This is a genomic window from Streptococcus sp. 3874 (genome assembly GCF_013276425.1).
GTDB lineage: Bacteria > Bacillota > Bacilli > Lactobacillales > Streptococcaceae > Streptococcus > Streptococcus pseudopneumoniae.
Genome location: NZ_VMLA01000054.1, coordinates 12,510 through 70,180 on the forward strand (window position 1 = coordinate 12,510; position 57,671 = coordinate 70,180).

53 protein-coding genes, 1 tRNA gene, 6 pseudogenes, 1 riboswitch and 1 other annotated feature (1 of these 62 only partly in view) are annotated in these 57,671 nt (G+C 38.6%); of the genes and pseudogenes, 6 read left to right on the forward strand and 54 right to left on the reverse strand.

The genetic code is table 11. The features are described 5' to 3' along the window. Window positions 1-880 precede the first annotated feature (880 nt). The 41 genes and pseudogenes from HT703_RS05885 to HT703_RS06080 all read right to left on the reverse strand — a co-directional run bounded on the left by HT703_RS05885 (window position 881) and on the right by HT703_RS06080 (window position 38,773). Window positions 881-1,039 carry a hypothetical protein gene (locus tag HT703_RS05885; protein WP_007284777.1) on the reverse strand — a complete coding sequence of 53 codons (159 nt, stop codon included), beginning with the start codon at window positions 1,037-1,039 and terminating at the stop codon, window positions 881-883. Between the two features lie 9 nt (window positions 1,040-1,048). Then, window positions 1,049-2,359 (reverse strand): GTPase ObgE, encoded by a 1,311-nt coding sequence (gene obgE / locus HT703_RS05890; protein WP_050207537.1) that lies wholly within the window; start codon window positions 2,357-2,359, stop codon window positions 1,049-1,051. A gap of 63 nt (window positions 2,360-2,422) precedes the next feature. Continuing rightward, a complete protein-coding gene (locus HT703_RS05895; protein ID WP_000863859.1) occupies window positions 2,423-2,557 on the reverse strand; it encodes a DUF4044 domain-containing protein in 135 nt (44 codons plus the stop codon). A gap of 58 nt (window positions 2,558-2,615) precedes the next feature. Further along, window positions 2,616-2,792 carry a PspC domain-containing protein gene (locus tag HT703_RS05900; protein ID WP_172929981.1) on the reverse strand — a complete coding sequence of 59 codons (177 nt, stop codon included), beginning with the start codon at window positions 2,790-2,792 and terminating at the stop codon, window positions 2,616-2,618. Window positions 2,793-2,821: 29 nt separating this feature from the next. Then, a complete protein-coding gene (locus HT703_RS05905) occupies window positions 2,822-4,147 on the reverse strand; it encodes a glycosyltransferase family 4 protein (protein ID WP_172929976.1) in 1,326 nt (441 codons plus the stop codon). A gap of 15 nt (window positions 4,148-4,162) precedes the next feature. After that, on the reverse strand, window positions 4,163-5,206 hold the full coding sequence (gene cpoA / locus HT703_RS05910; protein ID WP_240150159.1) for an alpha-galactosylglucosyldiacylglycerol synthase: 1,044 nt from the start codon (window positions 5,204-5,206) through the stop codon (window positions 4,163-4,165). A gap of 115 nt (window positions 5,207-5,321) precedes the next feature. Next, on the reverse strand, window positions 5,322-5,651 hold the full coding sequence (locus tag HT703_RS05915; protein ID WP_000331929.1) for a metal-sulfur cluster assembly factor: 330 nt from the start codon (window positions 5,649-5,651) through the stop codon (window positions 5,322-5,324). 14 nt (window positions 5,652-5,665) lie between these two features. Next, entirely contained in the window at window positions 5,666-6,775 is a 1,110-nt protein-coding gene (gene rpoD, locus HT703_RS05920) for an RNA polymerase sigma factor RpoD (protein WP_000201906.1), read from the reverse strand. Between the two features lie 2 nt (window positions 6,776-6,777). Then, window positions 6,778-8,538, reverse strand: a complete 1,761-nt coding sequence (gene dnaG, locus HT703_RS05925; RefSeq protein ID WP_100103993.1) for a DNA primase — start codon at window positions 8,536-8,538, stop codon at window positions 6,778-6,780. 89 nt (window positions 8,539-8,627) lie between these two features. Beyond that, window positions 8,628-9,386 (reverse strand): ABC transporter ATP-binding protein, encoded by a 759-nt coding sequence (locus HT703_RS05930; protein ID WP_000125403.1) that lies wholly within the window; start codon window positions 9,384-9,386, stop codon window positions 8,628-8,630. Next, a complete protein-coding gene (locus tag HT703_RS05935; protein WP_000637229.1) occupies window positions 9,383-10,249 on the reverse strand; it encodes an ABC transporter permease in 867 nt (288 codons plus the stop codon). The genes HT703_RS05930 and HT703_RS05935 overlap by 4 nt, the downstream gene beginning before the upstream one ends. A 68-nt stretch (window positions 10,250-10,317) precedes the next feature. Next, window positions 10,318-11,322 (reverse strand): tryptophan ABC transporter substrate-binding protein, encoded by a 1,005-nt coding sequence (gene trpX / locus HT703_RS05940; protein WP_101514597.1) that lies wholly within the window; start codon window positions 11,320-11,322, stop codon window positions 10,318-10,320. A gap of 226 nt (window positions 11,323-11,548) precedes the next feature. Beyond that, window positions 11,549-11,766, reverse strand: a binding site (T-box leader). 69 nt (window positions 11,767-11,835) lie between these two features. Further along, window positions 11,836-14,532, reverse strand: a complete 2,697-nt coding sequence (gene ppc / locus HT703_RS05945; RefSeq protein ID WP_000058211.1) for a phosphoenolpyruvate carboxylase — start codon at window positions 14,530-14,532, stop codon at window positions 11,836-11,838. A gap of 24 nt (window positions 14,533-14,556) precedes the next feature. Beyond that, complete coding sequence (locus tag HT703_RS05950) at window positions 14,557-15,780, reverse strand: FtsW/RodA/SpoVE family cell cycle protein (RefSeq protein ID WP_000703356.1); 1,224 nt, start codon at window positions 15,778-15,780, stop codon at window positions 14,557-14,559. Window positions 15,781-15,923: 143 nt separating this feature from the next. Beyond that, window positions 15,924-16,238, reverse strand: a pseudogene (locus HT703_RS05955) (transposase family protein); the annotation flags it as partial. A gap of 495 nt (window positions 16,239-16,733) precedes the next feature. Further along, a complete protein-coding gene (locus tag HT703_RS11730; RefSeq protein ID WP_238375685.1) occupies window positions 16,734-16,970 on the reverse strand; it encodes a hypothetical protein in 237 nt (78 codons plus the stop codon). A 426-nt stretch (window positions 16,971-17,396) separates the two neighbouring features. Beyond that, the gene (locus HT703_RS11735) at window positions 17,397-18,017 is read right to left on the reverse strand and encodes a hypothetical protein (protein ID WP_238375684.1); all 621 of its coding nucleotides are present in this window, start codon (window positions 18,015-18,017) and stop codon (window positions 17,397-17,399) included. 75 nt (window positions 18,018-18,092) lie between these two features. Then, window positions 18,093-18,437: a hypothetical protein gene (locus tag HT703_RS05965; protein WP_001127479.1), complete on the reverse strand. Its 345-nt coding sequence runs from the start codon at window positions 18,435-18,437 to the stop codon at window positions 18,093-18,095. Between the two features lie 240 nt (window positions 18,438-18,677). Further along, a complete protein-coding gene (locus tag HT703_RS05970) occupies window positions 18,678-18,923 on the reverse strand; it encodes a hypothetical protein (RefSeq protein WP_000536918.1) in 246 nt (81 codons plus the stop codon). 69 nt (window positions 18,924-18,992) lie between these two features. Next, window positions 18,993-19,361, reverse strand: a complete 369-nt coding sequence (locus tag HT703_RS05975) for a hypothetical protein (RefSeq protein ID WP_000447545.1) — start codon at window positions 19,359-19,361, stop codon at window positions 18,993-18,995. 130 nt (window positions 19,362-19,491) lie between these two features. Further along, on the reverse strand, window positions 19,492-20,256 hold the full coding sequence (locus HT703_RS05980) for an ATP-grasp domain-containing protein (protein ID WP_000262013.1): 765 nt from the start codon (window positions 20,254-20,256) through the stop codon (window positions 19,492-19,494). A gap of 62 nt (window positions 20,257-20,318) precedes the next feature. Beyond that, a complete protein-coding gene (locus HT703_RS05985) occupies window positions 20,319-20,507 on the reverse strand; it encodes a hypothetical protein (protein ID WP_000179767.1) in 189 nt (62 codons plus the stop codon). A gap of 320 nt (window positions 20,508-20,827) precedes the next feature. Then, window positions 20,828-21,394, reverse strand: a complete 567-nt coding sequence (locus HT703_RS05990; RefSeq protein WP_000234981.1) for a hypothetical protein — start codon at window positions 21,392-21,394, stop codon at window positions 20,828-20,830. Between the two features lie 468 nt (window positions 21,395-21,862). Beyond that, window positions 21,863-22,607: pseudogene (locus tag HT703_RS05995) on the reverse strand (CPBP family intramembrane glutamic endopeptidase). Window positions 22,608-22,868: 261 nt separating this feature from the next. Continuing rightward, a pseudogene (gtfA, locus tag HT703_RS06000) lies at window positions 22,869-24,286 on the reverse strand (sucrose phosphorylase). Between the two features lie 8 nt (window positions 24,287-24,294). Continuing rightward, on the reverse strand, window positions 24,295-24,615 hold the full coding sequence (locus HT703_RS06005) for a PTS lactose/cellobiose transporter subunit IIA (protein WP_000343789.1): 321 nt from the start codon (window positions 24,613-24,615) through the stop codon (window positions 24,295-24,297). A gap of 13 nt (window positions 24,616-24,628) precedes the next feature. Beyond that, window positions 24,629-25,942: a PTS sugar transporter subunit IIC gene (locus HT703_RS06010; protein WP_031222412.1), complete on the reverse strand. Its 1,314-nt coding sequence runs from the start codon at window positions 25,940-25,942 to the stop codon at window positions 24,629-24,631. Window positions 25,943-25,952: 10 nt separating this feature from the next. Next, window positions 25,953-26,255, reverse strand: a complete 303-nt coding sequence (locus HT703_RS06015) for a PTS sugar transporter subunit IIB (protein ID WP_001020606.1) — start codon at window positions 26,253-26,255, stop codon at window positions 25,953-25,955. Between the two features lie 12 nt (window positions 26,256-26,267). Then, window positions 26,268-27,698 (reverse strand): 6-phospho-beta-glucosidase, encoded by a 1,431-nt coding sequence (locus tag HT703_RS06020; RefSeq protein WP_001062961.1) that lies wholly within the window; start codon window positions 27,696-27,698, stop codon window positions 26,268-26,270. Window positions 27,699-27,846: 148 nt separating this feature from the next. Next, complete coding sequence (locus HT703_RS06025; RefSeq protein ID WP_023932686.1) at window positions 27,847-28,599, reverse strand: MurR/RpiR family transcriptional regulator; 753 nt, start codon at window positions 28,597-28,599, stop codon at window positions 27,847-27,849. An 8-nt stretch (window positions 28,600-28,607) separates the two neighbouring features. After that, window positions 28,608-29,330: a MurR/RpiR family transcriptional regulator gene (locus tag HT703_RS06030; RefSeq protein WP_000493321.1), complete on the reverse strand. Its 723-nt coding sequence runs from the start codon at window positions 29,328-29,330 to the stop codon at window positions 28,608-28,610. A 529-nt stretch (window positions 29,331-29,859) separates the two neighbouring features. Beyond that, a complete protein-coding gene (rlmD, locus tag HT703_RS06035) occupies window positions 29,860-31,215 on the reverse strand; it encodes a 23S rRNA (uracil(1939)-C(5))-methyltransferase RlmD (protein WP_000914557.1) in 1,356 nt (451 codons plus the stop codon). 73 nt (window positions 31,216-31,288) lie between these two features. Further along, on the reverse strand, window positions 31,289-32,263 hold the full coding sequence (locus HT703_RS06040; RefSeq protein WP_001227752.1) for a DUF1002 domain-containing protein: 975 nt from the start codon (window positions 32,261-32,263) through the stop codon (window positions 31,289-31,291). Window positions 32,264-32,336: 73 nt separating this feature from the next. Continuing rightward, on the reverse strand, window positions 32,337-32,951 hold the full coding sequence (pmp23, locus tag HT703_RS06045; protein ID WP_000476369.1) for a cell wall hydrolase Pmp23: 615 nt from the start codon (window positions 32,949-32,951) through the stop codon (window positions 32,337-32,339). After that, window positions 32,951-33,925 (reverse strand): nucleoid-associated protein, encoded by a 975-nt coding sequence (locus HT703_RS06050; protein WP_000356087.1) that lies wholly within the window; start codon window positions 33,923-33,925, stop codon window positions 32,951-32,953. Before HT703_RS06050 ends, pmp23 begins: the two co-directional genes overlap by 1 nt. Before the next feature lie 7 nt (window positions 33,926-33,932). Then, window positions 33,933-35,189: a serine hydroxymethyltransferase gene (glyA, locus tag HT703_RS06055; RefSeq protein ID WP_023932689.1), complete on the reverse strand. Its 1,257-nt coding sequence runs from the start codon at window positions 35,187-35,189 to the stop codon at window positions 33,933-33,935. A gap of 62 nt (window positions 35,190-35,251) precedes the next feature. Continuing rightward, complete coding sequence (locus HT703_RS06060) at window positions 35,252-35,683, reverse strand: GNAT family N-acetyltransferase (protein ID WP_172929978.1); 432 nt, start codon at window positions 35,681-35,683, stop codon at window positions 35,252-35,254. A 1-nt stretch (window position 35,684) separates the two neighbouring features. Next, window positions 35,685-36,287 carry an L-threonylcarbamoyladenylate synthase gene (locus tag HT703_RS06065; protein WP_054392869.1) on the reverse strand — a complete coding sequence of 201 codons (603 nt, stop codon included), beginning with the start codon at window positions 36,285-36,287 and terminating at the stop codon, window positions 35,685-35,687. Beyond that, window positions 36,271-37,107 carry a peptide chain release factor N(5)-glutamine methyltransferase gene (gene prmC, locus HT703_RS06070; protein ID WP_054392868.1) on the reverse strand — a complete coding sequence of 279 codons (837 nt, stop codon included), beginning with the start codon at window positions 37,105-37,107 and terminating at the stop codon, window positions 36,271-36,273. Before prmC ends, HT703_RS06065 begins: the two co-directional genes overlap by 17 nt. Further along, window positions 37,107-38,186 (reverse strand): peptide chain release factor 1, encoded by a 1,080-nt coding sequence (gene prfA, locus HT703_RS06075; protein ID WP_001028815.1) that lies wholly within the window; start codon window positions 38,184-38,186, stop codon window positions 37,107-37,109. Before prfA ends, prmC begins: the two co-directional genes overlap by 1 nt. Next, window positions 38,183-38,773: a thymidine kinase gene (locus HT703_RS06080; protein WP_054392867.1), complete on the reverse strand. Its 591-nt coding sequence runs from the start codon at window positions 38,771-38,773 to the stop codon at window positions 38,183-38,185. The genes prfA and HT703_RS06080 overlap by 4 nt, the downstream gene beginning before the upstream one ends. Before the next feature lie 122 nt (window positions 38,774-38,895). On the opposite strand from HT703_RS06080, the gene HT703_RS06085 reads away from it, so the two are divergent. Next, complete coding sequence (locus HT703_RS06085; protein WP_001117401.1) at window positions 38,896-39,078, forward strand: 4-oxalocrotonate tautomerase; 183 nt, start codon at window positions 38,896-38,898, stop codon at window positions 39,076-39,078. A 137-nt stretch (window positions 39,079-39,215) separates the two neighbouring features. Next, complete coding sequence (gene mnmE, locus HT703_RS06090) at window positions 39,216-40,589, forward strand: tRNA uridine-5-carboxymethylaminomethyl(34) synthesis GTPase MnmE (protein ID WP_054392866.1); 1,374 nt, start codon at window positions 39,216-39,218, stop codon at window positions 40,587-40,589. Between the two features lie 45 nt (window positions 40,590-40,634). Here mnmE and dapA read toward each other — a convergent pair whose 3' ends face one another. The 4 genes from dapA to HT703_RS06110 all read right to left on the reverse strand — a co-directional run bounded on the left by dapA (window position 40,635) and on the right by HT703_RS06110 (window position 43,726). Continuing rightward, entirely contained in the window at window positions 40,635-41,570 is a 936-nt protein-coding gene (dapA, locus tag HT703_RS06095) for a 4-hydroxy-tetrahydrodipicolinate synthase (protein WP_000121607.1), read from the reverse strand. 55 nt (window positions 41,571-41,625) lie between these two features. Next, the gene (locus HT703_RS06100; protein WP_054392865.1) at window positions 41,626-42,702 is read right to left on the reverse strand and encodes an aspartate-semialdehyde dehydrogenase; all 1,077 of its coding nucleotides are present in this window, start codon (window positions 42,700-42,702) and stop codon (window positions 41,626-41,628) included. A 342-nt stretch (window positions 42,703-43,044) separates the two neighbouring features. After that, window positions 43,045-43,117: transfer RNA gene (locus tag HT703_RS06105), tRNA-Thr, on the reverse strand. A 99-nt stretch (window positions 43,118-43,216) separates the two neighbouring features. Continuing rightward, a complete protein-coding gene (locus HT703_RS06110) occupies window positions 43,217-43,726 on the reverse strand; it encodes a QueT transporter family protein (RefSeq protein ID WP_000737071.1) in 510 nt (169 codons plus the stop codon). After that, window positions 43,724-43,820: riboswitch (PreQ1 riboswitch) on the reverse strand. Its footprint overlaps the gene before it by 3 nt. A 28-nt stretch (window positions 43,821-43,848) precedes the next feature. On the opposite strand from HT703_RS06110, the gene HT703_RS06115 reads away from it, so the two are divergent. Both HT703_RS06115 and mscL read left to right on the forward strand, forming a co-directional pair. After that, window positions 43,849-44,280 carry a GtrA family protein gene (locus HT703_RS06115; RefSeq protein WP_054392864.1) on the forward strand — a complete coding sequence of 144 codons (432 nt, stop codon included), beginning with the start codon at window positions 43,849-43,851 and terminating at the stop codon, window positions 44,278-44,280. An 81-nt stretch (window positions 44,281-44,361) separates the two neighbouring features. Then, the gene (gene mscL / locus HT703_RS06120) at window positions 44,362-44,739 is read left to right on the forward strand and encodes a large conductance mechanosensitive channel protein MscL (protein WP_023932701.1); all 378 of its coding nucleotides are present in this window, start codon (window positions 44,362-44,364) and stop codon (window positions 44,737-44,739) included. A gap of 45 nt (window positions 44,740-44,784) precedes the next feature. On the opposite strand, the gene hemH is transcribed toward mscL, so the two are convergent. Further along, complete coding sequence (gene hemH, locus HT703_RS06125) at window positions 44,785-45,879, reverse strand: ferrochelatase (RefSeq protein ID WP_054388323.1); 1,095 nt, start codon at window positions 45,877-45,879, stop codon at window positions 44,785-44,787. Between the two features lie 153 nt (window positions 45,880-46,032). Between hemH and pepT the strand changes: the two genes are divergently transcribed. Then, complete coding sequence (gene pepT, locus HT703_RS06130) at window positions 46,033-47,256, forward strand: peptidase T (protein WP_023935952.1); 1,224 nt, start codon at window positions 46,033-46,035, stop codon at window positions 47,254-47,256. Between the two features lie 77 nt (window positions 47,257-47,333). On the opposite strand, the pseudogene HT703_RS06135 reads toward pepT, so the two are convergent. Next, a pseudogene (locus HT703_RS06135) lies at window positions 47,334-47,945 on the reverse strand (HIT family hydrolase); the annotation flags it as partial. Here HT703_RS06135 and HT703_RS11990 point away from each other — a divergent pair. Further along, window positions 47,943-48,107: pseudogene (locus tag HT703_RS11990) on the forward strand (IS110 family transposase); the annotation flags it as partial. The pseudogenes HT703_RS06135 and HT703_RS11990 sit on opposite strands and share 3 nt — an antisense overlap. A 289-nt stretch (window positions 48,108-48,396) precedes the next feature. On the opposite strand, the pseudogene HT703_RS06145 reads toward HT703_RS11990, so the two are convergent. From HT703_RS06145 to HT703_RS06175, 7 genes and pseudogenes are all read right to left on the reverse strand, one after another. Continuing rightward, window positions 48,397-49,812: pseudogene (locus HT703_RS06145) on the reverse strand (pneumococcal-type histidine triad protein); the annotation flags it as partial. A 319-nt stretch (window positions 49,813-50,131) separates the two neighbouring features. Beyond that, the gene (locus tag HT703_RS06150) at window positions 50,132-53,221 is read right to left on the reverse strand and encodes a pneumococcal-type histidine triad protein (protein WP_054392863.1); all 3,090 of its coding nucleotides are present in this window, start codon (window positions 53,219-53,221) and stop codon (window positions 50,132-50,134) included. A gap of 7 nt (window positions 53,222-53,228) precedes the next feature. Further along, window positions 53,229-54,146, reverse strand: a complete 918-nt coding sequence (gene adcAII / locus HT703_RS06155) for a zinc-binding lipoprotein AdcAII (RefSeq protein WP_000744536.1) — start codon at window positions 54,144-54,146, stop codon at window positions 53,229-53,231. 142 nt (window positions 54,147-54,288) lie between these two features. After that, window positions 54,289-55,680, reverse strand: coding sequence for an amino acid permease (locus tag HT703_RS06160; RefSeq protein WP_001020307.1), 1,392 nt, complete (start codon window positions 55,678-55,680; stop codon window positions 54,289-54,291). Window positions 55,681-55,804: 124 nt separating this feature from the next. Then, on the reverse strand, window positions 55,805-56,362 hold the full coding sequence (gene sdbB / locus HT703_RS06165) for a thiol-disulfide oxidoreductase-associated lipoprotein SdbB (protein WP_000757366.1): 558 nt from the start codon (window positions 56,360-56,362) through the stop codon (window positions 55,805-55,807). An 11-nt stretch (window positions 56,363-56,373) separates the two neighbouring features. Beyond that, entirely contained in the window at window positions 56,374-57,081 is a 708-nt protein-coding gene (gene ccdA2, locus HT703_RS06170; protein ID WP_014017248.1) for a thiol-disulfide oxidoreductase-associated membrane protein CcdA2, read from the reverse strand. 230 nt (window positions 57,082-57,311) lie between these two features. Then, window positions 57,312-57,671, reverse strand: partial view of a transmembrane domain-containing protein gene (locus tag HT703_RS06175; RefSeq protein ID WP_025170644.1) — the 3' portion only. Its footprint extends 57 nt past the window's final position; 360 of the gene's 417 nt are visible here — the last part of the coding sequence; the start codon falls outside the window, past its right edge; the stop codon is at window positions 57,312-57,314.

The window sequence follows — 57,671 nt, forward strand, 5'->3', positions numbered from 1 at the left end:
ACTGACGAAGTCAGTTACCTATACCTACGGCAAGGCGATATTGACGTGATTTGAAAAGATTTTCGAAGAGTATGAATTACTAATCTTTCTCGAATCGCTATTGCCCCTTTTTTGTCCCCTGAAACCAAGTAGGAGCTAAGACTAGCTCCCTTACCTAAGTATCGGAATACGGCTGTTCAACTAAATTTTAGCAAGAACTTCTCCCCCTTCTCTCAGTTCACAAAAGCGTTTGATACATACCGTCCTATATTTCATAAACAAGACGTTTTCAGGCTATCATCCTATCAGACAATCTATTTTAAAGATAACTGTGACTCAGGATCACTTCTATCTGTCGTTTTCTCTTTATAGTGATAGACCTCACGGGATAAGTCATACATCTTTCCTCGTGTATACAAGATATGAGGACGTTAAAAGGTTACAGTGAAAATAGAAAATCTTAGTCCGAATTCAATTACTCTCGTGCTTTATGTATATAGGTTACGACTACCTTTTTGGAATTTAGAGTTTTGAGCCCCCTTATCTACTATATACGCCTTACTATCACGTTCCTGTTCGTAGAGCCACGATTTCGCTATCCCTTCCTCTGACGATTCTTATTTCCAGCGTCAGACTTAAAACGGTCTATCCCCAGACCGTTTTAATCCGCTACCTCACGATAGTCAGGCTTGGGAATCGCTATTTGACTCGCCGAGAACTTTGACATCAGATATACTATAATAAAGTGAAAAAAGAATTAAACAATTTAATTTTGAAATTCAAATCAATTTATAACAATATTTTAGAAGATATGCTGTGCTATTCCAGATTCAGTTTGCTATACATGCCCGTTGTACCACAAAATCCCGTGTCTGATGAGGCACGGGATTTTTTAGCTTCTTTACTGAGATGGATTGTCTTTTTTAGTTCGTGCCAATCTCAGAGCACGATTTGGATTGAGACGATTAAATAGTTCTTCCAATTTCTTTTCATTCCAAACATCTGCGGCGGAAACAAAATTGCCATCCGCATCTCGGAAAGATATCGGTTTATCTCCCATACTAGTCTCCTAGTCTACAAATTCAAATTCAAATTTACCAATGCGGACCAAATCCCCATCCTTAGCACCACGCGCACGAAGGGCTTCATCAACCCCCATACCACGAAGCTGGCGGGCAAATTTCATGACTGATTCGTCACGATCAAAGTTGGTCATATTGAAGAGTTTTATGAGTTTTTCACCAGAAAGTACCCATGTCGCATCGTCATCACGACTAATTTCAAAGGCTTTCTCTTCCTCGTCAAAGCCGTAGTAAGCTTCTTCTTCCATATCTGACTCGTCATAGAGCAAGAATTCTGGTGTCTTGTCTAACAATTCAGCTGTCGCATCCAAAAGCGTTGCCAAACCTTGCTTGGTCAATCCAGAAATTGGGAAAATAGCTGGTAACTCTTCAAATTCATCGTAGTTTTCAGCCAATTTTTTCTTAAATTCTTTAAGATTTTCTTGACTCTCAGGCATGTCCATTTTGTTGGCTACGATAATCTGTGGACGCTCCATGAGACGAAGATTATACGACTCCAGCTCTTTATTGATCGCTAGGTAGTCCTCATAAGGATCACGACCTTCGCTAGCTGACATATCAATGATGTGAAGGATAACACGTGTACGCTCAATGTGACGGAGGAACTGAGTTCCCAAACCAACACCTTGACTAGCGCCTTCAATCAAACCTGGTAAATCAGCTACTGCAAAGGATTCACCTGATTGGGTGCGAACCATACCTAGATTTGGCACAATGGTCGTAAAGTGGTAGGCGCCGATTTTTGGTTTAGCAGATGTGATAACACTTAAAAGAGTTGATTTCCCTACAGATGGGAAACCTACTAAACCGACATCTGCCAAGATTTTTAGTTCCAATTGTAACTCACGTTCCTGACCTGGTTCTCCATTTTCAGAGATTTCAGGTGCAGGATTTTTTGGTGTCGCAAAGCGGATGTTTCCACGTCCACCACGACCACCGTGGGCTACAATAAATTCTTGCCCATGTTCAATCAAATCTGTTAAAACTTTGCCAGTCTCTGCATCACGGACAGTCGTACCTTGCGGCACTCGAACTCTGAGGTCCTCTGCACCACGACCATGCATCCCTTTAGTCATTCCTTTTTCACCAGAATCAGCCTTGAAATGACGGTTATAACGGAAATCCATCAAGGTACGTAGTCCTTCGTCTACAACGAAGACGACATTGCCTCCACGACCACCGTCACCACCCCAAGGACCGCCATTAGGGACATATTTTTCACGGCGAAAGGCAACCATGCCATCACCACCATTACCAGCCTTGACCTTAATCTTGGCTGTATCTAAAAACATACTCATTTTTTCTTCTCACTTTAAAAAAGGGCTGGGAAATCCCAGTCACTAAATTTTCTTGAATCTATTTTATAGATTACTGAGGGCACCAATTGCAGTTGCAAAAATTCCCAATAAACTTGCTACTAGCATGATAATCACGATAAACAAGGTTATTTTCTCAAACATAGTTTTTTTACGATTTCCATTATCTCCAAATGCCATTTTTATCTCCTTCGTTACATTCTATTTTCTATTATCTTAGCATGAATTGAGCTAGTTTTCAATAGTCACTTGCTACAGGTGCAATAATCCATAAAATGATATAGGCTATAATTCCTGCTCCGTAACCAAAAGCAAGAACACCCCATATTACACGAACAATAGTAGGATCCATATCAAAATAATGGGCTACCCCAGCACAAACACCTGCAATCTTTTTATCACGACCACTTCTCATCAATTGTTTTTTCATAGCTATTCCTCTTTCTATTCTTCATGGTCTTTCCAATAATCTCTGATGCTGATTAACTGTGTTTTTGAAGCCTTCAGCATGCGTCTAGAGCCTTTTACGGGTACAGCAACCACCTGTTGTGGAAGATACAAAACTGTCTTAAAGATACGCTGACTGACCGTATCATCTTTGGCTAAATCTTTCTGGAAATTATTTGAAATAATAGCATCAAGATAAAATTCATGCACCCGTTTTCCAAAATTCTCAGCTGAAATCTCATACAATTTTTCTGATAAGGTATGCTCATTCATATCTGGCGTTGCAATCAGGGCTTCTAAAATGGCTCCAGCCAAATCATACTCGCCGTAATACAAGGTACCAAACATTTTATCACTAATAAGATTGTCCAGATACGGATTTCCGTGAGCAATAACAGGCGTTCCACTAGCTAAGCTTTCCAAGTAGGTCAAACCCTGCGTTTCACTTGTCGATGCCGAGATGAAGAAATCTGCCGCCTTATAATAAAGAGCCGTCTCACTAGGAGCAATCATCCCTGTAAAGACAACAGAGTCTTGAATCTCTAGTTTCTGAGCTTGCTCTTTGAGATCATCCAGATAAGGACCATCCCCAGCTACCACCAGTTTAACCTTGTCTTCTTCTTTCAGAACTTCTGCAAAGGCTGCTAAAACTGCTTGAATATTTTTTTCATAGGAAATTCTCGAAAGACTCAGCAACATCTGGTCATCATCTTGAATCCCTAGTTTACTACGTAGTTCTTTCAAATTTTCCTGCTTGATTTCCGGACGCTCAAACTTGGCTAATTCAATCCCAGTTGGAATGACACGTTTTTCAACCTTAACCTTATAGTCAGATAGCAAATCATGGACAATCTCACTCGGGCAAATCACCCCATCCACATCATGCAAAAAACCTCTAACCAGATACTTGACCATGCTCGGACGAATCAACATCCCCTTGGCAATATAATGCACATAGTCTTCGTACTGGGTGTGATAGGTATGGATGACTGGAATCTTCAATTCACGCGCAATCCAAATCCCCAACAAACCAAGAGAAAATTCTGTCTGAGTATGGATAATATCCAGTTGATATTGTTTAGCAATTTCAAGTGCCTTGCTGAAGCCTCGATAGGCAAAGCGACGATCTTTAAAAGCAAAGAAAGGAACACTTGGAATGCGGATGATTTGCCAATCTTCATAACGATTGACATCCTTATCTGTCGTCGTAAAGATAAAAACAGCATGCCCCTGCTTTTCAAGTTCTGTTTTCAAGGTTCGAATACTGGTCGCAACACCAGAAACCTGAGGAAAATAGGTATCTGTAAATAAACCAATTCGCATAGATTACCTCACTTTTTACTTTCTCCCTAAAGCGGCTTGTTTCTCATAAAAGTCCAACCAGATTTGTAACAGATGCTCTTCTGAATATTCTCTGGAAATATTCTTAGCCTTTTCTTTGAGGTCTTTTAAGGCAACAGGATTTGCTTGATATTCCAAAATAGCCTCTTTCATCTCTTCTCTACCCGCTGTCGTCCGATAATTTCCCTCCAAAATCACCTTATAGAGATCTAAATCACGCAACATAATAGGAGCCTCACAACTCGCAGCTTCTAAAATAGTCATAGGAAAGAGCTCATTGTAACTAGGCAACAAGAAAAGATCCGCTAGAGCATACAATTCGCGCATCCGCTCTGGCGATACAATGCCTGGAAACATCAAATTTTCAGGTGGATTTTCCATGATTTTCTTGTAGCGTTCATAACCATCTGTCATGCCACCAAAAGAGAAACCACCGGCCCAGATAAAGGTAATCTGAGGCAATTCCTCAGCCAGACGGATAAAATCATCAATCCCTTTGCGTTTCTGAACTTGACCAGCACCTACTACGATAAACTGATTGTCACTAAGACCTAGCTCTGTTCGCAGTCTGACTACCTCTTCTTGTGGAAGTGGATGCCATTTTTCCTTGTTGACAAAGTTAGGAATATAAGTCACTTTTTCACGTGGAATACCAGCTGCCACCAAATCCTCGATAAACATCGGATTGACCACCACCAAGTGCTCCATCCGGTTGTAAAAAGAAAATACATAGCGTTTCACAATTCCCTTTAAGAAAAATGGAATTTTCAAACTTCCCTCAAGTGTATCAGGCAAGAAATGCACATAGCCAATCTTTCTCCCTGAGCGTTTCTTTTGGAATGTTGATAAATAATAGGGGAAATCAATGGTATGAAAGTGAGTCACATCTGCCTCGATTGGAAGATTTTCTGTAACAATCAATTGGTCCTTGGCATCACGATGAAGAAGACGAACTAATTCACGGTAAGCACCTGAAACTCCTTGTCCTGCTACTTTCTCACTTGAACTCAACATATTGATGCGTAATTTCTTTTTTTCCATAGCTACTATTATATCATTTTCTTTGAATAAAATCAGCAAAAGAAAGGAGAGACTAGAGGAAAAGAGGGGGAAATTTCCTCGCTTTTCCAATAATCTCTCACATGCTATTATATGTTTACTTAATGCCTAGGGCAATGCGTGCATAGCGACTCATTTTTTCAACGGTCCAGGCTGGATACCAAACCAATTTTACCTCAGTATCCGTTACTTCTGGAACCTCGGTCATGGCATCATAAATCTGGTCCGTCAAAAGGTCTGCTAGGGGACAACCCATAGTTGTCAACGTCATATCAATCTCTGTTTGCCCTGTGTCGCCGTCAAAACGAATCTCATAAATCAAACCAAGATTGACAATATCGATTCCCAACTCAGGGTCAATAACTTCTTCCAAGGCTGTTAAAATCCGTGTTTTGATGTTTTCAATTTGCTCTTCTGTATAAGCCATATTTATCCTCACTCTTAGTCTTCAATAAAATCACGAAGCGGTTTGCTGCGACTTGGTTGGCGTAGTTTTCTCAGAGCTTTAGCTTCAATCTGACGGATACGCTCGCGAGTCACGTTAAAGACTTTACCCACATCTTCAAGGGTGCGCATTTTTCCATCGTCTAGTCCGAAACGCAGACGTAGAACATTTTCTTCACGGTCTGTAAGAGTATCCAAGACCTCATCCAACTGCTCACGTAAGACGATACGAGTTGTATAATCCACTGGATTTTCAATCACTTCATCTTCGATAAAGTCCCCAAGGTGACTATCATCCTCTTCACCGATTGGAGTTTCAAGGGATACCGGTTCTTGAGCAATCTTCAAGATTTCACGAACCTTATCAGGAGTCATATCCATACGTTCAGCGATTTGCTCAGGTGTTGGATCTTGACCTAATTCTTGAAGGAGGTTACGCTGTTCACGAACCAATTTATTGATGGTTTCAACCATGTGAACTGGGATACGGATGGTACGAGCTTGATCCGCAATAGCACGAGTGATAGCCTGACGAATCCACCAAGTTGCGTAAGTTGAGAACTTGAATCCTTTAGAATAATCAAACTTGTCAACCGCCTTCATCAAACCCATATTTCCTTCTTGAATCAAGTCAAGGAACTGCATACCACGACCGACATAGCGTTTGGCAATAGAAACAACCAAACGAAGGTTGGCTTCCGCAAGGCGTTGTTTAGCTTCGATGTCACCCGCTTCAACAGCCAGTGCTAACTCTTTTTCCTCTTCATTGGTCAAGAGAGGAACGACCCCGATTTCTTTCAAATACATACGGACAGGGTCATTAACCTTAGCAGAAGTTGACCCAATCAAGTCCTCATCGCTGAGTTCTGGTTCTTCTTCATTGCTAAGAACACGCGCACTTGGATTTCCTTCATTATCTGTGATAGAAATTCCTGCATCTTGAATCCGTTGCAAGAGATCTTCAATCCCATCAGCGTCCAAGGTAAAAGGAACGACAAGACTAGCATTGATTTCATCATCTGTTGCTGTCCCTTTTTGCTTATGATTACGGATAAATTCTGCTACTTGTACGTCAAATGTTGTTACTTCTTTTTGTTTTGTTGCCATTATTACTCCATTCTTCTCTTTTGTGAAATTAAACGTTCCAATTCTTCTAAGGCTGTGTCGGTATCTCCTACATGGCTAGCTTCCTGCACCTTCTTTTTGATTCTCATATTATCCTGATTCAAGAGAGCCTTGTTTCGAGTCATCTCTACTTCACTAAGTTCCTGCGGCGATATCTCAGCAGGCAAATCCTGAGCTAAAACTTGGTACCAAGCTCTTTCAACTTCCTCTGTCTGCTCTGCTAAAACTTCTGGAGGAAGATTTCCATACTGGCCAAGCAAGTCATATAAGACCTGAAATTCAGGTGTGTTAAATGAAAAGTCTTCTCGCAAACGGTAATCGTTTAAAACAAGAGGGGAGTCCATCATTCGATAAAGTAGATGAGCTTCTGCCCTCATAATAGCCGATAACTGCTTGGTGACAGGCATAGTGATTTGCGTCGGTCTGGAAACCCCTTCCATGCGATTCTGCCTTTGTGCCTGACGGCTTTCATTAACAATCTGCTCAATCTGGGCATAATCAAAGGATGCCAGACTGTCAGCTAAAATATGAATATAGCTGTTTTGAGCAGTGATAGACTTTTCTTGAACAATCAAGGGAGCTATTTTTTCAATAAACTCAATCTGGGCCTGCAGATTTTCACTGTTTTCAGGCTTGTACTGGTGAATGTAAAACTCAATCGGACTAATACGAGTTTTTGTTAATAGATAGGCCAAGTCTTCTGGTCCATTTTTTTGTAGATACTCATCTGGATCCAAGTTATCAGGCATGCTGACGATTTGCACAGGTATATCACCAATTTCGTCCAGCGCTTTCAATGTCGCAGCTTGCCCAGCCTTATCACCATCGTATACCAGAACTAACTTCTTGGTTAACCTTTTCAGATGCTCAACATGCTCACGACTCAAGGCTGTTCCCATAGATGCGACAGCATTTTCTATTCCAGCCCGATAGGCTGCAATGACATCCATGAATCCTTCCATCAGATAAATCTCACTGGCTTTTCCAGAAGATTTTTTTGCCCTATCCATATGATATAATTCGTAACTTTTGTTAAAAATTGCAGTCGATCGGCTATTTTTATACTTAGAAGTTTGTGAATCCGTTTTCTGCCAGATACGACCTGAGAAGGCAATAACCTTTCCTTGGTCATTTGTCAGGGGAAACATAATCCGATTGTGAAAGGTATCTACAAATTGATTTGCATCTGAGAGGTAAAACAGTCCTGAATCTAGGAAATCCTCATCACGATACTGACCAGACAAACGTTGATAGAGATAGTTTCGTTCTGGAGGTGCTAAACCAATCCGAAAATGCTTGAGCACTTCATCTGTCAAACCACGCTGATAAAGATAGTTTCTGGCCTCCTCCCCTATAGTCGTTGTCATGAGAATAGCATGATAAAATTTAGCCGCATCTTCATGCATATCATAAAGAGCTTGGTGAGGCGAGGCTGGTTTCTGTTCACTATAAAGCGGTTTTTCCACCTCAATCCCAACACGCTGACCTAAAATCTGCACAGCCTCCATAAAGGAAACCCCTTGGTACTCCTCGATGAACTTAAAGACATCACCTGAGCGACCACAACCAAAACAGTGGTAAAACTGCTTGTCCTCTACAACGTTGAAAGAAGGTGTTTTTTCACCATGAAAAGGACAGAGCCCTAGATAGTTCCGTCCTGCCTTTTGTAAAGAAATCACATCTCCTATGACTTCCACAATGTTGGCATTGTTTTTGATTTCTTCAATGACTTGTTTGTCAACCATACACAATACCTCCATGTTATCATAGTTTACTTTATATAGTATACTTTATTTCAGAAAAAAAGTAAACCATTTCACTCGTTTTCCCTACTTTATTCAAAGAGTTGATAATAATCAGAGATTTTCATTTTTGCTTTTTCTTCTTGGTTCAAATCTTGGATAATTCGTCCTTCTTTCATGACAATTAATCGATTGCCATACTTAAGAGCATCTTCCATATGATGAGTAATCATAAGCGCTGTCAGCTGGTCATTCTTAACAAATTCATCTGTCAATTCCATCAAAGCAACACTAGTCTTTGGATCAAGGGCTGCAGTATGCTCGTCTAACAAGAGTAATTCAGGACGCTTCAAGGTTGCCATCAAGAGACTCAAAGCCTGTCTTTGCCCACCTGATAAGAACTCAATCGGTGTATTCAAGTGTTTCTCAAGACCATTTCCTACTTTTTCAATGGTCGCCTGAAATTCATCCTTATAAATAGTCAAGCGTCGTGGTAACAATCCACGCTTTTCACCACGAAACTTGGCAATCAAGAGATTCTCTGCCACTGTCATACGAGGAGCTGTCCCCATCTTTGGATCTTGGAAGACTCGAGACAGATACTTAGCCCGCTTTTCTGGTGAAAACTTGCTAACATCCTCACCTAAAATACGGATGGTTCCACTGGTTAAGGACAAGGTTCCTGCAATAGTGTTAAAGAGAGTTGATTTCCCAGCACCATTTCCACCTAAAATCGTGATGAAATCCTGTTCAAAAATTTCTAAGGAAACATCATTTAAAATAATCTTCTCTTCATCAAAGCCATTTTTAACGATTTTGGTTGCATTTTTTAATTCTACAATTGCTGTCATTTGCTTAACTTGGCTCCTTTCAAGATGGTTTGCTTAAATGTTGGAATCATGAGGCAGACTGCTAAAATCACGGCGCTGTACAAACGAAGGTAACTTGTATTAAAGCCAAGCGCAATAACCGCCCACACTAAGAATTGATAAGCGATAGAACCTACAACGATGGTAACCAGACGTTCTGCCAAACTCAAACTCTTGAAAATAACTTCCCCAATAATCAAACTTGCAAGCCCCACAACGATAACCCCGATCCCTCGAGATACATCAGCATACCCTTCTTGCTGGGCAATGAGAGCTCCTGCAAGGGCAATCACACCATTTGATAAGACCAAGCCCATGAGCTCCATGCGTCCAGTATGAATCCCGAAACTTCTAGCCATATCAGGATTGTCACCTGTAGCAATATAGGCTTGTCCGAGTTTGGTATCCAAGAAAAAGAGCATGAGAGCAATAACAAAACTGACAAAGATAAGACCTGTCAAGAGTTGGTTCAAATCTGAATCAAAAGGCAAAACATCCTGGATTTGCTTGGTTCCAAGTAAGCCTAAATTGGCACGTCCCATAATCAAGAGCATGATAGAGTGACAGGAAGTCATCACCAAAATCCCTGAGAGCAAAGTTGGGATCTTCCCTTTTGTATAAAGAAGTCCTGCTGCCATACCAGCCAAACAACCTGCTCCTACAGCAAGCAGTGTCGCTAAAAAAGGGTTCACGCCTTTGGTTATCAGAGTGACAGCAACAGCTCCCCCAAGAGGGAAGGAACCTTCTGTTGTCATATCTGGAAAGTTTAAAATCCTAAATGTCATAAAGATTCCCAGACCTAGAATAGCCCAGACAAATCCTTGAGAAATAATGGAAACAATCATATTTTATTTAATCCTTTCTATATTCATCTTTTTAAAAAATGGGAAGAGTCTCCTCCTCCCTACCTTATTTATTCGATGACTTGTCCTGCTTCTTTGAGAACAGACTCAGGAATCGTAATACCTAGTTCTTGAGCTATTTTTTTATTGATCACTGACTTACCAGTTGAAAAGACATTGACTGGGGTATCAGCTGGTTTTGCACCTTTCAGAACTTGCGCAATCATTTTTCCAGTTGCCACACCAAGGTCATGTTGGTCAACTACAACGGATGCCAAACCACCTACTTCTACCATAGCTGCCGCACTTGGATAAATTGGTTTCTTAGAACTTTGATTGCTAGAGACAACCGTTGGAAATCCTGATGCAATGGTGTTATCAATTGGAACCCAAATAGCATCTACCTTGCTAGTCATAACAGTGACAGTTGAGGCAATTTCATTTGTTGAAGGAACTGCAAATGTTTCCACTGTCAGACCTGCTTTTTCAGCATAAGCCTTAAATTCTTCGACCTGTGTTTTTGAATTGTCTTCGCTACTTGAGTAAAGAGCTCCGATTGTTTTCACATTCGGTGTCAGGGTCTTGATGAGTTCAACTTGTTGTTGAGCTGGATTGTGGTCAGATACCCCTGTAACGTTGCCACCTGGTCTTTTCAAATCTTTAACCAAGTTAGCACCAATTGGGTCTGTAATAGCAGCCATGATAACCGGTAGGTCTTTTGTGGCACTAGCCAAACCTTGAGCAGCTGGTGTTGCGATACCAACCACAAGATCATTCCCATTTGCAACCAATTGTTTACTCATTGTCGCAACCTTACTTTGGTCACCTTCTGAGTTCATAAAATCGATTTTAACTTGGTCATCTTTATAACCTTCTTCTGCAAGCCCATCTTGGATTCCTTTATAAATCAAATCAAGAGATGGATGGCTCACAAACTGAAGCACACCAATCTTGGTTATTTTCTTCTCATCCTTATTATTCTGAGCTTCTGATTTATTCATTGAAGAGTAAATCAAGCTTCCTGCTACTAAGACTGCTAATGCAGCGATAATTCCAATTAAACGTTTATTTTTCATTCTATTTCTCCTTTTTAATTCCTTTAAAAACTTCACTTATCTAATACTATTCGAAAATCTCTTCAAACCACGTCAGCTTCACCTTGCCGTAGCTATGGTTACTGACTTCGTCNNTGCGGCTAGCTTCCTAGTTTGTGCTTTGATTTTCATTGAGTATAAACAAGTGACGCCATCGTTTTCTTTCCATACTAACCTCCATCAAAAAAATCCTCACACAAAAAACTTGTGTGAGGACGTCGATGCGCGGTACCACCTCAATTATAGGGAATTTCCCTATCGCTCTGTCTCGCAATAACGAGATGCACTGTAAGGTGTGCTCACCGAATTTTTATGATTTCAAATTCTAAATAACATTCAGCCCAATTTTCATCATCGCCACTTATCTGTTTTCAGCTACCACAGACTCTCTTGAAAGTTTGTACGATTACTTTTCTGAATGGTTAAATTATATCATTTTTAAACTACTTGTCAATAGTCTATTAGAATTTTTTTCATCTTCACTTTTGAAAATGATTAGCCTGAATTACGCAATCCTGTTGCAATTCCGTTGATGGTGATATGAATCAATCGTTCTTGATCACTGGACAATTCTCCACGACGTTGGCGTTTAATCAACTCTAACTGAATATAGTTGAGAATATTAAAGTAAGGCATACGGTAATCCAGACTAGCTTTTAGATATGGATTGTCAGCTAAGAGTTCGTCATGTCCTTCAATAGCCAAGATAACGTTCTTAGTAACTTGCCATTCATTTAAAATAGTCTCATAGATGACCTTAACTTGCTCATCTTCACAAAGTTTAGCATATTCAAAAGCAATATTCATATTTGATTTTGACAAAACCATATCAACATTTGAAAGAAGCGATTGGAAGAAAGGCCAATTTTGGTACATATCTCGTAAGATAGCAATATTCTCTGGATTTTTATCGATAAATTCCTTGAAACTTGAACCAACTCCGTACCATCCAGGGAACATAACACGACTCTGTGACCATGAGAATACCCAAGGGATGGCACGCAAACCACCGATTTCAGTAATCGTCTTACGAGCGGCTGGACGAGAACCAATATTAAAGCTTGAAATAGCCTTGATTGGACTTGACTCGAAGAAATAGTCATAGAAATGCTCATTACCAAAGACCAAATCACGGTAGATATCGTAACTACGGTCCACTACTTGATCCATAATGGCTTCATAACGATTTGAGGTATTGGTATCGCTCTTCTTCTGCGTAATCATACGGTTAATAGCTGCCGATACTAGCATTTCAAGGTTATAGTAGGCAGCATCTTTGTTACCGTATTTATTGCCAATTACTTCTCCTTGCTCCGTCAAGCGGATACGATCCTTGATAGACTTGAGCGGTTGAGAGGTGATAGCCTCATAGGTTGGCCCACCACCACGACCGACAGTCCCACCACGACCATGGAAGAAGGTAACCTTAACGCCAAATTCATCTCCAATAGCAGTCAATTGTTGTTGAGCCTTGTAAAGGGTCCAACATGATGATAAGTAACCGCCATCTTTATTACTATCAGAGTAACCAAGCATGATTTCTTGGTAGTTATTGCGTGAAGCAATCCATTTTTTGGCAAGGCTAAGAGAAAGATATTTTCTCATTGTTTCCTCTGAATGATCCAAGTCTTCAATTGTTTCAAAAAGGGGAACAATCTGAACACGCGCCCTTTCCGTATCCACCAATCCTACTTCTTTTAATAGAATAGCTAATTCTAGCATATCAGAAAGGCTGGTAGCATGTGAAATGATGGTCTGACGGATGACATCATCGCCCAACTTATCTTTCAAAACACGAGCCGTCTTAAAAATAGCTAGTTCTTTTGCTAATAATTCTGATTTTTCTGCGTGAGTCGCAGAAAGAATTCGGGGATCTTCTTCTAATTCTTTCAAGAGAAGGTCACACTTTTCTTCTTCACTCAACTCACTATAGCGAGAATGAATTCCTGCTGATTTCAAGAGTTCTGCCACACAGGCTTCATAGACGCTAGAGTCTTGTCGCATATCAATTGATGCTAGGTAAAAACCAAATATCTCTACTGCCTGCAATAATTCCACAAAATCACCTGAAATCAAGGACTCGCCCTTATTTTCTAGTAGAGAATCTCGAATGGCAATCAAATCCTTGTAGAAATCATTGGCGGTTTCATAGCGAGTCCCAACTTCCTTATCCTCAATCAGATAGGTTTTTGTTGCTTGGATTTTTGATTGAATATCAAACAAGGCACGACGGTAAAGCTCTTTTTCGCGGTAAATCGAGTTATCCTTGGATTGACGAGCCATTTCTCTGACTTGCTTGCTGACGTTGACAATGCTAGTTGAAAGAGAAAATTCACGATAAAGTTGGTAAATCTTTTCATCATAATAGTTCATGATGACTTCACACTGAGTAAGTGCAGACTGTTTCAAGGTCTCTGCTGTAACAAAGGGATTACCATCACGGTCTCCACCAATCCACATTCCCATGGTGATCGGTTTAGCCTGTTTTAAATTCAATCCATGCGCTTGCGCTAAGCGCTTATACTCCGTCGTCAAATGAGGTACAGCTTTCAAAAAGGAGCTGTTGTAATATTCCATAGCATTCGTGATTTCGTTAGTCACTTTTAATTTTTTCTCACGAATCATGTCTGTCTGCATGATAATTTCGATATAACGACGCAAATCATTGTGCCATTTTTCTTTATTGATCAACCCCAACTTAACATCACGGTATTTACGCAAAAGACTATGAATATGATTTGTTAAATCCAACATACTTTTGCGTTGCACTTGTGTTGGATGGGCTGTCAAAACAGGGACAACATTCAAGTGTTCAAGAATTTCAGCGGCATTTTCTTTTTCAGCAACCATTTTGATCGTTGTTGATAATTTACCTAAATAGTCCTGATCAATATTATTTTGATGATTGATTTCATAAGCTAAATCCACATCCTCTGAAATATTAATCAAAAGAGGTAAGATTGAAAAATAGCGTGAAATATAGACCATTTCATCATTTGATAAGCTAGTCACTAGACGGTTTAGACCTTGATAATCTTCCTGCGTTGATAATTCTTTCAACTGCATGATTTTTTCAAAGGTCTCTGGGGCAAGCATATTTTTAGTAATATCTTCCAGCAATTCTGTTAGAATCAATACTTCTTCTTGCACAACACTTTTATTACTATAATTTTCTAATTTTTGAAGAGACATAGACTATCCTTTCTTTATTCTACTTCACAGAAGGTTCATTGGTTGATTTTCCAATTCCCGGTACAACTTAGCGCGTTTTTCACTGGCATCAATATTTAAGACAAAGGCCACTGCCACTGATAAGACTAGAAGACTATTCCCCCCCTGGGATAAGAAGGGGAAGGTTACTCCTGTAGATGGAATCAAGCCCGAAATCCCTCCGATATTGACAAATACCTGAACCAACATCATCCCTCCGACACCGAGTGCAACCATGGCATTGAAAGGATTCTCCGCTCGGATACCGACCAAGATAATCCGCAAAATCATGAAAAACAAGAGAGCTAAAATAAGACTGGCACCAACAAAGCCAAATTCTTCAATCACGATAGAAAAGACAAAGTCTGTATGAGCTTCTGGTAAATAACCTCGTTTTTCAATCGAATTCCCAAGACCTAGACCAAACCAACCGCCATTGACCATGGCAAAATAAGAATTAGATAACTGGTGACCCGCATCCGCACGATCGGCAAAAGGATTAAAAAAGGCACTAAAGCGCTTGGCTACATAGCCAAATACTGGAATTTTTGAAAAGGTCTCAACACCGATTAGGCTGATAGTGGTCAAGAAAAAGACAGAAGCGGCAGATACGAGGGCCAGAATGGTTGAAAACCAGCGATAAGCGATTCCACTAACTGTATACATAATCAAGGAAACCAAGACTAAAATAGTCGCATTTCCTAAATCAGGGAAAATTCCCAAACTTCCAATCAGAACTAGGAGAACGAATCGCCAATCATTAAAAGCACGGGGAAGCCATTGATTTTGAGTCAAAACTTGAAAATCATAAATAGCTATTTCTTCTTGCTGTTTGGAGAATCGGTGAGCCAAATACCAAATAATAATGATTTTTAAGTACTCAGCTGGCTGAATAGTTACTCCTGCAACCGAAATCCAACCGTATGCCCCGTTTACGGAAATACCAATAAAACGAGCTAAGAACAATAAAAGCATTTCTATCAATATAACTAAAATGATTAGTCGCTCATTTCTCAAAAAATCTAGTCTCAATTTATAAATTAAGGCAATCAGTATCAAACTAACAATCCAAAAGATTCCTTGGTTTCGAACCAATTGCAAGGCGCTCTTGCCTTCTTCAATTAAAATAGCGCTGGTGGTCGAATAGACCACAATCAAGCCCAAAATAGATAAAAGCAAGTAAGGAATCAAGATGGAATAATTTAATAAGTGCCTCTTACTAATCTTCATAGTATCACCACTCTACTAGGATACAGACAAATCTGTTCCAAATTCCGTTTTATTTTCTAGTTTTGATTGCTATTATACCATTTTTTCAGAAAGAAAAAAACTCTTACCTTACAATCCTTCGAATTTTACTGTTTTTACAGAATTAAGGCAGAATTTGAAATCGTAAAACCATTTTGAATAAGAGTTGCTTCAATCCATTGACTCCGACTAATTATGTTGCTTTCGTGAATGCCAAAATCAGCCGCAATTTGTTCATAAGTGCACTATTCTCGCATGTATTGAATAGTTACCATGAGGAGATCGTCTAGGCTTAATTTGGGTTTTCGTCCACCTTTTGCGCGTTTACGTTGATAAGCTGTTTTTAACACAGCTAACATCTCTTCAAAAGTCGTGCGCTGAACACCTACAAGGCTCTTGAAACGGCTATCGCTTAATTGCTGACTTGCTTCAGAATTCATAGTTTTATTGTATTATATTTTGTTTCGCAGAAAGTCTATTATTCCTTTCGTTCAAAGGTTTCTACGCTTTTAGCAACAAAGCTACACACTGAGCGTTTCGGACTTACCTTATCGTTTCGTCGTAAACTCCTTACTCTACGACAGCTATCCCATTGGCGGAGAATCTACTTCTACTTCGCTGATGACTCAGCTCGTACAAGCAATCCTACACACTCCACGTGATGCGTATGCGGAACTCAAAAGGTTTGGGGAACCTTTTGAGGATTAACTTCGTTTCTCCAACAAGCTTACACACTCCACGTGTGGTGCTAGCAAACTTCTATATTATAGAATGAAAGTGACTGAGTTGTTGTTTAAAATTAAACTTCAGAATGAAAGTATATACTATCTTGTATCAAATGGCTATTTAAAATAAATATGTAAAACTATTTATTACTAAAATAGTTAATCATATACTCCTATAACACTACAATCTGTAAAAATAAAAACACAAAGTTACCAGTAGTACCTTTTCTCACTTAGATATTGTTCCTTTTGTTCTCTAGAATTTTCATGATTTCTAATTCCTAGTAATTCATCTGTTGAAGAAACTATTGGGTCTATCCAGTCAGCTTTGGATCTAATCCAATCAATTTCATCCTTACTAAGTTTCCCCGCTATCTCCAGTTTATCAGCCATCAATCTTAAATCATTTGCTGTTTTAAAATCTTCTAGCATATTCAGAAGAGACATTGTCCGCTTCTTCTCTTCTTCGATTCTATTTTGTAATTTTCTTTTTCGCTCTTGTTCCTCTTCGTATAGTCTTGCTTTCTCTTCACGTTCAAGGCGTAAGTTCTTAACTTTATAATACTCTTGGTAAATTAAAACAATTATTTCTGGGATTGATTGTTCAAGTGTGAATTCTTTAGTATCTTTAATGTATTTACCATCTATTATCTTAAATCGAAAGTTTTCATTTGGAATATAGTCATACTTCTTTATTCTTGGTTTAAAAGCATATCTATTAAACTTAACGCTATCATTGTACTTCGCTAATTCTTTAGCTTCTTCTTTTGTTAATTCATGACTTACTTTGTCTGTTGATTCTATAACTTCAAAACGAACAATATCCTTATCAATTTGAATATCCCAATTTGAAGTTACATTATCACCGATTCTTTAAATAACAGTAACTAGTGTATCTAAAAAGCGATATAAGCGTGGAAGAGAATTTAGTGAAATATTTTTTACAAATTTAGGTTCTTTTAAATCATTATATCTGTGCCTAGAATCAAAGTAAGGATAAGAAGCAGCTTTTTCCCTCTTATTCCACTCTGTAATTTTATCTCTTAGATTAGCTACGGATTTATGTAATCTCTTATTTGGAGCCTGGTTTAGGTTTGAAACTGCTTCAATAATACGCTCTATTTTATCGTCGTCTATAAATGATAATGAACTTCTTATACTAGTTGTATCAAGTTTAACAGTATCTCCGTTTTTATCTTCCATACTATCTTCTTTATGTTTAGCAGCTTTAATTCTACTGTTCTTTAAACTTTTTCTATCAATATTAACTTCATTTACGTCATTTTGTGGTAATGGAACGATAAATTCACTTAAGTCTTGTCCAGTATTCTTACGATACCAATAACTCCCCTTTGGAATTGGGATTTCAAATTCTTTACATTTCTTGAGTAAGTCAGAATAGCTTAAATCATATTTCAATGAAACTTGTTTTGCACTTATCTCCCAGATTTCTTCATAGAGTTCTTCTCTAGAAAAGGTCTTTATCATCTTCATTTGAAACACCTTTACCCTTATATTTTACATCACCGTTTTTATATTTACCAAGCGAAAACGCAAATTCAAAAACTTCTAATTCTTCACTTCTGCATTTTCGCTTAATATAAAAAGTAAATCTTGTTTTAATCCGTTAAATTCCTCTATAATTTTATCTAAACTAGTTTCAATATTTTCAACACGGATCTCTGATAGCTTACCATGATTGTATGAAATCATTCTTTCAGCGATAATATGATATGACCAACTCTCAGTGAAACGTCTGTCTCTTTCTTCGTTATGAATAGCAAAACCAATTGGAAGAAGATTATTTCTAAGACCTATCGCAACTGCTTGTGAACTTATACCTAAATAATCACCAGCAATTTTTAATGTGATTTTATTTAATTTTCTAATATCTTCGTCGGTATATTTCGGCATGTTAGTACTCCTTTGTTATAATTGCAAATGCAATATTATCTAATTTAAAATATCTTGATGGGCTGCTTCTAGTTGTTTTCCATAATAAAATTAATTTGTGGTACATCATTCTCTGAAAGTTAATAATCTAAAATCTTTTCAATGAAAAATTTATATTAAGCAATAAATAATCTCTTCAGATTAAGAGTTTCTATCTTTTAAAGTAAATCCATTTATCAATTCCATATATAGACGTAATAGTTATTTACTATCTAGGTCAAAACCAATCTGCCAAAATCCCATATCAAATATTTTCATTTGAGGATACAGCATATCAGCAACATTAAAATTCTTTTGAACTGAATCTAACTGTTCTATGTTTTTTTCATAAAAATCTACTAGTTGTAAAATAGATTTAATGTTATAGGTTCCACTTGCAATCTTTTGTGATCTTATTCCAGAAACAAAATATCTATCATATGCCGGAACACAACCGAGTGTCCCCATCAGTATCTTTGTGATTAATGTATCTGATAAGTTGTTTTTTAGTGCTGAACCTCTCACTTCACGCCTAATTTAATCATAATAAGTTGCAATAAATTCATTAATTTCCTTTAGCAATTTTTGGTTAGTTTCATTTTTAAAATCTTTACATTCTATTCCTGCTAGAGAATCATATTCATTGCTTAAGATTTCTCTTACTACAGGTATATGTACTCTATAATCCTTTTGTAATAAGAATGAAGAACCTCGATACATCCCCCAACTTGCTAAATAAAATGCAAGTTGTAAACTCAGGTAATCAAGATTCACATTATTCTCTTTTCGAGCTGTCATAAAATGTGAATAACAATGCTCCCATGAACGATATCTATCATGTTCATCAGTTTTCAAATCGTTATAAAACTCAGTTGATGATTTAATAATCATATCAATTGTTTCCATACTTCCTGCTTTCCTAATCAACTTTCAAATATATAGCGTTTTCATTATTTTCTTAATCTATTATATCATTATTCAAAACAAAAAACTGCAACTTACTCGTTGCAGATACACAGATTTAATTCTGTTCTTTTTAGAAACTTATATTTTCATTTTCAGGCATAGTAAAGACATCGTTTTTTTCAAAATAAGGTTTTACCATTTCTTTCCATCTAGCTTTATGAAAATTGATTGAGTTTAAAGGAGATAGGCCATAATTTCCCAATGCATAACCATCATTTACTTCAACAACAAGTGTTCTGCCATCACTAGTAACACCGATATCTAGTCCATAAGCTATTGGCGCATCTTTCCAACATGATATGGCTTTATCAATTACACTAGGATCAAATTGTGCATGATAATCACCTGTATAGGGTCGAACATCTAATACGCGACCATCTAAAACAAAACAACGCCATTCTGCTATGAATTCTACAACCTCACTAATCCATATAGGATAGTCAAAAGGTAGACCAATACCTATCAAATCACGGGTTCCGTTAACAACTCTTCCAGTAAAGACTTTTGAACCAGCTTTAGGCTTAATAAATTTTCCCCAATTATCAGGTATATTTACAATCTCTCCTAAAACACCTTCATAAATCTTTCGACCATAAAAGTCTTTAAGCTCAATAGGATAGTCATAAACCGGAACATTTAACCCCATCATTTTTAGTAATGCTCTGGTCTCCATTATATAATCTACAACTATATCTTTACTTGTTAACTGTTCTATTTCAGAAAAAGATTGATATAAAATAATTTCTTCTCCTTGTAAGTAGGCACCTACTTGAGCATTGTATTTATTAATTGAAACTTCACTTGGTAGTTTGCTTTGTCTAATATAAACAACCATTTCATCACTCCTACTTGACTAGTGTTGCACCTGTTTGTAAAAAAATAATAGCATTTTTGCTGTTATTTTTTTGAGTAAATAGCTCCCATAATATCATCGAAATAATCAACAGTATTAAGGAGTAATTCTATAACCTGGGACTTTGTTAGTCGTATTCCTCTTCTATCTCTAGCATCTTCTACTAAATTTTCAAGTTTATCTAGATTTTTATCATCCAAGCTAATCATTATTCTATTTTTATCAGTTGCCATTTTCTTCACCTCTAGTTAATTCTATCAAAAGTGTAACACTTGTGTCAACTGGCTTTTATAATACATTAGTTTAAAAGTGGAGAGGATTTTTAACACAGTAACTTTAAATCTTTGGTATTAAAAAATTTTCACAGTATTTATAGAAATAAAATCTGTCTCAAATAAGTTATCAAATCTAGTATAAATTATGAGCGGCTACTCTAATACTTTTCCTCTAAACAAGACAAAGGCTTACACTCAATGATTTTCTTACCCCCTTCGTTACAATGTTTTGACATTTTTACTAGCAAAGGTACATACTCACAAGGAACTTTGATCGACTATTGAATCTCTCCCACTTCTTCTTTAACATATCCTTCTACATCTTCAATCTCTACAAACATTGGGTCTAAGTGACACAAGAAATGCCAATTTTCTGCACCTTTTTTTCTGTAGAGAATCGCTTCACCGTCTTCACTTCCGAAAAAGCTTCTATCTACTTCATATCCACTGCCTTCTAGAAAGTCTTTTGCCTGCCGATAGTTTGCTTCTCTTGCTTCCACATAGGTTTTAACTTCATCGTTGTTAACGACATATGCATCGATTTTGGAATAGCCTTCAATTACTTTTTCGTTTGGTTCGGATAGATTCGAGATCTTTTTCCAAATAATGTCTACATTTTCCTTAGAGTCAAACATAAATTTAGAAAAAGGTACAATGTTTCCGTTATAGATAATTTCCATATAGTCTGGTAGGTTTGTAGGATTAAAAAACTCTACTTCAAATCCATCTTCTGTTTCTAAAGTATATCCAGGGATTTGTGCTACAAAAGTTTTCCCATCTTCTATGGAATCAAATGCGACTAAATCTTTAGAATAATTATTTTGAGATAACTCTAATATAACCATATATAACCTCTTCTAAATTGTCTGTAGATTGATTTTTCAGAACATAATACTGATTAGTTAGTAACCGTTAGGATATAGCAAATTCTTTTTTCCACCTTCTTAAAACATCATTTCAAGGCTACATACTCAGCGGTTCGCTGTTACCCTATCGTTTCGTCGTAAACTTATTACTCTACGACAGCTATCCCATTGGCGGACTCAAAAGGTTTGGGGAACCTTTTGAGGATTAACTGCGTTTCACTAACAAACTCACACACTCAACATGTGTTAATATTCTTCTTTTATACTAATAAACAAAAGGCAATGAAAATCATTTTAAAATGATACTGTGGAACGGAAAGATTTTCGCCAGTTGCAAAAGAAACGACATTCATCATTCCACTTGAAATTACAACAGAAAATTCTTTAACATCGATTATCTAGATAGACCGATTGTTACCTTCAATAATGGATATACTGATCTAAATTTTAAAATGTTGTTTCCTTACTAATTCTATTACTCGCCAATATAGTATAAATAAAATAACCAATAAAAATGACAATAAAAATAACATTAATTTTTAACACAAAATAGAGATTTAACAAATTTGCGAACGCATGAAATAATATACAGTATCCCACAGATTTCGTTTGACGGTAAAGAAGACCTAAAACAAAACTTAAAAATAATGTATATATAAAAAACAAAATAAAAGGAAATCCTTGATGACTTTCTCCAACTATAAACCATAAAGGCAGATGCCAAATTCCCCAAATTGATCGTACAATCAAATTAGATTGCCAATATGTATATTTTTTATCAAGTAACGGTTGTAATATTCCTCTCCACCCTAATTCTTCATGTCCACCACCAAAAAAAAATTAGTTGTATAAAGAATAATGGCATTAGATAAATTGATACTCCATTTAATTCTAAGGAAGATACAGAAAATAGTATCAAAATTGCTAACATATGAATAATGAAATAGATACTACTATTTTCTCTCTTATTAAATAAAAAATGTTTAAATTTTATATTATTACTTTTCAAATAAAACCCACTTGCAATAGCTGGTCCGAGTGCACCTATTATATGTAAAGTTCTCCCTATAAAAGTTTCTAATCCAAAAATATGAGATTGCGTAAAGATGGCAAGAATCCCCCAAGCTATATAAGTAATTCCAAATGTACAATAAAGATAATTTTTTAAATTCCTTTTATCAATTTCTGTCATTTTATCTTCCTAATCTTGATTATTTTATGAATAATATTTTTACTGCTTCTTAGTTGCTCTCGGTTATAACTACCTATATTCTATCACAAAAATAGGAGCAGTTTAATTGACTGTTCCTGTTTTTTTATTACAAATATTCTCGAACAATTATCGTCACAACAGAATATAATTCATAGTTTACGTTTAAGTACTATTTTGTTACTAACTAGCTAACAAAAAGAGTGAGGAAATCAAACGTTTCCACCACTCTTTTGTATTCTATTATAGATAAATCGATGTTCTTTCACTATCTATTTTCTCTGTAATTTCAAATGATTTATCTTTCAGATTAGCTCTTAATTCTGCCACTGTATTGGCATCGGTATTGGTCCAACTGATGTGGATAGTATTAGCGTCTTCCATGTCAACAGTAAACTCTCCATCAAATGCTGCGCTGCTATTACGGAATTTGAGCAGATTGAACAAGGACAACTGGGCGTTGAACTTCTCGCTCAATTTCTTCCAAATCATAATAGTGACGGTTGATGTTGCGGCCTTCTTTGGTTGATTCGAGCAATTCGATATCATTTTCTCCTGCCAACAAGCCAACGTAGTAAATCTGCGGAATACCTTGTGCAAAACATTGAAGCACACGTGCCAAGAGATAGGCTTGGCCATCATTTCCTAAAACTGAATAGTAGGTACAATTTATCTTATAAATATCCAAATTGTTGTAGTCCTCTGTTTTGACATTTGCTCCTTGGGCATAGAGGGCTTCTCTTGTCACCTCTGTTTCCTCATCTGTCAGCAAGTCCTTGACATCGACCACTCCGTGTCCAAGGTTGTAAATTGCTTGCGAGGGCAGATTTCCATCCAGTGAACAAGACGGTTGACATTACCTGAATAAAGAGCATGAAGAACCAGCATCGGAAGGGCAAAGTCATAGACATAGTAGTCTTGCTCAGCGATTTTTTGCTGAATGGTGTAATGTTCATGAATTTCTGGAAGAATTTCCACTCCTTTTGGTGCCAATAGCTGACGCGGAAAATGAAGCATTTCCCAAATATCTGGCTCAACAAAGAAACAGTTGGTGCCGATTTTCTTATTGGCGTAGGCAAAGGCGTCCAAGCGAATAATGGAAGCTCCGTGGTCCGCCAGCTGTTCCAGATTTTCCTGAATAAAGCGACGAGTTGTTTCTGTTGTCACATCGAGGTCGATCTGTTGCTCATCAAAGGTACACCAAACTTTTTCCTTACTACCATCAGCAAACTTGGCAATGCGATAGGGAGCACGTGGCTTCCGTTTGTAAATCAGGTCTACATCTTCCTGAGTCGGCCCACTGTTTGGCCAAAAATTTTTGTAGCGGATAAACAAATCCGCATAGGCAGACTCATCTTTCTTTTCTAGGAAATCAAGGAAAAAGGCGACTTGGCTGAGATATGGTTAATCATGAAATCAAACATGAGGTAGTAGTCTTGACTGAGTGCCTCAATATCGCTCCAATCTCTAAAAGCCTCATCAACCTTGGTATAGTCCATGGGTGCAAACCCGCGGTCGCCTGACGATGGAAAGAAGGGAAGAATATGGACCCCACCGACCACATCTTTCAAAGGGCCTTCTAAGACCTACTTCAAGTCTTTCAGATTTTTTCCAAGACTGTCTGAATAGGTAATTAACATTGCTTGATTTTTTACTTTCATAACTTGCTCTATTTACCTTCCTCAAAGCGTTTATAGACTGCTATAAATTCCTCAGCAATCGTTCTAAAACCTTCTGCACTCATTAACTGATCCTCAGCGTGCATCAGAAGTAGACCTGTTTGGCTTAATGCCCCATTCATTTCTTTTGTCAAAAGTGAGTGGTGAGCATTGTGTCCCTGTACAAATGCTTCTTCGCCTTGTTTAATTCTATCTTTAGCCTGCTCGAATTCACCCTGCTTAGCCAATTGAATAGCATCGATGTACATAGATTTTGCTGTTCCTACATAGGTGATAATTTGAAAACACACTTCGAGTACTTTTTCGTCCATTTTAATACCTCTCTTACCAATCTTCGTCTTCTAAATCGCTTGTTTCTTGCATTACAGCTTGTAAAGCTTGTTTATCCATCTGTTTAATAAATGGATAATAAACAAAGAAAGACATAACCAAAATAAGTGTTTGCAACAAGGCTGTTTTCCAACCACCGATGATAAATCCTGAAATAATTGGAGGACAAGTCCACGGAACTTGAACGGCACCATACATAGGTGTCAGTCCAAAATAAATCGCTGAATACTGGATGATACAAGATAAAATAGGCGTTAATATAAAGGGAGTTGCTAAAACTGGGTTCATTACAATCGGCAAACCAAAGAGCACCGGCTCATTGATATTAAAGATGGCTGGAACCATTTCAAGACGTCCAAGAATTTTTAGTTGTTTTGATTTTGCAAATGCAACCATGTAAACTACCAAACCAATCGTAATCCCGGCACCTGTAACATTGATAAATTGATCAAAAAATTGAATCGTCACAATATGACCACCATTGGCTAGATTTAATTCAAGGCCCTTATCTAAAATGGCTTGGTTTTCCAAAGCATTCGCCTGTAGCAAGCCACTCATGATGCCACCAACTACAGTTGAGCCGTGCACCCCAAACATCCATAAGAATGGTACAAGGAAACACATAAGCACCGCACCAAACAATGAGTCAGTCAAGCCTTGCATTGGTGTTTGAATAAGATTATAAATCATTTCAATCGTTGTGACCTTAAACAATTGTTCAACAAGTCCGACAAAGATCGTTGCCGCTGTGATGATAACAGTAGCAGGAATCAAGGCTGAAAATGCGTTGGCTACACCAGTTGGTACGCCATCTGGCATTTTGATTTTGATATTTTTCTTCAAAAACCAAGAATAGCTTGCTCCTACAATCAAACCAACGATAATGGCACCAATCATCCCTTTCCCGGAAGTCCAATCCTTCAGAATAATGTTACCAACTACATCCCCATTTTTAGAAATCAAACTGGAGGGCTGGATTAGCAAGAAAACTGCTAGGGCAATGACACCTGCCCCAAGCGGCTCCTGTTTTTCTAGCTTAGCATAGGTATACGCAATCCCAATGACTGTTACAATCGCACTGATATTAAAGGTTGCACCAATTGCTTGATTGAGAACAGGGGTAATACCACTAGTTTCTAACATCGTTGCTAGAGCTGGAACTGGAAGATTGGCCAAGATAAGAAAGATGGAGCCAACAATCAACAATGGCATAGAGAAAACAATACCATCTTTTATCGCTGTTACACCTTTGGTATTGACAAAGGCCATCATCCCATCAACAAACTTTTTAATCAGTTTATCCTTCATCATCTTCTCCTTATTTTTTCATCATGTAAGCTTGTTTAAGAACTGCCATACCGTTTGCAGTGCCATAATCAGCCATTGCAATCACTTCTACAGGAACATTGTGAGAAGCACAAATTTCTTTTGCTTTTTCAAGTTGGAAACCAACCTGTGGGCCTAATAGAGCCACATCAATATCTCCAACTCTTTGTTCCAATTCACTGATGGAATAAGCTGCAATTGTTGCATCTTTCCCTTTTTTCTGAGCCGCTTCTTTCATTCGCTCAACCAAAATACTTGTTGACATACCTGCTGCACAAAACAATCCAATATTCATTTTAATTACTCCTTATAATTCGTTTCCATTTGATGTAATCACTTTTTGATACCATGTAAAGGAATCTTTCTTCATTCGTTGCAAAGTTCCTTCGCCATTATTATTCTTATCGACATAGATAAAGCCATAACGCTTCTCCATTTCACCTGTACCAGCACTAACAATATCGATACAGCCCCAAGGGGTATAACCAATGACATTTACGCCATCTTCTTCAATCGCTAACATCATTTGTTCAATGTGTTGTTTGAGGTAATCAATGCGGTAAGAATCATGGATTCCATCAGGCTCTACCTTATCATAAGCACCGAATCCATTTTCAACTATAAAAAGCGGACAATGATAGCGATCGTATAAAAGATTTAAGCTATAGCGTAATCCCTCAGGATCAATCTGCCAACCCCAATCGCTTGATTCAATATAGGGATTTTTCTTAGTATAAACATCTTTGAAAAGTTCTTCTGTTTCCTCAGATGCTGTAGCAGTCACTGTATCACTCATATAGTAACTCAAGCCAATATAATCTACACAACCTTCTTTTAGAGTTTCTAGATCTTCTGGTAAAATATCCAGTTTGATATTATTTTTTCGACAAAAGGCCTCGATATAGTAAGGACGCTCTCCAAAAACATGAAGATCTCCATAGTGAAATAAACGATGCTCCATTGCCTTCTGGCTAGCAAGTATATCTTTTGTATCACATGTATTCGGATAAAATGGTACCATTGCCAGCATACAACCAATTTTGAAATTTTTATTGATTTTCCGACCCAATTGTACAACTTTTGCAGAAGCCACTGACTGATAATGGATAACCTGCTGTAGTACCTCAACTGGATTTTCATCTTCTTGATAAATGACACCAGAATTAGTCCATGAGCACCAAGGAACATTAATTGCACCTTGATTATTGATCTCGTTAAAGGTCATCCAATACTTAACTTTGTCCTTATATCGTTCCATGACGACTTCCGCAAAACGAACAAAGAAATCAATCAACTTGCGATTACGCCAAGCACCATACTTAGTAACTAGATGATAGGGCATTTCAAAGTGACTGAGTGTGATGACCGGTTCAATTTGACGAGCTAGCAGCTGATCAAATAAATCATCATAAAATTTCAACCCTTCTTCGTTAGGTTCTTCTTCATCTCCATTTGGGAAGATACGAGTCCAGGCAATCGAAGTTCGAAAACACTTAAATCCCATCTCAGCGAATAATTGTATATCGTCCTTATAGGTTCTGTAAAAATCTATTGCATCATGATTCGGATAATATTCGTCAGGTAAGACGCCATCAGTAATCTGTCGAGAGTGGGTAGCACTTCCAACCGTCATCACATCGGCTATCGAAATGCCTTTTCCACCTTTATCATATCCTCCTTCAATTTGGTGAGCAGCAACTGCCCCACCCCATAAAAAGCCTTCTGGTATTTTTGCCATTTTACCAATCCTTTCTGTATTTTGTACTAGCGCTATGAACAAGTCTATTTTATAACATACTGTATCTGCTGACAATAGATATTGAGATAGAAAATAAATGTACAGTCGAACAATATTTGTTACATAAAAAAAACAAGAGTTTTCACTCCTATTTTTTTAAATAAACTTGGTAACGTAAGGATTCTAAAAAATAGACAACTGGAATCTGAGTGGTCAAATTAGTGGAACGTAGCGAGGAATCTGCGTAGGCAACTGGCATAAAGTAGGATAAATTTATATCCGATAGCTGTGATAAAGTGGAAATATCTGTATTTGTCAGACTAACAATCTTAGCATTTCTTTCTTTGAATCCCTGTACCAGAGTTAGAACTTCTTCTGTCTCACCGCTGACACTTAGAGCAATAACCAAAACATCCTCCAAATTAGAATGATGCAATTTCAGAGAATAAAATGGGTTAGTAATAGCAAAGCTAAGAATACCGATTCCAGAAAAAAGATATGAGCCATATTCTGCCAAACTTAGACTAGTACCCACCCCTAAAAAGATAACTTGTTTGGCTTGAACGATCAAGTCTGCTATCTCTGATAGTTGTTTTTTTAAAGCTTCATCTTGGACACTAGTCTGTAAAAATTGTATTGCTGGAATATCAATAGGAAAGTAGTGACGATGTTTATTTTCCTTATCTTCCGACCTTGACAAAGCATATTTTAAATCATTGTAGCTATCAAATCCCATCTTTTTCGCAAAACGAATGATGGTTGTTGTCGATAGATTTATAGATGTCGATAGCTCTCTGATAGTCATCGTAGCAACTTTATCTCTATGTTGCAATATAAAATTATACACGCTTAATTCACTATTATTTAGCCCTTTTACTTTATGATAATCAAATAAATTCATAGACACCCTTATGCTTTTGTAGTATATAGTTGTTTCATTAACATTTCAATAATAAGAATAACAGGTACCTGCGTCGTAATATTAAACCCATTTAAAAATAATTGAGGAACATGATAGGTTATGGAGCAATCAGATAGCCTTGACAATGTTGATTCCAATGTATTTGTGATGGCAATAACTGGACAACCTTTTTCCTTTAATTTTTGTACAATTTTCAATGTTTGAGAAGTCTCACCAGATTCGGATAAGGCAATGACACAAGTTTTTTCCATACTGTTTTGTAGCACTGGTTGCCAAGGATCTTCAATACACATACTAAATTTGCCAATATTTGAAAAATAGCGCGCTCCATATCGACCTAAAGTTCCAGAGGAACCAATTCCGACAAAAACAATCTGTTCAACTTTCTTTAAGATTGCCACAGCCTCCATAATCAGCTGCAAAAAAGTATCTTGCTCAGTATAATCAATGAATAGCTTCAAAGAATGATTGTTTTGATTGTTTAAAATAATTTGCTCATTTTTTAAATATTCTTTATAAGCAATCTTAAAATGGCTATATCCATCAAATCCTAGATGCTTGCAAAATCGTTGTACGGTTCCAACTGATACATGTGCAAGTTGGGCCAATTCCTTGATTGTCATAGAGGATATATTTTCATTTTCTAAAATAGTTGTATAAATAGCATTTTCTAAGTCGTTAAAACTTGCTACAACCTCATAACTAAACATATAATTCCTTTTTCTATCTCTATTGATTTGCTTACAATGTAACAAAAAACTAATAACCAAAGTGTTCCACACTAAAATAATGGAGAGCATAATGGCTATAAAACCAAGTCAGCATTAAAATCTATTAGAAAACCAGACGAATCAGATTTGTCTAACGAGACATGGTTAAGAGAAAATACTTTAAAACAGTATTGCCTTATGTCCTAGATTATATCATATTTTTGAGCATACTTTGAGTATTGTTAGTTAATTGACTTAAAAGAAACATAACAAGAGCTTATCTCTATTAAATTGTATCAATTTCAATCGCCCATTCTGGAGATATGTAAGGTGTGGACGTTTCTATTCCCACAATCTCCTTGTCAATGGAAACAAACACGTACCCACAGGGTAAATGGAAATAGAAACTGATAATTTCTAGCTATCACTTCTATTCATTCCAAAAATTTTCTCACTCTGATACTTCCCCACGCCAATACAAAAAGCCTTGCAATCAAGGCTTTTCGTTATCCCTTTCATTCAAAGGTTTCTAGGTTTTTACGAGCAGAGCAACACACTCCACGTGGTGCGTCTGCGGAAAAAGATCAACCGGCTGGACTTTCTTCAATTCATATCCCAATTCTTGGTAGAGTTTGATATCACGCGCCATGGTTGCGACATTACATGAGATATAGGCGATGCGGTTAGCTCCTGTTTGGGTACTAGCTTTGATAAAACTCTCGGTGAGTCCTTTTCTTGGTGGATCAACTAGGATAAGGCTTGGTTGAATTCCATCTTTAAGCCAATTCTTCATGGCGTTTTCAGCTGTGTCACAGACATAGTTAGCATTTGAAATATTGTTCAGTTGAGCATTCTTCTTACTATTCTCAACCGCTTCTGGAATTACTTCAACACCATAGACTTCCTTGACGTGTTTCGCAACAGAAATACCAATCGTCCCGATACCAGAATAGGCATCAATGACCACATCATCTTCTTTTAATTCAGCAAAGTCAATAGCTGTTTGATAAAGTTTTTCAGCCATTTCAGTATTGACTTGATAAAAGGCAGGGCCAGCGATTTGGTAGTCATTTCCCAACATCTGGTCAGTGATAAAATCTTGTCCATAAAGCGTACGCCATTCCTTACCAAAAATAGCATTAGTGTTCTGGTCATTGATATTTTGCATAACAGACACAATCTCTGGAAACTGCTTGATGACTTGTTCAATCAATTGGTCAACACGAAAAACTTTGGGACGAGTTGTCACCAAAATGACCATGATTTGCCCTGAATAGTGCCCACGACGCACCACAAGATTTCGAATCAAGCCAGATTGTTCCTTTTCATCATAAGGTTTCAAATCATAACGACGTAGCAAGTCACGTAGACCTACTACTACCTCATCAATCACAGAATCTTGTATAAAGAAATCTTCCAAAGGCATGAGGTCGTGGGAATTCTTACGGAAAAATCCTGTTTCCAAAACACCATTCACTCGACGAACAGGGACCTGTGCTTTGTTACGGTACTTGACTGGATTTTCCATACCTAAAGTTTCAGCAACCTCTATATCATCAATTCCAGCAATCTTATATAGACTGTCTTTGACTTGCTTGGTTTTAAACTTGAGCTGTTCTGGATAGGCAAGATGACCTAAATCCGCGATTCCTGAACGCAGGTAAGCCAAATCTAAATCTTGATTACGGTGTGGTGATTGGACAAGGTATTCTTCAACTTTCCCAAAACCAATCTTTTTATTAACCTTGAGGACACGCATAAGGATTTTTTCACTCGGTAAAGCATTCTCAACAAAAAATACCAAACCATCCACCTTGGCAACTCCTGCCCCTTCATGGGTCAAGTCAACAATCTCAACTTCTACAATATCATTTTTCTTTAACATTATTTTCTCTTTCTATTGGCCGACAAAAAAGACGGCAACGTTAGGGTTACCATCTATTATACCATGAAATTTCTTAAGAACCAAAACTCTTGAAGAAGTTGACAATGGCTTGCCAGAGGGAACTTAAGAAGTTCCCACCGTCCTCTAGCGCCTTATCAGCATCAAAGTTAAGGTTGATATTTTTAAAACTGTCGCCAGCTTGTGAAACAATACTTTGTTTAAGGTCATTTAGAGTTTTAGTGAAGTCTGTATTGCTAAGAATATCACTTTTTGAGAGATTCAAAGCAAAATTGATGATGATATTGATTTGGTTTCCTGTTATAACCTGATCAAGTTTGTAATTTTTCAAGGTATCTTCAACAATTTTACGGACATCTTCCTCTGTCAGATTTCCCTTACTTTCTTTAGCTTTGGCGAGTCCTGACTTAATATCTGCTAAGGCAACGTTTAATTTATTAGCATCATAGCCTGTTTTGTCCTTGTTTTCAGCATTGATATCGGACAAAGCCTTTAGCTCTTCTTGAGCCAAATCTTTGTTGGCTTGTGGCACCTTGGCTCCATTAGCTTCTAGAGAATAATAAATCCCTGCTAAAGCACTCTCACCTGTAACTGGAATAGGGGCTGCTACAGTGATTTTAGCATGTTCCACACCCAAGGTTACTGCTGCATTTCGGTACATATCCTGAGTCACCTTAGTGATGTTCTCTGGTGTTTCAATCTTGACCTCAAGTGGCGACTTGTCACCTAGTTTTTGAATCTTGGCTGATGAATACAATTGTAAGCTAGAGTCATTGGCCACATTCATAATCTTAGAATAGACATCAGGTGTCATGGTCTTGAGTTCTTTGGTGTCTGTTGAGGCATTGTAGCCTAGTTTTTTAAGGGTTTGATTTTTTTGATCTTCAGACAATGATGAACCTAGGACATATTCAGGTTGAACATAGGTTTCATCGATAACTTTTTGAACATCTGTTGCTGCATGGGCGCTATTCATAGCTGTTACTGCCCACAAGACCGCAGCACTGGTCAGAAAGAGTTTCTTTCTCATAGGGAATTCCCTCCTTTACCTTTTTAGAGTAATATATCTATCTTAAAGAAAACTTATAACAAAAACACCTGGATTAGCCAGATGTTGAAAAGAGAGTGAAACATTTGATGATGTAAAGGTTAAGATGAACCTGCCTAGAATAGTAATAGTTTCCTCCATTTACATAAAGTTCAGCACCGTGAAAAATGGAAATAGGGTGAATATAACTATAAGTCTTTCCAGTGGTATTACCAAGCAAGGGAGCAACAGTCTCACGAGAGTACTGTTTGGCCAGAGCCAAGGTATTTTCCTTGCCATTTTGGGCGATAAAATCGATATAGGCTGGTCCAAAATTATAGGCTTGAACAGCCGTCCAGACATCAACACCCTGCTTCTGGGCCAGATAGAGATTGTCTGTCAGAGTTTGAACGCCTTGCCGAATGCTAGAGGCGTTATCATTTATGGTGTTGGTGGAACCACTGGCAGACTCACTAGACTGCATGACGTCGCCTTCTTTTCCTTTTGTTTCGGTATAAATCATAGCGAGCACAAGCTCTTCGTTTGCTGGGGTGTCTTTTTCACTCAAGATTTCTCGCACCATGGGTTGATAGGTCATAACTTGCTTAACATCTTGGTGAATGCGGTAAGCTTTATATCCAGCAAAAAGGAAGACTGCTAGTACAAGCACTCTTCGAATTCGTTTAAACATTATTTACTTTGGATATCCTCGATATTTTTGATTAAGATAGAGTAGGTTCCATTGTCGTTTTGGATAAACTCAACAGACTCGGCGTCTTGATAGACGTTATTGGGAACGATGAGCTCAATTCCATTTGACAAGGAAAGTTTTTGATTTTCAAATTTCTTTAATTGGCGACTGGCATCAATTTCATCAAATTGAACAGGTTCTGGTACGGCTTCTTTGACTTGGTCAATAAAGCTCAAACGAGCCGTCAGATTGTTGTCAAAAAGGTCATTGGCCAGTTTCTCTGGTGACAATTCATTGCTTTCTTCTAGGTTGTTGAAAATCGCTGATTTGACCTTGGATTGAAATTGAAAATCATCTGTGTTAAAAGTCTCAGCAATGCGCTGTGCTGTTTTTTCCAATTCCTTGATAGATTTCTTAGGAGAAATCTTAGGAGCGACAGCAAGAAGATTATCTGAAAAATAGTTCAAGAAAGCCCCGTTATACTTGATTCGTTTTTCAATCAGATGGTACTTGCGACTCTGAAGATTAACCACCAAGGCCTCATCAGCCCCTGTTCCAAATCCAGGCAGGTTATTCTGAGTCAGCTTGATTGGATTATCAACTTCTCCTCCGAGGTGAGTCAAGGTCTCACGCAGGGCAATTCTCAAGAAAGCGAAATGTTCCACACCTTCTTTAGACAATTGCACAAAAATCAAGTCATTGGTCTTGAGATTTTCAGAAATGCTAAACTCCTCTTTCCAGAGATTAGCCAGTGTTACTGATGTCTCCAATAAATCGTCTGTGATGTGATTGAAGAAGGGATTTTCTTCCTCGAAAATCCCAGTCTTGGCTTCATCTGAATACACACGTTCAATTTTTTTACGCAGGTATTCTTCGATTTTTGGAGTAATATTGAGAAGCTTATCCGCTAGGAACAGCTCGGTATCAGCCGGACTGAACTGGTGAATAATGGCTTTCTTAATATAAATGTCCATAAAAGTTTTAGTCCTCGTATAATGGGAAGGCGTCTGTCAACACTTTGACTTCACTTCTCACTTCTTCTAAGACAGCTTCATTTTCTGCATTCTTAAGGGTTTTAATGATGAGTTCAGCCACTTTGCGACTCTCTTCTTCACCAAATCCACGCGCAGTAATGGCTGCAGATCCGATACGAATCCCACTTGTCTTGAATGGTGACAAGGTTTCGTAAGGGATTGAGTTTTTATTTAGGGTAATATTGACTTCATCCAGCAAGTTTTGGGCAACTTTTCCGTTTTCTACAACTTTAGTCACATCCACTAGGAAGAGGTGATTTTCAGTCCCACCAGAAATGATACGGAAATCAGTGTCTTGCAAGAAAACATCTGCCATAGCCTTGCTGTTCTTGATAACATTAGCAGCATATTCCTTGAAGGCTGGATCTAATACTTCTTTGAAAGAAACAGCTTTAGCTGCTACAACATGCTCCAAAGGGCCGCCCTGAATACCAGGGAAAATAGCTGAATTGATTTTCTTAGCAAGTTCTTCGTCATTAGTCAAAATCAAACCACCACGTGGTCCACGAAGGGTTTTGTGGGTCGTTGTTGTAGTGATATGAGCGTATGGTACTGGGCTTGGATGAAGGCCAGCCGCAACCAAACCAGCGATATGAGCCATATCTACCATGAGCTTAGCACCAACGGCATCTGCAATTTCACGGAATTTTGAAAAGTCGATAATTTGAGAATAGGCTGAAGCACCTGCTACGATCAATTTTGGTTTTACTTCTTGGGCTTGCTTCAATATAGCATCAAAGTCCAATAATTCCGTTTCAGGATCTACACTATAAGAAACAAAGTTGTAGGTTTGACCTGAGAAGCTAACTGGAGCTCCGTGGGTCAAGTGTCCACCTGCTGCTAAATCCATCCCCATAACGGTATCACCTGGCCCAATCAAGGCCATGTAAGCCGCACAGTTGGCTTGGCTTCCTGAGTGAGGTTGGACATTAGCAAATTTTGCACCGAAAATTTCTTTTGCGCGTTCAATAGCAAGAGTCTCTACCACGTCTACCACATCCGTTCCACCATAATAACGGCGGCCTGGGTAACCCTCGGCATATTTGTTTGTCAAGATAGACCCTTGAGCTGCCATAACAGCCTTGGAAACTACGTTTTCCGAAGCAATCAACTCGATATTATTCTGTTGGCGTTCTTCTTCTTTGGCAATAGCATTCCAGAGATCAGCATCGTATGCTTTAAAATCATCTTTGTCAAAAATCATAGGTCTTCTCCTTTTATTGTGTGACTAGTCCATTAGTTTAATTTTCTTATTAGAAAATCAAACTAAAAGATGCAAATAAACCGTTTCTGCATTTTATCACAAGTATAACCAACTTTTTCATAAAATGCATGAGCACCCAGACGATGATCGGCAGAGTTTAAGCGGATAAACCCATAACCACGTCTTTTTGCTTCTTCTTCCAACCCTTGTAATAAGCTTTTACCAATACCTTGACCTTGCGCTTGAGGTGAAACTGCTAAAGCTAAAATATTAAATCCTGCTTTAGAATAAAGTGATTCATAGACCTCAGCGTGGACATATCCAAGCAAGGCATGACTAGCTTCATTCTCATAGCCAAGTAGGAAATGATGGGAATCCTGAGATAGTCTAGCAAATTGACTAGCCATGTCCTCTGGACTAAAAGAATAACCCAAAGCCTCTTGGTTGATCTCACATATAGCGTTCACATCAGTTTCTCTTAAATCTCTTAGCATCTCATTCCTCCTCAAAAGAAATCTCTGGCAACTGAGCAAGAATATCTTCTCGCTTAATGGCCCCTTGGCGTAAGATTTTCACCTTGTCTCCAGACAAGTCCAAAATAGTCGAATCCTGTCCAGTTAGAAAAGCATCGTCTTCTAGACCCAAAACCTCTTGGTCAAAATCCTTCAGAATTTGTTCAAAGGTTACACCACTTGACTGACCTGAAATATTGGCAGACGGCCCAATCAAGGGTCCCGTCTCTCTAATCAAATCAAGCGTGATGGGATGACTAGGCATCCGAAATCCCACCGTTGCGAGACCCGAATTGACCCAATAAGGAACTCGGTCATTAGCTTCGAGAATAATGGTCAAGGGACCTGGTAAAAAGGTCTCTACAAGTTTTTGAAGATAAGTTGGCTGATTCTTTGAAAAGTGCAAGATATCCTCTAAAGAGGCAATATTGAGATTGAGTGCCTTGTCTCTAGGACGACGTTTGAGCTGGTAAACATGGTCAACTGCTTTTTCGTCTAGCGCCTTGGCAAAAAGACCATAAACCGTCTCTGTAGGCAGAACGACTGCTCCGCCCTTTTCCAACTCTTGTCTAATCCTGTCCATCATCAACCACGACCATCCTATCTTGACCAAATTGGTCCTTGAGTGTTCGTACTCGCTTTTCAGGAAGATGTTTCCTAAAAAGTTCAGGAACACTTTGACCTTGCTTGTATCCAATTTCAAGGTAAATCTTACCACCATCTTTGAGATAGTCTTTTGCATCTTCCGCAATTCTACGGTAAATAGCTAGGCCATCCTCATCTGCAAATAGAGCTAGATGAGGCTCCGAATGCAAAACATTCAAGCCGACCTCTGACTCATCTTCACGAGAGATATAGGGTGGATTGGAAACAATTATATCATATTTTTCAGAAATTTCTGTAAAACAGTCAGATTTTTTTAAAAATATTTGAAGATTTTGATTTTTAGCATTTTCGCTGGATACATCTAAAGCATCTTGGGAAATATCTGCTGCTGTCACTGACCAATCTGGTCTGTTTTTTGCTAAGGCGAGAGCAATAGCTCCACTACCTGTTCCAATATCCAGAACTGAAAAATTCGTCTCAGGATTTTCAGCTAGGATAAGCTCAACCAATTCCTCTGTCTCTGGACGAGGGATCAATACTCGTTCATCCACTTTTAGCTGCATTCCATAAAAATCTGCCTGTCCAATGATATACTGTGCCGGTTTATGAGCTGCTAACTGTTGAAAAATTCCTTTTACAAATACTTCTTCCTCTTCCGTCACTTCCTGCTGGAGGGCAAAAACAAAGTCTGTAAACGTGAGGTCTTTCAGACTACGATAGACAAAAGAGAGGCTTTCTGCTTCCTCTCCTTTTCTTATCAACTCTTCTTCAAAATCTGAAAATAATTGAGCTAATTTCATTATTTGTTTAATTCTTCTAATTTTTGTGTTTGGTCATAGAGCACCAAGGCATCCACAACTTCGTCCAATTTACCAGATAAAATAGTATCTAGTTTTTGGAGGGTCAATCCAATACGGTGGTCTGTGACACGGTTTTGTGGGAAGTTATAAGTACGGATACGCTCTGAACGATCACCAGTACCAATTGTTGACTTACGCTCAGCGTCTTGTTCATCCTGAGCAATCTGAGCAAAGTGGTCAGCCACACGTGCACGGATGATTTTCATGGCTTTTTCACGGTTTTTCTGCTGGGTACGTTCTTCCTGCATCTCAACCTTGATATTGGTTGGCAAGTGAACGATACGAACGGCAGTCGCAACCTTGTTGACGTTCTGTCCACCAGCACCTGATGCATGATAGATGTCGACACGAAGGTCTTTTGGATCAATATCGTATTCAACTTCTTCCACTTCAGGCATGACAAGAACTGTCGCTGTCGAAGTATGTACGCGACCTTGGCTTTCTGTCACAGGGACACGTTGCACACGGTGAGCACCAGATTCGTACTTGAGTTTAGAGTAAACAGATTGACCTGAAACCATGGCAACGACTTCTTTGAAACCACCGACACCATTCATAGAAGCTTCCATGACTTCAAAGCGCCAGCCTTGGGCTTCCGCATACTTTTGGTACATGGTTAAAAGATCTCCAGCGAAAAGTGCTGCTTCGTCTCCACCAGCTGCTCCACGGATTTCAAGGATGATATTCTTGTCATCATTTGGATCCTTTGGAAGCAGCAAAATTTTCAATTTCTCTTCGTACTCTTCTTTTTCAGCCTTGGCATCTTTGAGCTCTTGCTTGGCCATTTCTTCCAAGTCCGCATCTCCACCTGATTCCTTAATCATTTCTTCAGCGTCAACGATGTTTTGAAGGACTTGTTTGTACTCACGGTAGGCTGTTACGGTGTCACGAGTGGAAGCTTCTTCTTTCGAAAGTTCCATGAAACGCTTGGTGTCCGAAACCACATCTGGGTCACTGAGCAACTCTCCTAGTTCTTCATAACGGTCTTCTACAGCTTGTAGTTGATCATAGATGTTCATTTTTCTTCATTCTCCTTATTGATTTCAGGGGCAAAATAATGTTTACGGCAAACCGAGATATAGGTTTCATTACCACCAATCTGGATCTGTTCTCCATCGTAAACGGGCAGTCCATCCTGTGTACGCAAAACCATAGTTGCCTTTTTCTTACAATACTGACAGATGGTCTTGATTTCGTCAATCTTGTCTGCTAAGAGCAGGAGATACTTGGAACCTTCGAACAGTTCATTGCGAAAGTCATTTTTCAAACCAAAAGCCATGACAGGTATGTCTAACTCATCAACAACACGAGCTAGATCGTAAACATGATGACACTTAAGAAACTGGGCCTCATCAACCAACACACAGTAAGGTTTTTCTGATAGGTCTCGGATATAGCCGAAGATATCAGTTGTTTCCTCAATCGCAATGGCAGGGCGTTTCATGCCAATACGACTCGACACATAGCCAACACCGTCACGAGTATCAAGAGCTGAGGTCATAATCACAACACCTTTTCCTTGCTCCTCATAGTTATAGGCCACCTTGAGAATCTCAATCGTCTTACCAGAGTTCATGGTCCCATAACGATAATACAACTGTGCCATGTTTCTTGCTTCACGTCCATTTCTAAATTTTTGCTACATTCTAGTATATCATAATTTTCTGAAGCTTTAAACGGCAAAATGTGGTAAAATAGAAGAAATCAAAACTAGTGGAGGAAGCCATTATGCCATTTGTACGCATCGATTTATTTGAAGGACGCACGCTCGAGCAAAAGAAGGCTCTTGCTAAGGAAGTAACAGAAGCTGTTGTTCGCAACACTGGAGCCCCTCAATCTGCTGTCCATGTCATCATCAACGACATGCCAGAAGGAACTTACTTCCCACAAGGAGAAATGCGCACCAAATAAGCTAGCTTAAGCAGAATTGCTTAGGCTTTTTCAATCTCCAAGTGGCATCCATTGAAGAAATAGTTCAAATTTGTTACAATTTGAAAAGAGACTTGGAAAAATTTCCAAGAAAAGAGCTATTAATTAAAGGAAATATTATGATTACACGTGAATTTGATACCATCGCTGCCATCTCTACTCCACTAGGTGAAGGAGCTATTGGTATTGTCCGCTTGAGCGGAACAGAAAGTTTTGCAATTGCGCAAAAAATTTTCAAAGGGAAAGACTTGAGTCAGGTTGCTAGTCACACTCTCAACTACGGTCACATCGTTGACCCTCAGACAGGAAAAGTCATGGACGAGGTTATGGTTGGAGCTATGAAGTCTCCAAAGACCTTCACTCGTGAGGATATTATCGAGATTAACACCCACGGTGGGATTGCGGTGACCAATGAGATTCTCCAGCTAGCTATCCGTGAAGGAGCTCGATTGGCAGAACCTGGTGAATTTACCAAACGTGCCTTCCTAAATGGACGTGTGGACTTGACCCAGGCTGAGGCGGTCATGGATATCATCCGTGCAAAGACTGACAAGGCCATGAACATTGCAGTTAAGCAATTAGACGGCTCCCTTTCTGACCTCATTAACAATACCCGTCAAGAAATCCTTAACACACTTGCCCAAGTTGAGGTTAATATCGACTATCCTGAGTATGACGATGTTGAAGAAGCGACTACTGCTGTTGTCCGTGAGAAGACAATAGAGTTTGAGCAATTACTAACCAATCTCCTTAGAACAGCCCGTCGTGGTAAAATCCTTCGTGAAGGAATTTCCACAGCCATCATCGGACGCCCCAACGTTGGGAAATCTAGCCTCCTCAACAACCTCTTGCGTGAGGACAAGGCTATCGTTACAGATATTGCTGGTACTACTCGAGATGTCATCGAAGAATACGTCAACATCAACGGTGTCCCTCTCAAATTGATTGATACAGCTGGTATCCGTGAAACGGATGACATCGTGGAACAAATCGGAGTTGAGCGTTCGAAAAAAGCCCTCAAAGAAGCTGACTTGGTTCTACTGGTGCTAAATGCCAGTGAATCACTGACTGCGCAAGACAGACAACTTCTTGAAATTAGCCAAGATACCAATCGCATTATTCTACTTAATAAAACCGACTTGCCAGAAACAATTGAAACTTCGGAACTCCCTGAAGATGTCATCCGCATTTCAGTTCTTAAAAATCAAAACATCGATAAAATCGAAGAGAGAATCAACAACCTCTTCTTTGAAAATGCTGGTCTAGTCGAGCAAGATGCAACCTACTTGTCCAACGCCCGTCATATTTCCTTGATTGAAAAAGCAGTTGAAAGCCTACAAGCTGTTAACCAAGGTCTTGAACTGGGGATGCCAGTTGACTTGCTTCAAGTTGACTTGACTCGTACTTGGGAAATCCTCGGAGAAATCACTGGGGATGCTGCACCAGATGAACTCATTACCCAACTTTTTAGCCAATTCTGTTTAGGAAAATAAGAAAAATCCATTATCGTTCGTGCGGTCATGGATTTTATTGTCTTATTAGTAATCTGGTCTTAAGACACCTGTTACAGTTGCCTTAGTCGCTTCGTAGTCGCCATCTACAACAACCTTGATAATGCGTTTGGCATCTTCTTCTGGTGCTGGAACAAGAGGTAGACGAGTTGGTCCAGCTGCAAATCCCATATAGTTAAGAACTGCCTTGACAGGAGCAGGACTTGGATAAGAGAAGAGGGCATTGACCTTAGGAATGAATTTACGTTGAATAGCTGCAGCTTTCTTCATATCGCTTTCTGCAATAGCAGTAAACATCTCGTGCATCTCATCTCCATTTGTATGAGAGGCAACAGAAATAACCCCATCCGCACCAAGATTCATGGCATGGAAAGCATCTCCATCCTCACCAGTATAGACCAAGAACTCTTCTGGTTTGTGCTCAATCAAGTAAGCCATATTAGCCAAGCTAGTACATTCTTTGACACCGATAATATTTGGATGATCAGCCAAGCGAAGCATGGTTTCTGGAGTCAATTCGACAACCACACGACCTGGAATGTTATAGATGATAATTGGTAGATCCGAAGCATCTGCAATGGCTTTAAAGTGCTGATACATCCCTTCTTGAGAAGGTTTGTTATAGTAAGGTACAATAGCAAGTCCAGCAGCAAAACCGCCAAATTCCGCTACTTCTTTGACAAACTCAATAGAGTCACGCGTATCATTAGTACCTACACCCGCAATCAAAGGAACGCGTCCATTGACAATCTTTTGTACAGCCGCAAAGAGTTCCAACTCCTCATCGTGGGTCAAGGTTGGACTCTCAGCAGTGGTCCCTGCGAGAAGAATTCCATCCGTATGATGGGCCAATAAATGCTCAATCAAGGCTGGAATAGCATCAAAGTTGATGGAACCATCCTCGTGGAAGGGAGTAATAAAGGCTGTGATGATTTTACACTCTTTTAAATCTTGATAAGACATGAAAACACCTCTCTATTTCAAAGAAGGAGTTCATCTGAACTCCTAAACGATATGACTATTTTAATTCAAATTTCAATTCGGCAGTTGGACGAACCAATCCACGTTCGTGGAGAGTTTCAGCAATCTGAACTGAGTTCCAAGCAGCACCTTTGAGAAGGTTGTCTGAAACAATCCACATGTGAATTCCTTTTTCAGCATCCAAGTCTTTACGGATACGACCAACAAAGGTATCACGTGAACCAACTGCATTGATAGCTTGAGGATAGATTTGATGAGCTACATCATCTTCAAGAACAGCGCCTGGGAAGGCTGCGATAGCTGCTTTTACTTCTTCGATTGGAGCCACTTCTTTTGTTTCGATATAAACTGACTCAGAGTGAGCTGACAAGACTGGAATACGAACACATGTTGCAGATACTGCAATGCTATCATCTTCCATGATTTTCTTAGTTTCCTTGGTCATCTTCATCTCTTCGTAAGTGTAATCATTGTCAGTGAAGACATCGATTTGTGGAAGAGCATTAAAAGCGATAGGATAATGTTTCTTATCACCACCTGAAGGCAAGATTTCCGCATGCAAATCACGTGGGTTTACACCATCATTCAAGACTTCACGAAGTTCACGTTGTGTCTCAAGAATTGCTCCCATACCAGCACCTGAAACTGCTTGGTAGGTTGAAACAATGATACGGTCCAAGCCCCATTTTTGGCGAACTGGCTCAAGAGCCACCATCATTTGAATTGTTGAACAGTTAGGGCAGGCAATGATCCCATTGTGGGCATCAAGTGCGTGAGCATTGACCTCTGGAACAACCAAAGGAACGTCTGGATTTTGACGGAAGTAAGATGTATTATCTACTACTACCGCTCCAGCTTTAACTGCGTATGGTGCATACTTAGCTGATGTCGAACCACCTGCTGAAAAGAGAGCAATATCAACTCCCTCAAAAGCTGTCTCAGTCGTTTCTTCAATCGTAATATCTTGGTCTTTAAATTTCAAAGTCTTGCCTGCTGAACGTGCAGAAGCAAGTAAACGAATTTTATCGATTGGAAGTGTTGATTCTTCCAACATTTTTATCATCTGAGCACCGACAGCACCTGTCGCGCCGACTACAGCAACTGTATATCCCATAAATAACCTCTTTCGGAATTTTCTAAAAATTTCTATAATAGAAGTATTATACTACTTTTTCCATGAATTGCAAAGCTTTTTTATCATTTTTTGAAAAATAAAAATCCCCAGTCGCTAGACCAAGGACTAAGAGGCATCTTCATGTGATAAGCAGGTTCACACAACTCATCAAGGTCCGCTCCTGCGTTATGACCTCCTTATGCTCAATAGTAGTCCGAAGACTACCTATCGACTCATCGCATATTCTATATTACTAGAGATACTTGATTTTGTCAATAAGAAATTTTTTCGATCGAGTATAACAAAAAACTCTCGTATTCAAGAGTTTCCCTATACATATCATGCTAATTGCCGGGATTGAACCGGCGACCTCATCCTTACCATGGATGCGCTCTGCCAACTGAGCTAAATCAGCTTACTTAAGAAGTATACTATATTCAGAAAAACTTGTCAAGTTTCCTTAGAAATTTTCCATAGGAAAAAGCCAGGTAAGAACTACCTAGCTTATCTTCTTCTATTTACTTAAATCAATTCGACGACCAATTTTACCAATAATAATCGCTCCAATAATCAATGAAGCAAATTCACCGATTCCTGTTGTAAACCAAGTAAGGAAGAATGGTAATTCTGCTACAATATTTAACTCTGCAGCGATAGTAAACATGGAAATTGAAAAGAGGATTGAAAAGAAGAAATGATCTTTTCGAATCAATCCGTTAAAGAGGTAATCCTTGCTATATTTTGCAAAAAGCCAAACACCTAAACTGAGGAATACTAAGGTTGAACCACCACCAACAAAGACATCTAGCAGTCCGAAGCTAAAGAAATTAGCAATCATACAACCGATGGTAACTCCGATGATGTACTTAGGATTGTAAAAAGCCATAAAGTTCATCATTTCTGAAATACGAAACTGATAAGCACCATAGCTGATGGCATTTAGAGGCGGTGTGACAGTCAAAACGACGTAGATAGCAGCGACGATTGCAATATCTGCAACATCACGAATAGTTAATTTTTTCATCTTTTCTCCTTTGGCGGTTGCCCGCGTGTAATATGCTTGGTGAAAGAAGCTAAGCACCAAGGGTTGCTTTATTCAACCTTACTAGTATAGCACAATAGCCTGCTTTATGCTATACTTAAAGCATGAAAAAACCTATTCAAAAATTTTTTAACAATGAAATCTTAGCCTATCTCTTTTTTGGCCTTGCAACAACTCTAGTTTCGATTCTCTCACGACTAGTCATTTATCAACTAAGTCATCAGGAACTCCTTGCTACTGCCCTAGCAAATATTATTGGTATCCTATTTGCCTTTATCACAAATGATACGATTGTATTTAAGCAAGCAAGGAAGAATCGACTTATCCGTTTATTGAAATTTTCTCTTGCTCGCCTTTCTACTTTTCTGTTAGACTTGTTTTTAACTTTTCTCTTTGTAACCCAATTTCCTCACATCATAGGTCAATTCGTAAATGAAAACATTGATAAGATAAATGCTATTGAAACAATAATTGCACAAATACTCATTATTATCATCAATTATATCTTGAGCAAGGTCTATATTTTTAGAAAATAATGCTCCATTTATGAGCCTTTTAATTGCCTTCTATAATGATTTAGGATACAATGAAACACGAAACGTTGAAAGGAAAACAGTATGTTAAAAAATCTAAAATCATTCTTGCTTCGAGGAAATGTGATTGACCTTGCTGTCGGTGTTGTCATTGCCTCTTCTTTTGGTGCTATCGTTACTTCACTTGTAAACGACATTATCACTCCTCTTATTTTAAATCCCGCTTTGAAAGCTGCTAAAGTCGAACGTATCGCTCAACTTTCTTGGCATGGAGTCGGCTATGGTAACTTTTTAAGTGCTATTATCAATTTTATCTTTGTGGGTACCGCCCTCTTCTTTATTATCAAGGGTATTGAAAAAGCACAGAAACTGACTGGCATAAAGGAAGAAAAAACTGACGAAAAAAAACCAACCGAATTGGAAGTCCTTCAAGAAATCAAAGCTCTTCTTGAGAAAAAATAATCGTTTAAAAGGATCTAGCGCAAAGAAAGCTAAATCCTTTTTTCTTTACTCTTTGGGTAACTTGCCTGCTTTCTCAAGCATTTTTTTGATCAAATAAGGCATCTTAACATTCTCCCGCCCTTTTTTCTCAATCAGTTTTTTCACAAATTCTGGCATTTGTAAATCTTGAGATTCAGCCAAAATGTTTTTCGTCTCGTCTGAAGGAACTAATTCATCAAAGGTTTCTTCTTCCAGGAGAAATTCCTTAAACTCTTGATGTTCATTGGCTCTGACTGTATTGAGCAAGGCATCAATTAAACGAGAATCCGTATTTGGCATTGGTGGACGATGGTAGTTCACACCCAATTCTTGACACAAGTCATAACATTCCACATCATTATCAAACAAGACCTCAATATGCTCGCTAATGAAGCTGATAGGAACAAAAATATAATGGTCTGGATGTTCTGTCTGTTCTCTGAGATACTCCAAAACATCTGGCTTAATCCATGGAATCCCAATATCACTCTCACTCTGCCAAGTATTGGTATATTGTTCAGAACTCAAGCCTAGTTTTTCAGCGACTAACTTGCTATTTTCGAAAATTTGGTCAATATATGGGTCACCAAAATCCAAGGCAAAAATGGGCACACTGTGGGCTGAAAAGATGACTTTAAAGCTATCCTGCTTTACTTCTTCTTTTAAAATCTTAGCAATTTCATCTGCCCAATAGTTTAAGAGCTCTTCTTCCTGATACCAGTCCTTAATGACCAAAAATTGAATTTGTTTGCTTTCTAAAAATTTTTCATAGCCCATGACAGAGTAGAAAGAATAATGAGGCTCCAAAATCAAACAAATACACTGTTCAATTCCGTCTGCTTCCATTTGACCGATCACATCTGGAATAAAGGGACTGGAAAACTTATTAGCAAAGTAGACACTGTATTCATTCCCCAGCCTAGCTTCTACCAAGGCAACCTCTTGACGGGTAATTCTTTGCAGAGGTGTGCCCCCAATTCGTACATAATTATCATAGAGTGTTTGAATTTCATGGTCTTGAGGTCTCACTCCACGACGAATATTTGTGAAAAAATCAGCCACACCTTCAAAGGTAATCTCTTCTGGTGAACCAAAGGTCATCATTAAAATTGCTTTTTTCATAATCGCTTCCTTGTGATATTTTTATCAAGTTTATTTTATCATGAATCCACTGATAAGTAAACGCTAACATAGCAGATTGCCCTAACTTCTGTCTTTTGTTTTTCTCTTCTTTCTATGATACAATGGAAAAAATGAATTCAAAAGGAGTTTTTTATGACTTATCCAAATCTCTTGGACCGCTTCTTGACCTACGTTAAGGTCAACACGCGCTCTGATGAACACTCTACTACTACTCCAAGTACACAGAGTCAGGTTGACTTCGCAACCAATGTTCTTATCCCTGAAATGAAACGTGTTGGACTTCAAAACGTCTACTACCTTCCAAATGGTTTTGCTATTGGAACCTTGCCAGCCAACGATCCGTCTTTAACACGTAAAATTGGCTTTATATCTCACATGGATACTGCTGACTTTAATGCCGAAGGAGTCAATCCACAGGTAATTGAAAACTACGATGGTGGTGTGATTGAACTAGGGAATTCTGGTTTCAAACTCGATCCAGCTGACTTCAAGAGTCTTGAGAAATATCCAGGACAAACGCTCATCACAACCGATGGAACAACCTTGCTAGGGGCTGATGACAAGTCAGGAATTGCTGAAATTATGACTGCCATTGAATATCTGACTGCTCACCCTGAAATCAAGCACTGTGAGATTCGTGTTGGTTTTGGCCCAGATGAGGAAATCGGTGTTGGTGCCAATAAATTTGATGCAGAAGATTTTGATGTGGATTTTGCCTACACTGTTGATGGTGGCCCACTAGGTGAGCTTCAGTACGAGACCTTCTCAGCAGCTGGGGCTGAATTGCATTTCCAAGGCCGTAATGTCCACCCTGGTACTGCCAAAGGGCAAATGGTCAACGCCCTTCAGCTAGCAATTGATTTTCATAATCAACTTCCAGAAAATGACCGACCTGAGTTAACGGATGGTTACCAAGGGTTCTACCATCTTATGGATGTGACTGGTAGTGTCGAGGAGGCGAGTTCTAGCTACATTATTCGTGATTTTGAAAAAGATGCCTTTGAAGCGCGTAAAGCAGCTATGCAGTCTATCGCTGATAAGATGAATCAAGAACTTGGGAGCGACCGTATCACCCTCAATTTGACAGATCAGTACTATAATATGAAAGAAGTCATTGAAAAAGATATGACTCCAATTACCATTGCTAAAGCCGTTATGGAAGATCTGGGTATCACTCCTATTATCGAACCAATCCGTGGAGGGACAGACGGCTCTAAGATTTCCTTTATGGGAATCCCAACCCCTAATATCTTTGCTGGTGGCGAGAATATGCACGGTCGTTTCGAATACGTTAGCCTTCAGACTATGGAACGTGCAGTTGATACCATCATTGGTATCGTAGCTTATAAAGGCTAAAAAGACGAGGTAGCTCAGCTACTTCGCCTTTCTGTTTATTCTGCTGGTTTTTCTTAGTTTCCAGTACTTGTTGCAGATTATGCTGTTTCATTTTCTGAAGTTGATTCAGCAGGTTTAGAATCTCTTGCGTTGCTCGGTTTGTTTTCGTCGCTAGCAGTTTCACTGTTAGATTCCGTAGCTGTTGATGTTTCTGTTTCGGTACTTGTCTTATCACCATTTGCTTCAGCATTTCTTGCTGGACTTGTTTCTTCACTTGCGCTAGCTTTTGACTGGATTTGGTGATTCAAAACTAGAATAGCTTTTGTCAATTCAAGTAAAGCTGCTTTGTCTTTACTCTTAGCAGAAAGTTGATCTAGTAATGCATCCACTTTATCAAAGTCCGCATCAGATCCATTATTACTTTCTAAATAAGAGTGAAGCGATATGAGAATATCGTAGAGTTTTTGATAGAGTACAAGTGTCTGAGGATCTTGCTCTGCATTTTCCTTTTCTTGTTGAAGGGCACTAGCGATACGAGTCAATACATCTTTTACCTGGCTGTTTACTTCATCCAAGTCTGCATCAGCCTTGTTTGTAGCAGCTTTGAGATTTTCTACTTCTTCTGCCAAGGATTGTCTGATTCCTTCTTCTTGGATTTGCTCCAAGAGTTGATTTGCCTTGTTCAAAAGACTTTCTACTTCTTCCTTGCTATCTGTCGCAGATTATTGGTTGCTATCTACCATGTACTCCTAAAACAGGAGAGTTATAATCCAAGATTACAAGGCCTTACAGAAATAAGAAATCCAGATAAGACAATGTTCGTCCAAGACGCTATTCGCTTCGCACAGCAGCACGGATTCAATATGCTTTAATTTTAAAGTTTAGGTGTCAAGACCTCTTTTTAGTGTGCCCAAAATTTAGAGAAGTAATCAATCAACTAACTTTTATTTTTTTCAAACTTTCAGTAAACTGTCCTAAGGCTAACTCAATCTGTCTTTGTTTGATTGGATCCTCTTTATAGACGTTTCGACTTTCAGCAAGAAGTTGATCTACTTTTGCTAAAACTGTTTTCTCATCAAAGGCCCCAGGCTGATAGTTGGATTTCAGGGCTGGAATCTTGTTTTTCAAGGCTACTTCATATCCCTTAGTTTGCACCTTGATGTAGTGATTGTGGTCTCCGTAACTCATGACAAAACCTGATTCATCTTCAGCAATAATACGATTGGCATCAAAGCCGTGTCCACCTTCTTCATGTTCCTCATGTGAAACACTAGGATTGGCTGCAAGAGACGGCGAAGGTGCTACTAGACCATTGTTTGGAAGAGTCGGTTGCCCAATTACGGTCGATTTTGGAATGTAATGGAAATGATCACCATGTCTTACAATATAAGCTGTTGCTGTTTCCTCGACAATATCTTTAGGATTAAAGATATAACCATCAGATGTTGAAGAGATAGGCTTATTTGTAAGTAATGAGGCATGATTCAAAGTAGATGGACTACTTGAAAGACTTCCTAGACTAGACGCTGCTTCATGAGGTTTTTCATTTGTAGAGACCGTAGAACCAGTTCCGCCTATAGGCACCATTCTAGCAATCTTTTCTTCTAAAGGAGAGAGTTTGCTGTAAGGAATAAAGTGATAATGGTCGCCATGCGGAATCGCAACTCCATTTGGCGTACGACTGATAATCTTAGCAGGGTCAAAAACCAGACCGTCTGATTCACTGTAACGTTGGTCACTAGGTGAATCGTAGAGTTCTTTCAATAGACTTTGGAGATTTTCAGCTTTGCTTTCTGGCTTGCTAGTTGATTCTTTCTCTATAGCTTGATTAGTATTATCACTAGCTGTTGAAGAATAGCTTAGCTGACTTGGTTGCGTATTTTTGCCAGCTAAATGAGCTTTTGCTGCTGCTAATTCACTAGCAGACAAATCACTTTTTGGAATGTAGTGATAGTGACCTCCGTGAGGAACGATATAAGCATCACCCGTATCTTCGATAATATCAGCTGGATTAAAGACATAATCATCATCTGTCGTATAACGTCCCTGAGACCTTGCTACAGCGACATCTGAGCTGACCTTCTCATTATCTTTGACATGTTCTTGTTTTTGACGATTGATTTCATCTTTGGTTCGAACATTATCAGCATGAGCTGCATCTTTCAGGTAGACATAATATTTTCCATCGACCTTGATGATATAGCCACCCTTGACCTCATTAACAATATCAGCGTCTTTAAGTTGATAGTTTGGATCCTTCATCAAGAGTTCTTCACTAAAGAGGGCATCATAAGGAACTTTCCCATTATAGTAATGATAGTGGTCACCGTGTGACGTTACATAGCCCTGATCTGTAATTTTGATGACAATTTGCTCAGCCTGAATTCCTTCTTTCTGGCTAACCTGATCTGGTGTCAAGTTTTCACTTTTCTGACTTGACTGACTGCCATCCACATAAGAGACACGATTATTGTCCTTATTTTCCTGCGAACGATGCTGGTTTTGTCCATAGGCACATAGACTCAAGGATACGATAACAGCTGATCCAGCTGCTATATATTTTTTACTGAATTTCATAAATCCCTCATTTCAATAAATGATGAAACTTTTTCTTAACTTCTTTTTTCTCGGTTAAACAATTTTTCTAAACCGCTTATTTAACCATTTAATTAACCAGTAAATAGTTTACTATTTAAAATTATAGAGAAATGAAATAAGAATAGGACAAATTGATCAGGACAGTCAAATCAATTTCTAACAATATTTTAGAAGTCAAGGTGTACTATTCTAGATTCAATCTATTATACTTCTGTCAAGTTTCTGTTACTTTCTTCTAAAAAAGAGAAGCAACACGAAAGGTTACTTCTCCATAAAATATGCTTCATTCTTTTTACTACTATATAGGAGTCGGTTGACTCTCTTTTAACAAAGCCAAGAGCCTATCTAATTCTGCTGAAATAGTGTTACTGTCTTTCGTTCCGAAAAGAAGACTGCTGTTTAGACCAGACAATGTCTCCATAGCATTTTGGCGAGTACGAGAATCTGTTACTTTTTCTAGCAAGGTCTCCGCCTCTGCTATCTTAACGTCAATAACAGAACGCTCTACTTGTGGAACTTCATCCTCATCTGTAGTATCTTCAGCTTCTTCCTCTGTCTCTTCCGCATCAGTGCTTGGTCTATAAAGATTATCTGCTGAAGGATTTAAACCAGCGTGATTCTCTTTTTCATCAGATTCAGAATGAGTTGGCTCACTTACTTCATCATGTTCCTTATCTTCATCAGGTTTACCGTTTTGGTCTGCCTTATTTTTACGAACATGGTCGCTAGCATTACCCCAACCATTATCTGAATGAGGACGTTGGTCAGGATGTTCAACGTAGTATTTCACTGTCGCAAATAAATCTTCTAAGGTATAGCCTTCAGGAGCTGAGTAAAGTCCTTCATCAAACCATGCAAACTTAAGGTTATGATAGTGATCAAAGTGAGGAATTATAAAGTGACCATTTTGTACAGCTACAGTATACTGTAAATGATTCGGTATTTTTTCTAATGGTACCTTTTTCTCAGCTTTTACGCGGTTATAGATAGCTTCTGTCCCTGTTGCCTCTGGTTTTGCTTCTGTTGCTTCAGTAGAATTTGGAGCTTGTAAGCCTTTTTCTTTAGCATAAGCCTGAGCTGCTGCTCTTTCAGCTTCAGATAAGCTGTCTTTTTTAATCCAGTGGCTATGGTTCAAGTGTGGAGTGACGTAGGCATTTCCTTCATCACTTTCAATATCATGCTCATCAAAGATATAGCCATCCTCTGTTGTATATTTACCTGCTAATTTCGCTAATTTAATTTCATCGTCTGTATAGGCAATTTGAGCATTTGGTTTGCCAAGTCGCTCTGGATGGGTAATTGGTGCTAGGAATGCCAATAAATCATCTACCAATTTTACTTTATTAGAAGATTCATCATTCAAGCGCTCTGCTAATTTGTCTAAAGTTTGGAAATCAGAAACGCGACCTTTATTTTCAGACAAGGCTTTATGAGCCTGGGTTAACAGATTGTAGGCTTTATCATAAAATTCTTGGTCACGAGAAGCGACATTTTCTTTTTTAGCAACTAGAGCATGTGTCTCTTGAGTTTTCTTAGACAAGAGATTTTCAATAGCATCAATCTTATCCTTAGCCAAGTCTTTAGCAAAAACATAGTGACTGACACCAGCAATTTCCACAACATATCCTTCCCCAACTTTTCTAACAACCTGTTCTACTGTAAAATCAGTTTGTTTTTTCTCAGTTGATGGTTGAGCTTGCGGTTTTGGTGCTGGTTTCAAATAATTCATTCCCGGCAAGACTGCACCATTTTGTCCCTTAATAGCTATCATACGAGCCAATTTTTCTTCCAAAGGTGACATTTGTGAATAAGGGATAAAGTGATAATGGTCTCCGTGCGGTACAGCAACACCATTAGCTGTACGATTTGTTATTTGTGCCGGGTCAAATACTAGTCCATCCGATTCTACATGGCGTTCTGATAAGGGTTTAGCATACAATTCACGTAAAAGGCTTGGAATGTCTTCCCCTTGATTTTGATGATAAGTTGGAGTGACAGTCAAATTGTGGTTCTCTGACAAGCTTGGTTGAGCTGGATTTGCATTATGACTAGAACTTGAAGAAGGACGAGACCCCTGCTTCCCATTCCAATAGGCTTGGGCTGCAGCCAATTCTCCTGCAGACAAATCACTCTTAGGAATATAGTGAAAATGATTTCCATGCGGTACAACAAAAGCGTCACCTGTATCTTCAATCACATCTGTTGGACTAAAGACATACCCATCATCCGTTGTATAGGCTCCTCCAGTTGCTCTATTCGGTGCCTGCGTATTGAGATTAAAGTTTGCTTTAATGGCTGAACTTGGTTTCGCAGGACTGCTTGGTTTCGTATTATCAGAATGCTTTTGAACTGGCTGACCTCCAATTGGTAGATTTCGAGCCAATTTTTCTTCCAAGGCAGACATTTGCGAATAAGGAATGAAATGGAAATGATCTCCGTGAGGTACTGCCACACCATTTGCAGTACGTTTTGTAATCTGTGCTGGGTCAAATACTAATCCATCAGACTCCACATGACGTTGGCTAAGTGCCAAAGCGTACAATTCTTGAAGGAGACTAGCTAAATTCTCATTTTGACTCTCAGGAGTTGTTGTAAGATTTTGAGGAGTTTCAGATGGACTCGTTCTCACACTAGATCTTGTTTCTCCCCTGCTAGAACGATATTCAACCGTACTTAATTGACCGCCTTTTCCAGATAAGAAGGCTTGGGCAGCAGCTAATTCACTGGCAGACAAATCACTCTTAGGAATATAGTGGAAGTGATTGCCATGAGGAACAATATAGGCATCGCCTGTATCTTCAATGATATCAGAGGCATTAAAGATATAACCATCATCCGTTGTATAACGTCCTTGGGCTCTGGCTGCAACTACCGCCTGATTGTTTGAACCGCCACCGTGATTACTACTATGTTCCTGCTTCTGACGTTTAATCTCTTCTTTTGTCCGAATATTATCCGCATGGGCCGCATCTTTAAGGTAAACATAGTATTTACCGTTTACCTTAATGACATAACCACCCTTGATTTCATTGACAATGTCTGAATCCTTCAACTGATAATTCGAATCTTTCATGAGGAGCTCTTCACTGATGATGGCATCATAAGGAACCTTGCCATTATAGTAATGATAATGGTCTCCATGAGAAGTCACATAACCTTGATCCGTAATCTTGATAACAATTTGTTCAGCATTGATTCCCTCTCTCTTACTGACTTCATCTGGTGTTAAGTTCTCTGCCTTTTGACCAGCCTGATTACCATCTATATAAGCAACTCGATTAGACTCTTTCTTAGCCTGACCAGCTTGGTAACGACCAAGTTCATAGGAACAAACACTTAGGGCAAGAACTGCCACTGAACCTGCTAGATATTTTTTATTGATTTTCATTTTTTCCTCACTTTAATTCTTCTGCTAGAACACTTATATTTTCTTCAAGATTTTCTAAATAGGTCTTGTCATTTTGTGGGTCTGCCTCTAAAGGATTCAGAGTTTTAAGACCTACACCTGTTGATTTGACAAGAGTTTCAGCTACTTTTGAAGAAGCGTTACTTTCTGTAAAAATCGTTTTAACCTTATAGGTTTTAACAAATTCCTGAATTTCTGTTAGTTGTCTTGGACTTGGTTCTTGTTCCGGAGAGATACCTGCAATACCAAGTTGATTGAGTCCAAATCGCTTAGCTAAATAAGAAAAGGCTGTATGTTGTGTTACAAATGTTTTCTGAGTCGCTTTTTCAAATTTAGGCTGGAATTTCTTAGTCAATTCTTGAGCTTTTTTGATAAAGGCTTGCGCATTTTTTTGGTAAGTTTCTTTATGCTCACTATCCGCCTCCGAAAGCTTATCAGCGATAATCTGAGCTTCTTCGCCAGCTTTTTCAGGATCTAGCCAAGTGTGAGGGTCATAGAGCGTTTTTTCATCAACTCCATCCCCTGCTTCTACATCTTCTAGCCCTGGGACGCGGTCTAAAGTCATTCCCTCTGAAGCCTCTAAAACCTTCACTTTGGATTTTTTTAGATTGGGATCTAAACTTCCTGCCCAAGATTCGAGCGTATGTGAATGGTAAACAAAGACATCTGCATCATAGATGGCTGCGATATCATTTGCCGAAGGTTCAAAGGAGTGAATCCCACTACTTGACTGAATCATCCGAACATCATTCAAGTCACCAGATACTTCCTTAACCATAGCATAGATAGGATAAAAACTGGTCACAATTTTCATCCCCTTTCCTGTCTGACTTTCCTTTTGACTACAGGCTCCTAGCAATAAAAGAAAGACACTTAACAAGACTAAAAATAAATTTTGTTTCTTCATGAACAACTCCTTAACTGTTTAATTAACTAGTAAACATTCTACTCCTAAAAACTTAATCTGTCAAGATATTTTTAGAAAAAATTTGAAATTTCTTTCACATATAAAAATCTGCTGAGTTTCAACAACTCAACAGACTTTTACTTTATTCTTCTATGGTAGAATGCTTATAGCCATAAGTGAAGTAAATAATACTTCCTACTAACAAGGCAACTAGGAAAGCAATCCAAGTTTCCATATTATACTGTAACATAAAGGATAAACAAATGATGATTGATAAAATCGGTAACAGGGGTACCAAGGGTGTTTTAAATTCCCCAGCTTTTGGCATCCCTTTTTCTTTCCGTAAGCGAATCAGGCCGTAAGCCAGCATGATTAAGTAGGCCAAGGTACAAATGTTTAAGAAGGCTGCAATACTAGCTAGCGGGAAGATTCCTGCTGCTACTGCTGAAGCTAGACCTGTTAAAATAGTAGCATTCTTTGGTACCTTGCTAGTCTTCGTTAGTTCTTTAAAGGCGGCAGGCATTAAGCCATCGCGCGCTAAACTGTAAATCATACGCGATAGGGCATAGGTCATCGAGATACAAACTGTAATCAAGGTCAAGATAGCCACTAATGACACATAGTTGGCTGCCCAACTGATCCCAACGCTACGAAGGGCAAAGGCAACGGCATCATTGACATTTAAATGACTATAGTGAACCACACCAGTCAAAACAAGCGTCACCAAGGCATAGAGAATGGTTACGATAGAAAGCGATAAGACAATCCCTCTAGGAATATTTTTTTGAGGAGTCTTGACCTCATCTACAGCCATAGAGATGGATTCAAATCCCAAAAAACCGAAGAACATCAAGGAGGCACCAGCCATAATACCAGTACTAGCACCATAGATTTGTCCAAAACCATAAGGAGCAAAATTACTCCAATTATCAAGTTTGATATGCCAAATTCCTACTAAAACAAAGAGAGCTAAAGCCGAGAATTTCAAAATAACTAGAATAGAATTAAAGCGTAAGGCTGCTTTAGCATTGAGTAAAACAAGCGAGGTCACCAAGACCAAGACAAGAATAGGCAATAAATCAACAAATGTCCCTGCTTGAGGATTAAAGGTACCATTTAAAGGCTGAGGAAGGGCTATCCCGTATTGAGAGAGCAAGCCTTTAAAATAAGCTGCCCAACCCGAAGCTACGCCTGATATGGCTGTCATGAACTCCATCATGGTTAACCAACCAGCCAACCAGGCTGGGAATTCTCCTAAAATAGCATAGAGATAACTGTAGGCACCACCTGTAGCAGGTACTCGTGAAGCAAATTCTGCAAAAAAGAGGGCTGATAATCCCACACACAAGGCAGAAATGACGATTGAAATCACTAGGGCTGGACCAGCAAGTGTGGCAGCTGCAGTACCTGTAATTGTAAAGATGCCTGTCCCTACCATGGCTCCGATACCCAGCAAAATCAAATCCCATAACTTCAAATGCCTGTGCATCTCCGTTTTATCCAAACTTACATTCTTTGTTCTAAATATATTCATATTTCTTCTCCAAATAAAATGATGATTCTATTTTACCATAAATATAGGAGATTTGTGACTATTTATAAAATATTTTTCTAAAAAAAAAATCTGACTACATCTTGTAATCAGATTTTTATCGATTCTAGTTCATTTCTTTAAATGCTGCTTCTGCATCCGCATTACTGATAGCACCAAATTGAATCTTTCCAATCTTTCCTTGACTATCAATTAGGTATTCTGTAGGAATGCTTCGAATTTGATAAGCTTGGAAGGTTGTTGCTTTAGTATCATAAAGAACTGGGATATCTTTATATCCTTGTTCTTGGAACCATTGTGGGAATTGATTAACAGTTTTTTCACCTTGAATTCCTGGTGCAATGACAGTAAGAATTTCAAAATCGCGATCTGGTTTTGCAGCTAATTCCATCAACTCAGGCATACTTTTCTTACATGGACCACACCAGGAAGCCCAAAACTTCAAGTAAACCTTTTTACCCTTAAAATCAGATAACTTGACTTCTTTACCATCCATGGATTGCAAGGTGAAGTCTGGAGCATCTTTCCCAACAGCAATTTGCTGTACAGGCGTTTCTTGTTTTGGCTGTTGTGGGGCTTGAGTTTTTTTAGTTTCTTCCTCACCACAGGCTATCAATACAACTAATGACAAGAGACTTAAGCCAGCAAACATTACTTTTTTCATCATTTTCTCCTTTATTCAAAAATTCCAGCTAGAACATTTACTTGTCCTAATAGTAACAAAATTCCCATTAAAATAATGAGGAAACCACCAATTTTCTTCATTAGCATCATATGACGTTTGATTTTACTAAAATAAGGCATGACTAGACCTGAAGCTAGAGCCAAGACCAAGAAAGGAAGAGCCATCCCCAGAGTGTAAATAAGAGTATAGATAGCACCTTGCCAAGCTCCATTGCCTCCAGAAGCCGCAAGCGCTAAAACAGAACTTAAAACTGGACCAATACAAGGCGTCCAACCAAAGCTAAAGGTAATACCGAGTAAAAAGGCTGACCAATAACGATTGGCTTCTGATTTCTTAAAAGTAAAGCTTTTTTGAACCTCTAATTTCTTAAAATGAAAAATTTCCATCTGGTGAAGTCCCAAAATGATAATAATTGTTCCCATAACATATCGAAACCAATTTGCATAGAGAATATGACCAAAGTAACCAGCACCAAAGCCTAGAATAAAGAAAATGAGTGAAATACCTGCGATAAAGCAAAGTGTTCGAATCAAGCCTGACCAGAGAACCTTTCTCCCAAATAAAGAAAAGCTTTTTGCGCTTTCCTGATCATCCAATAAAATCCCAGCATAGACTGGCAGAAGAGGAAAAATACAGGGAGAAAAGAAGGACAAGACCCCTGCTAAAAAAACGGAAATTGAAAATACTATCGTTTCCAATAAAGAACCAACTTTCTTAAGATTTCTAATCCTATTTTACTATATTCAATTTCATTTGTATGCTTTCTGCTACGCAAAATCGTATCGGGCACTACTGGACCAATCTTTTCTTTTGCTAGTCAAGGCGGATCTTATCCCCCAAAATAGCCAAAAAGCAACGACAAGGGTTACTCGTCGCTGCTTTTGTGAACGAAAATGTCTTTTAGATCTGACATTTCATAAATCAAGTTTTACTTGAGTTTGGCAAGGATTACTTTAAGCTCCTCTACTAGTTTAGCTTCTGTCTCTGCTGAGCCATTTTCCTCTTTCACGAAATCAAGGGTTTCTTGGAGAAGGTTTTGGGCTTTAGCAAGGACTTTTTTATCTACTTTTTCTGCATCTAGCTGTCCAAGAACTTTTGTCAATTCCGTGCTTAATTGCTGGATTTCTGACTCTTTCTTACGGCGAACCAACCAGAAGGCAATCACACCTAGAAGGGCGAGTAGACCGACTACAATCACTCCTGCTGGAACTGAGTTTGTTTCAGTCATCTTATCTGAATCCTTACTATCTTCCGTTCCTTGTTTGGCATCTTTCTTGTCCTGTGCAGG

Excerpts from the sequence above, each read along its gene's own strand:
- HT703_RS05970 (WP_000536918.1), bottom strand. The coding sequence starts at position 18,923 with ATGGGGACACTCGGTTGTGTTCCGGCATATGATAGATATTTTGTTTCT.
- HT703_RS06050 (WP_000356087.1), bottom strand. The coding sequence starts at position 33,925 with ATGGACATTTATATTAAGAAAGCCATTATTCACCAGTTCAGTCCGGCT.
- HT703_RS06010 (WP_031222412.1), bottom strand. The coding sequence starts at position 25,942 with ATGAAGGATAAACTGATTAAAAAGTTTGTTGATGGGATGATGGCCTTT.
- trpX (WP_101514597.1), bottom strand. The coding sequence starts at position 11,322 with ATGAAAAATAAACGTTTAATTGGAATTATCGCTGCATTAGCAGTCTTA.
- HT703_RS05975 (WP_000447545.1), bottom strand. The coding sequence starts at position 19,361 with ATGGAAACAATTGATATGATTATTAAATCATCAACTGAGTTTTATAAC.
- HT703_RS05935 (WP_000637229.1), bottom strand. The coding sequence starts at position 10,249 with ATGATTGTTTCCATTATTTCTCAAGGATTTGTCTGGGCTATTCTAGGT.
- pmp23 (WP_000476369.1), bottom strand. The coding sequence starts at position 32,951 with ATGTTTAAACGAATTCGAAGAGTGCTTGTACTAGCAGTCTTCCTTTTT.
- HT703_RS11730 (WP_238375685.1), bottom strand. The coding sequence starts at position 16,970 with ATGTCTCTTCTGAATATGCTAGAAGATTTTAAAACAGCAAATGATTTA.
- glyA (WP_023932689.1), bottom strand. The coding sequence starts at position 35,189 with ATGATTTTTGACAAAGATGATTTTAAAGCATACGATGCTGATCTCTGG.
- HT703_RS05885 (WP_007284777.1), bottom strand. The coding sequence starts at position 1,039 with ATGGGAGATAAACCGATATCTTTCCGAGATGCGGATGGCAATTTTGTT.
- HT703_RS05905 (WP_172929976.1), bottom strand. The coding sequence starts at position 4,147 with ATGCGAATTGGTTTATTTACAGATACCTATTTTCCTCAGGTTTCTGGT.
- HT703_RS06100 (WP_054392865.1), bottom strand. The coding sequence starts at position 42,702 with ATGGGATATACAGTTGCTGTAGTCGGCGCGACAGGTGCTGTCGGTGCT.
- HT703_RS06160 (WP_001020307.1), bottom strand. The coding sequence starts at position 55,680 with ATGAATATATTTAGAACAAAGAATGTAAGTTTGGATAAAACGGAGATG.
- rlmD (WP_000914557.1), bottom strand. The coding sequence starts at position 31,215 with ATGTTAAAGAAAAATGATATTGTAGAAGTTGAGATTGTTGACTTGACC.
- ppc (WP_000058211.1), bottom strand. The coding sequence starts at position 14,532 with ATGTCTCTTCAAAAATTAGAAAATTATAGTAATAAAAGTGTTGTGCAA.
- HT703_RS05985 (WP_000179767.1), bottom strand. The coding sequence starts at position 20,507 with ATGGCAACTGATAAAAATAGAATAATGATTAGCTTGGATGATAAAAAT.
- sdbB (WP_000757366.1), bottom strand. The coding sequence starts at position 56,362 with ATGAAAAAAGTAATGTTTGCTGGCTTAAGTCTCTTGTCATTAGTTGTA.
- HT703_RS05930 (WP_000125403.1), bottom strand. The coding sequence starts at position 9,386 with ATGACAGCAATTGTAGAATTAAAAAATGCAACCAAAATCGTTAAAAAT.
- hemH (WP_054388323.1), bottom strand. The coding sequence starts at position 45,879 with ATGAAAAAAGCAATTTTAATGATGACCTTTGGTTCACCAGAAGAGATT.
- HT703_RS05990 (WP_000234981.1), bottom strand. The coding sequence starts at position 21,394 with ATGGTTATATTAGAGTTATCTCAAAATAATTATTCTAAAGATTTAGTC.
- rpoD (WP_000201906.1), bottom strand. The coding sequence starts at position 6,775 with ATGGCAACAAAACAAAAAGAAGTAACAACATTTGACGTACAAGTAGCA.
- adcAII (WP_000744536.1), bottom strand. The coding sequence starts at position 54,146 with ATGAAGAAACAAAATTTATTTTTAGTCTTGTTAAGTGTCTTTCTTTTA.
- HT703_RS05950 (WP_000703356.1), bottom strand. The coding sequence starts at position 15,780 with ATGAAGATTAGTAAGAGGCACTTATTAAATTATTCCATCTTGATTCCT.
- HT703_RS06080 (WP_054392867.1), bottom strand. The coding sequence starts at position 38,773 with ATGGCACAGTTGTATTATCGTTATGGGACCATGAACTCTGGTAAGACG.
- dnaG (WP_100103993.1), bottom strand. The coding sequence starts at position 8,538 with ATGGTTGACAAACAAGTCATTGAAGAAATCAAAAACAATGCCAACATT.
- HT703_RS06065 (WP_054392869.1), bottom strand. The coding sequence starts at position 36,287 with ATGATGGACAGGATTAGACAAGAGTTGGAAAAGGGCGGAGCAGTCGTT.
- HT703_RS06150 (WP_054392863.1), bottom strand. The coding sequence starts at position 53,221 with ATGAAAATCAATAAAAAATATCTAGCAGGTTCAGTGGCAGTTCTTGCC.
- HT703_RS06005 (WP_000343789.1), bottom strand. The coding sequence starts at position 24,615 with ATGGACGAAAAAGTACTCGAAGTGTGTTTTCAAATTATCACCTATGTA.
- HT703_RS05895 (WP_000863859.1), bottom strand. The coding sequence starts at position 2,557 with ATGGCATTTGGAGATAATGGAAATCGTAAAAAAACTATGTTTGAGAAA.
- HT703_RS06085 (WP_001117401.1), top strand. The coding sequence starts at position 38,896 with ATGCCATTTGTACGCATCGATTTATTTGAAGGACGCACGCTCGAGCAA.
- obgE (WP_050207537.1), bottom strand. The coding sequence starts at position 2,359 with ATGAGTATGTTTTTAGATACAGCCAAGATTAAGGTCAAGGCTGGTAAT.
- HT703_RS05965 (WP_001127479.1), bottom strand. The coding sequence starts at position 18,437 with ATGCCGAAATATACCGACGAAGATATTAGAAAATTAAATAAAATCACA.
- HT703_RS06115 (WP_054392864.1), top strand. The coding sequence starts at position 43,849 with ATGAAAAAACCTATTCAAAAATTTTTTAACAATGAAATCTTAGCCTAT.
- HT703_RS11735 (WP_238375684.1), bottom strand. The coding sequence starts at position 18,017 with ATGAAGATGATAAAGACCTTTTCTAGAGAAGAACTCTATGAAGAAATC.
- HT703_RS05900 (WP_172929981.1), bottom strand. The coding sequence starts at position 2,792 with ATGAGAAGTGGTCGTGATAAAAAGATTGCAGGTGTTTGTGCTGGGGTA.
- dapA (WP_000121607.1), bottom strand. The coding sequence starts at position 41,570 with ATGTCTTATCAAGATTTAAAAGAGTGTAAAATCATCACAGCCTTTATT.
- HT703_RS06030 (WP_000493321.1), bottom strand. The coding sequence starts at position 29,330 with ATGTTTAGTTATGAGGTTGTAGCAAGTTTTAACGACTTAGAAAATGCT.
- prmC (WP_054392868.1), bottom strand. The coding sequence starts at position 37,107 with ATGAAATTAGCTCAATTATTTTCAGATTTTGAAGAAGAGTTGATAAGA.
- cpoA (WP_240150159.1), bottom strand. The coding sequence starts at position 5,206 with ATGGAAAAAAAGAAATTACGCATCAATATGTTGAGTTCAAGTGAGAAA.
- pepT (WP_023935952.1), top strand. The coding sequence starts at position 46,033 with ATGACTTATCCAAATCTCTTGGACCGCTTCTTGACCTACGTTAAGGTC.
- HT703_RS06025 (WP_023932686.1), bottom strand. The coding sequence starts at position 28,599 with ATGAATTTATTTGATTATCATAAAGTAAAAGGGCTAAATAATAGTGAA.
- HT703_RS06060 (WP_172929978.1), bottom strand. The coding sequence starts at position 35,683 with ATGCTAAGAGATTTAAGAGAAACTGATGTGAACGCTATATGTGAGATC.
- prfA (WP_001028815.1), bottom strand. The coding sequence starts at position 38,186 with ATGAACATCTATGATCAACTACAAGCTGTAGAAGACCGTTATGAAGAA.
- mscL (WP_023932701.1), top strand. The coding sequence starts at position 44,362 with ATGTTAAAAAATCTAAAATCATTCTTGCTTCGAGGAAATGTGATTGAC.
- HT703_RS06040 (WP_001227752.1), bottom strand. The coding sequence starts at position 32,263 with ATGAGAAAGAAACTCTTTCTGACCAGTGCTGCGGTCTTGTGGGCAGTA.
- HT703_RS06020 (WP_001062961.1), bottom strand. The coding sequence starts at position 27,698 with ATGGCAAAAATACCAGAAGGCTTTTTATGGGGTGGGGCAGTTGCTGCT.
- HT703_RS05915 (WP_000331929.1), bottom strand. The coding sequence starts at position 5,651 with ATGGCTTATACAGAAGAGCAAATTGAAAACATCAAAACACGGATTTTA.
- HT703_RS06110 (WP_000737071.1), bottom strand. The coding sequence starts at position 43,726 with ATGAAAAAATTAACTATTCGTGATGTTGCAGATATTGCAATCGTCGCT.
- HT703_RS06015 (WP_001020606.1), bottom strand. The coding sequence starts at position 26,255 with ATGAATATTGGATTGTTTTGTGCAGCAGGTATGTCAACAAGTATTTTG.
- HT703_RS05980 (WP_000262013.1), bottom strand. The coding sequence starts at position 20,256 with ATGGTTGTTTATATTAGACAAAGCAAACTACCAAGTGAAGTTTCAATT.
- mnmE (WP_054392866.1), top strand. The coding sequence starts at position 39,216 with ATGATTACACGTGAATTTGATACCATCGCTGCCATCTCTACTCCACTA.